Source organism: Paenibacillus sp. Root444D2 (genome assembly GCF_001426375.1).
In the GTDB taxonomy this organism is placed as follows: Bacteria; Bacillota; Bacilli; order Paenibacillales; family NBRC-103111; genus Paenibacillus_E.
Genome location: NZ_LMEO01000001.1, coordinates 57672 through 115342, shown reverse-complemented (window position 1 = coordinate 115342; position 57671 = coordinate 57672). Strand labels below are relative to the sequence as shown.

Annotated in this window: 53 protein-coding genes, 1 pseudogene and 1 riboswitch (2 of these 55 cut by a window edge); of the genes and pseudogenes, 41 read left to right on the top strand and 13 right to left on the bottom strand. The window is 43.9% G+C overall.

The genetic code is table 11. From position 1 onward, the window contains the following. On the top strand, positions 1 to 283 hold the 3' portion of the coding sequence (locus ASD40_RS00510; protein ID WP_057301674.1) for a DinB family protein. Its footprint begins 263 nt before the window's first position; the window shows 283 of its 546 coding nt (coding positions 264-546); its start codon lies beyond the left edge, outside the window; it ends in the stop codon at positions 281 to 283. Between the two features lie 217 nt (positions 284 to 500). Next, entirely contained in the window at positions 501 to 782 is a 282-nt protein-coding gene (locus tag ASD40_RS00505; protein ID WP_057301403.1) for a late competence development ComFB family protein, read from the top strand. Between the two features lie 95 nt (positions 783 to 877). Here the strand turns inward: ASD40_RS00505 and ASD40_RS00500 are convergent, their stop codons facing one another. Further along, positions 878 to 1225, bottom strand: coding sequence for a VOC family protein (locus ASD40_RS00500; RefSeq protein WP_057301402.1), 348 nt, complete (start codon positions 1223 to 1225; stop codon positions 878 to 880). Positions 1226 to 1501: 276 nt separating this feature from the next. On the opposite strand from ASD40_RS00500, the gene ASD40_RS00495 reads away from it, so the two are divergent. The 15 genes and pseudogenes from ASD40_RS00495 to ASD40_RS39320 all read left to right on the top strand — a co-directional run. Further along, complete coding sequence (locus ASD40_RS00495; RefSeq protein WP_057301401.1) at positions 1502 to 2872, top strand: ABC transporter substrate-binding protein; 1371 nt, start codon at positions 1502 to 1504, stop codon at positions 2870 to 2872. 64 nt (positions 2873 to 2936) lie between these two features. Further along, the gene (locus tag ASD40_RS00490; protein WP_057301400.1) at positions 2937 to 3818 is read left to right on the top strand and encodes a carbohydrate ABC transporter permease; all 882 of its coding nucleotides are present in this window, start codon (positions 2937 to 2939) and stop codon (positions 3816 to 3818) included. Further along, positions 3819 to 4649, top strand: coding sequence for a carbohydrate ABC transporter permease (locus ASD40_RS00485; RefSeq protein ID WP_057301399.1), 831 nt, complete (start codon positions 3819 to 3821; stop codon positions 4647 to 4649). It abuts the gene before it with no gap. Continuing rightward, a complete protein-coding gene (locus ASD40_RS00480; RefSeq protein WP_057301398.1) occupies positions 4649 to 5857 on the top strand; it encodes a trans-sulfuration enzyme family protein in 1209 nt (402 codons plus the stop codon). The genes ASD40_RS00485 and ASD40_RS00480 overlap by 1 nt, the downstream gene beginning before the upstream one ends. Next, positions 5823 to 7010 (top strand): GntR family transcriptional regulator, encoded by a 1188-nt coding sequence (locus ASD40_RS00475; protein WP_235549122.1) that lies wholly within the window; start codon positions 5823 to 5825, stop codon positions 7008 to 7010. The genes ASD40_RS00480 and ASD40_RS00475 overlap by 35 nt, the downstream gene beginning before the upstream one ends. A 30-nt stretch (positions 7011 to 7040) precedes the next feature. Further along, positions 7041 to 7823 carry a phytanoyl-CoA dioxygenase family protein gene (locus tag ASD40_RS00470; protein ID WP_057301397.1) on the top strand — a complete coding sequence of 261 codons (783 nt, stop codon included), beginning with the start codon at positions 7041 to 7043 and terminating at the stop codon, positions 7821 to 7823. Positions 7824 to 8044: 221 nt separating this feature from the next. Continuing rightward, a complete protein-coding gene (locus ASD40_RS00465) occupies positions 8045 to 8803 on the top strand; it encodes a class I SAM-dependent methyltransferase (RefSeq protein ID WP_057301396.1) in 759 nt (252 codons plus the stop codon). A 149-nt stretch (positions 8804 to 8952) separates the two neighbouring features. After that, on the top strand, positions 8953 to 9591 hold the full coding sequence (locus ASD40_RS00460; protein WP_057301395.1) for a ThuA domain-containing protein: 639 nt from the start codon (positions 8953 to 8955) through the stop codon (positions 9589 to 9591). A gap of 55 nt (positions 9592 to 9646) precedes the next feature. Then, positions 9647 to 10837: an alanyl-tRNA editing protein gene (locus tag ASD40_RS00455; protein ID WP_057301394.1), complete on the top strand. Its 1191-nt coding sequence runs from the start codon at positions 9647 to 9649 to the stop codon at positions 10835 to 10837. Positions 10838 to 11007: 170 nt separating this feature from the next. Continuing rightward, positions 11008 to 11088, top strand: a riboswitch (cyclic di-GMP riboswitch). 116 nt (positions 11089 to 11204) lie between these two features. Further along, the gene (locus tag ASD40_RS39325; RefSeq protein ID WP_367618672.1) at positions 11205 to 11288 is read left to right on the top strand and encodes a putative holin-like toxin; all 84 of its coding nucleotides are present in this window, start codon (positions 11205 to 11207) and stop codon (positions 11286 to 11288) included. 244 nt (positions 11289 to 11532) lie between these two features. Further along, positions 11533 to 12495 carry a S8 family peptidase gene (locus tag ASD40_RS00450; RefSeq protein ID WP_057301393.1) on the top strand — a complete coding sequence of 321 codons (963 nt, stop codon included), beginning with the start codon at positions 11533 to 11535 and terminating at the stop codon, positions 12493 to 12495. Beyond that, positions 12492 to 13286, top strand: coding sequence for an endonuclease I family protein (locus ASD40_RS00445; protein ID WP_057301392.1), 795 nt, complete (start codon positions 12492 to 12494; stop codon positions 13284 to 13286). The genes ASD40_RS00450 and ASD40_RS00445 overlap by 4 nt, the downstream gene beginning before the upstream one ends. Before the next feature lie 80 nt (positions 13287 to 13366). Then, positions 13367 to 13531 carry a DUF4025 domain-containing protein gene (locus ASD40_RS36935; protein ID WP_162251184.1) on the top strand — a complete coding sequence of 55 codons (165 nt, stop codon included), beginning with the start codon at positions 13367 to 13369 and terminating at the stop codon, positions 13529 to 13531. Between the two features lie 322 nt (positions 13532 to 13853). After that, positions 13854 to 14351, top strand: coding sequence for a DinB family protein (locus ASD40_RS00440; protein WP_057301391.1), 498 nt, complete (start codon positions 13854 to 13856; stop codon positions 14349 to 14351). Between the two features lie 531 nt (positions 14352 to 14882). Next, a pseudogene (locus ASD40_RS39320) lies at positions 14883 to 15035 on the top strand (transposase); the annotation flags it as partial. A 166-nt stretch (positions 15036 to 15201) separates the two neighbouring features. Here ASD40_RS39320 and ASD40_RS00435 read toward each other — a convergent pair. Then, positions 15202 to 16458, bottom strand: coding sequence for a sensor histidine kinase (locus tag ASD40_RS00435; RefSeq protein ID WP_057301390.1), 1257 nt, complete (start codon positions 16456 to 16458; stop codon positions 15202 to 15204). A 282-nt stretch (positions 16459 to 16740) separates the two neighbouring features. On the opposite strand from ASD40_RS00435, the gene ASD40_RS00425 reads away from it, so the two are divergent. The 4 genes from ASD40_RS00425 to ASD40_RS39315 are packed head-to-tail and all read left to right on the top strand — an operon-like array spanning position 16741 to position 20918. Beyond that, the gene (locus ASD40_RS00425) at positions 16741 to 18396 is read left to right on the top strand and encodes a spore germination protein (RefSeq protein ID WP_057301672.1); all 1656 of its coding nucleotides are present in this window, start codon (positions 16741 to 16743) and stop codon (positions 18394 to 18396) included. Then, the gene (locus ASD40_RS00420) at positions 18344 to 19465 is read left to right on the top strand and encodes a GerAB/ArcD/ProY family transporter (RefSeq protein WP_057301388.1); all 1122 of its coding nucleotides are present in this window, start codon (positions 18344 to 18346) and stop codon (positions 19463 to 19465) included. The genes ASD40_RS00425 and ASD40_RS00420 overlap by 53 nt, the downstream gene beginning before the upstream one ends. Continuing rightward, on the top strand, positions 19437 to 20660 hold the full coding sequence (locus ASD40_RS00415) for a Ger(x)C family spore germination protein (RefSeq protein WP_057301387.1): 1224 nt from the start codon (positions 19437 to 19439) through the stop codon (positions 20658 to 20660). Before ASD40_RS00420 ends, ASD40_RS00415 begins: the two co-directional genes overlap by 29 nt. Positions 20661 to 20717: 57 nt before the next feature. Further along, positions 20718 to 20918 carry a CLC_0170 family protein gene (locus tag ASD40_RS39315; protein WP_057301386.1) on the top strand — a complete coding sequence of 67 codons (201 nt, stop codon included), beginning with the start codon at positions 20718 to 20720 and terminating at the stop codon, positions 20916 to 20918. A gap of 93 nt (positions 20919 to 21011) precedes the next feature. On the opposite strand, the gene fabF is transcribed toward ASD40_RS39315, so the two are convergent. Continuing rightward, on the bottom strand, positions 21012 to 22247 hold the full coding sequence (gene fabF, locus ASD40_RS00405; protein WP_057301385.1) for a beta-ketoacyl-ACP synthase II: 1236 nt from the start codon (positions 22245 to 22247) through the stop codon (positions 21012 to 21014). Between the two features lie 118 nt (positions 22248 to 22365). Here fabF and ASD40_RS00400 point away from each other — a divergent pair, with 118 nt between their 5' ends. The 4 genes from ASD40_RS00400 (at position 22366) to ASD40_RS00385 (ending at position 26365) form a co-directional block, all read left to right on the top strand. Next, positions 22366 to 23220, top strand: coding sequence for a helix-turn-helix transcriptional regulator (locus tag ASD40_RS00400; RefSeq protein WP_057301384.1), 855 nt, complete (start codon positions 22366 to 22368; stop codon positions 23218 to 23220). Between the two features lie 279 nt (positions 23221 to 23499). Continuing rightward, complete coding sequence (locus tag ASD40_RS00395; protein ID WP_057301383.1) at positions 23500 to 24555, top strand: fatty acid desaturase; 1056 nt, start codon at positions 23500 to 23502, stop codon at positions 24553 to 24555. A 77-nt stretch (positions 24556 to 24632) separates the two neighbouring features. Further along, positions 24633 to 25769, top strand: coding sequence for a sensor histidine kinase (locus ASD40_RS00390; protein WP_057301382.1), 1137 nt, complete (start codon positions 24633 to 24635; stop codon positions 25767 to 25769). After that, entirely contained in the window at positions 25766 to 26365 is a 600-nt protein-coding gene (locus tag ASD40_RS00385) for a response regulator transcription factor (RefSeq protein WP_029197103.1), read from the top strand. Before ASD40_RS00390 ends, ASD40_RS00385 begins: the two co-directional genes overlap by 4 nt. An 89-nt stretch (positions 26366 to 26454) precedes the next feature. Here ASD40_RS00385 and ASD40_RS00380 read toward each other — a convergent pair whose 3' ends face one another. Then, a complete protein-coding gene (locus ASD40_RS00380; RefSeq protein ID WP_057301381.1) occupies positions 26455 to 26997 on the bottom strand; it encodes an NADPH-dependent FMN reductase in 543 nt (180 codons plus the stop codon). Between the two features lie 134 nt (positions 26998 to 27131). Beyond that, on the bottom strand, positions 27132 to 27512 hold the full coding sequence (locus tag ASD40_RS00375) for a hypothetical protein (protein ID WP_063870683.1): 381 nt from the start codon (positions 27510 to 27512) through the stop codon (positions 27132 to 27134). Between the two features lie 153 nt (positions 27513 to 27665). Between ASD40_RS00375 and ASD40_RS00370 the strand changes: the two genes are divergently transcribed. The 3 genes from ASD40_RS00370 to ASD40_RS00360 all read left to right on the top strand — a co-directional run bounded on the left by ASD40_RS00370 (position 27666) and on the right by ASD40_RS00360 (position 30818). Next, positions 27666 to 28007 carry a zinc ribbon domain-containing protein YjdM gene (locus ASD40_RS00370; RefSeq protein WP_057301379.1) on the top strand — a complete coding sequence of 114 codons (342 nt, stop codon included), beginning with the start codon at positions 27666 to 27668 and terminating at the stop codon, positions 28005 to 28007. 232 nt (positions 28008 to 28239) lie between these two features. Then, on the top strand, positions 28240 to 29220 hold the full coding sequence (locus tag ASD40_RS00365; protein WP_057301378.1) for an aldo/keto reductase: 981 nt from the start codon (positions 28240 to 28242) through the stop codon (positions 29218 to 29220). A gap of 296 nt (positions 29221 to 29516) precedes the next feature. Beyond that, entirely contained in the window at positions 29517 to 30818 is a 1302-nt protein-coding gene (locus ASD40_RS00360; protein ID WP_057301377.1) for a hypothetical protein, read from the top strand. Positions 30819 to 30859: 41 nt separating this feature from the next. Here ASD40_RS00360 and ASD40_RS00355 read toward each other — a convergent pair whose 3' ends face one another. Both ASD40_RS00355 and ASD40_RS00350 read right to left on the bottom strand, forming a co-directional pair. Continuing rightward, complete coding sequence (locus tag ASD40_RS00355; protein WP_057301376.1) at positions 30860 to 32377, bottom strand: response regulator transcription factor; 1518 nt, start codon at positions 32375 to 32377, stop codon at positions 30860 to 30862. Continuing rightward, positions 32374 to 34137 (bottom strand): sensor histidine kinase, encoded by a 1764-nt coding sequence (locus tag ASD40_RS00350; RefSeq protein ID WP_057301375.1) that lies wholly within the window; start codon positions 34135 to 34137, stop codon positions 32374 to 32376. Before ASD40_RS00350 ends, ASD40_RS00355 begins: the two co-directional genes overlap by 4 nt. A gap of 153 nt (positions 34138 to 34290) precedes the next feature. Between ASD40_RS00350 and ASD40_RS00345 the strand changes: the two genes are divergently transcribed. From ASD40_RS00345 to ASD40_RS00330, 4 genes are all read left to right on the top strand, one after another. Then, entirely contained in the window at positions 34291 to 35196 is a 906-nt protein-coding gene (locus ASD40_RS00345) for an ABC transporter permease (protein ID WP_047673254.1), read from the top strand. 12 nt (positions 35197 to 35208) lie between these two features. Beyond that, a complete protein-coding gene (locus ASD40_RS00340) occupies positions 35209 to 36144 on the top strand; it encodes a carbohydrate ABC transporter permease (protein ID WP_057301374.1) in 936 nt (311 codons plus the stop codon). 97 nt (positions 36145 to 36241) lie between these two features. Then, the gene (locus ASD40_RS00335) at positions 36242 to 37948 is read left to right on the top strand and encodes an ABC transporter substrate-binding protein (RefSeq protein ID WP_057301373.1); all 1707 of its coding nucleotides are present in this window, start codon (positions 36242 to 36244) and stop codon (positions 37946 to 37948) included. 100 nt (positions 37949 to 38048) lie between these two features. After that, positions 38049 to 38915, top strand: a complete 867-nt coding sequence (locus ASD40_RS00330; protein ID WP_057301372.1) for a phytanoyl-CoA dioxygenase family protein — start codon at positions 38049 to 38051, stop codon at positions 38913 to 38915. Between the two features lie 338 nt (positions 38916 to 39253). Here the strand turns inward: ASD40_RS00330 and ASD40_RS00325 are convergent, their stop codons facing one another. After that, on the bottom strand, positions 39254 to 39643 hold the full coding sequence (locus ASD40_RS00325; RefSeq protein ID WP_057301671.1) for a hotdog fold thioesterase: 390 nt from the start codon (positions 39641 to 39643) through the stop codon (positions 39254 to 39256). 243 nt (positions 39644 to 39886) lie between these two features. Next, positions 39887 to 40960, bottom strand: coding sequence for an LLM class flavin-dependent oxidoreductase (locus ASD40_RS00320; RefSeq protein ID WP_200957326.1), 1074 nt, complete (start codon positions 40958 to 40960; stop codon positions 39887 to 39889). A gap of 170 nt (positions 40961 to 41130) precedes the next feature. Between ASD40_RS00320 and ASD40_RS00315 the strand changes: the two genes are divergently transcribed. After that, the gene (locus ASD40_RS00315; protein WP_057301371.1) at positions 41131 to 41505 is read left to right on the top strand and encodes a winged helix-turn-helix transcriptional regulator; all 375 of its coding nucleotides are present in this window, start codon (positions 41131 to 41133) and stop codon (positions 41503 to 41505) included. Positions 41506 to 41562: 57 nt separating this feature from the next. Here ASD40_RS00315 and ASD40_RS00310 read toward each other — a convergent pair whose 3' ends face one another. From ASD40_RS00310 to ASD40_RS00300, 3 genes are all read right to left on the bottom strand, one after another. Continuing rightward, on the bottom strand, positions 41563 to 42633 hold the full coding sequence (locus ASD40_RS00310) for an SDR family oxidoreductase (protein WP_057301370.1): 1071 nt from the start codon (positions 42631 to 42633) through the stop codon (positions 41563 to 41565). Positions 42634 to 42906: 273 nt separating this feature from the next. Beyond that, positions 42907 to 43464: an NADPH-dependent FMN reductase gene (locus ASD40_RS00305; RefSeq protein WP_057301369.1), complete on the bottom strand. Its 558-nt coding sequence runs from the start codon at positions 43462 to 43464 to the stop codon at positions 42907 to 42909. A 294-nt stretch (positions 43465 to 43758) separates the two neighbouring features. Beyond that, positions 43759 to 44427 (bottom strand): TetR/AcrR family transcriptional regulator, encoded by a 669-nt coding sequence (locus ASD40_RS00300; RefSeq protein ID WP_063860298.1) that lies wholly within the window; start codon positions 44425 to 44427, stop codon positions 43759 to 43761. Between the two features lie 125 nt (positions 44428 to 44552). On the opposite strand from ASD40_RS00300, the gene ASD40_RS36930 reads away from it, so the two are divergent. The 3 genes from ASD40_RS36930 to ASD40_RS00290 all read left to right on the top strand — a co-directional run bounded on the left by ASD40_RS36930 (position 44553) and on the right by ASD40_RS00290 (position 50728). Then, positions 44553 to 44711 (top strand): hypothetical protein, encoded by a 159-nt coding sequence (locus ASD40_RS36930; RefSeq protein ID WP_156389843.1) that lies wholly within the window; start codon positions 44553 to 44555, stop codon positions 44709 to 44711. 248 nt (positions 44712 to 44959) lie between these two features. Then, positions 44960 to 48658 (top strand): FIMAH domain-containing protein, encoded by a 3699-nt coding sequence (locus ASD40_RS00295; protein WP_057301368.1) that lies wholly within the window; start codon positions 44960 to 44962, stop codon positions 48656 to 48658. 450 nt (positions 48659 to 49108) lie between these two features. Further along, positions 49109 to 50728: a cellulase family glycosylhydrolase gene (locus ASD40_RS00290; protein ID WP_057301367.1), complete on the top strand. Its 1620-nt coding sequence runs from the start codon at positions 49109 to 49111 to the stop codon at positions 50726 to 50728. 27 nt (positions 50729 to 50755) lie between these two features. On the opposite strand, the gene ASD40_RS00285 is transcribed toward ASD40_RS00290, so the two are convergent. Further along, entirely contained in the window at positions 50756 to 51775 is a 1020-nt protein-coding gene (locus ASD40_RS00285; RefSeq protein ID WP_057301668.1) for a LacI family DNA-binding transcriptional regulator, read from the bottom strand. A 231-nt stretch (positions 51776 to 52006) separates the two neighbouring features. On the opposite strand from ASD40_RS00285, the gene ASD40_RS00280 reads away from it, so the two are divergent. From ASD40_RS00280 to ASD40_RS00265, 5 genes are all read left to right on the top strand, one after another. Then, the gene (locus tag ASD40_RS00280) at positions 52007 to 54292 is read left to right on the top strand and encodes a helix-turn-helix domain-containing protein (RefSeq protein WP_057301366.1); all 2286 of its coding nucleotides are present in this window, start codon (positions 52007 to 52009) and stop codon (positions 54290 to 54292) included. Then, the gene (locus tag ASD40_RS36925; protein WP_156389842.1) at positions 54289 to 54456 is read left to right on the top strand and encodes a hypothetical protein; all 168 of its coding nucleotides are present in this window, start codon (positions 54289 to 54291) and stop codon (positions 54454 to 54456) included. Before ASD40_RS00280 ends, ASD40_RS36925 begins: the two co-directional genes overlap by 4 nt. A gap of 3 nt (positions 54457 to 54459) precedes the next feature. Next, positions 54460 to 55383: an ABC transporter permease gene (locus tag ASD40_RS00275; RefSeq protein WP_057301365.1), complete on the top strand. Its 924-nt coding sequence runs from the start codon at positions 54460 to 54462 to the stop codon at positions 55381 to 55383. Between the two features lie 81 nt (positions 55384 to 55464). Continuing rightward, entirely contained in the window at positions 55465 to 56328 is an 864-nt protein-coding gene (locus ASD40_RS00270; protein WP_442952622.1) for a carbohydrate ABC transporter permease, read from the top strand. A 56-nt stretch (positions 56329 to 56384) separates the two neighbouring features. Further along, positions 56385 to 57671, top strand: the 5' portion of a protein-coding gene (locus ASD40_RS00265; RefSeq protein WP_057301363.1) for an extracellular solute-binding protein. Its footprint extends 291 nt past the window's final position; the window shows 1287 of its 1578 coding nt (coding positions 1-1287); the start codon lies at positions 56385 to 56387; its stop codon lies off the right edge, out of view.

Below are 57671 nucleotides of genomic sequence, written 5' to 3'. Positions count from 1 at the left end.
TTTTCCACCTGAACGCATTAGGGTTCCAGCTTCTCCTCAATATACACCTGAGCAGCCAGATAGTAAGCAGCAGATCATCGATGGCATGCATACGGTGCTCCAAAAAATGAAAGAAATCGAGCCTATGCTTGAGGACATATCTCCGAGATGTACCGCGTTGCATCCAAGATTAGGCGCGCTTAACGCGAAAGAATGGTTTTCACTCATTGAGATGCATTATCGCCATCATCTTCTTCAGTTAGAGCGTTTGAAAGCATTCATAAACAGCACGGAAACCGTATAACATCATAAAAACGAGGGTGCTTCTTAAAGGCTTCCTCGTTTTTTTATTTTGAAAAAAGATGAATTTTAATAAGGGTTCCATTTATGACAACCTAACACTTACTAAACATATTCATGATTGAATAGGTACATGAGACTTTAGTTAAAGGTTGATGATTTACGGATAGCATCAATCGTTTTTGAGCGAAAAATGCCGGTACAGAGGGGTCTGAACACGTATGGGGTTAGTTAATGCAGTAGAAGCAATCGTTAGCAATTTATATGAAGAGTTCCAAAAGAGCTATGAGATCAAATGCGGATGTCAGCATTGCAAAGAGGATATTCTTGCTCTAGTTTTAAATCGCATACCTCCCAAATACACGTCGAGTGAAAAAGGCCAGCTGTATATCAAAACCCTCTATTTAAATCCACAACTGCAATCCGATGTCATGAGAGAGCTCATGCGGGCTGCTCTTATTGTTGAACATAACCAAAACCATGTTGTTAATGAAGGGGGATAAGAAATTAAAAAAACGTTGATGACAAGTAACTGTCATTAGCGTTTTTTTATTTATTGGCGCCCCCGTTAGCTCAATAGCAAATGAATGACAACTCGTTATTTCTCCCAAAGCTCGACCAGTCGACCTTCAGGATCTTCTATCCAAATAAACATTCCATATTCACTAGTCTCTTTTTTCTTTGCAAGAGGTACACCAATATGTTCAAGATGCTTAATAGTCTCGTTTAGATTATGTACTTCGAAATTTAACATCACTTGTTGTTCTGTTGGAAAATAACTGTCATTCTCGGTAAAGAAAGAAAAAATAGTCTCATTTCCTAATTGGGGTTTTATCACAGTCCCATTCCAATTTTCTATTTCAATCTTCAACACTTCACTGTACCAGTTTTTTATAACTTCAAGATTCTTAGTTCTCCAAAATATTCCTCCGAAACCTTTTATCATCGTATCTAACTCCTGTCTGTCATCAAATTTATAGCTATCCGATTACATTAGATATTCGAGATTTAAATTTAAATTCCTCTGTAAAGAGAGTCTCCCTTACAACCTTCCCCGAATGCTTGTTCCTATATTAATTATAAAAGGGAAACGGTGAGGTTTCAATTATCAACATTTACCTTTAACACAGCCTATTTATTAAACAAAGCAGCAGCAATAAGACATATCTATTTAATTAAGACAATATAGTTGAATATGACTAATTTGAGGAGGGCGTCAGATATGGGGGCAGCTGTGGTCAAAGGATGGACAACTTTGTTTGCCGGCGTTATGTTATTGGGTACCTTAGCAGGGTGTAGTGGGAGTGGAAGCTCCGAGAATACGGCAACTCCAAGCGGCAATACGGCGGCGCCCAGTGAGAGCGTGAAGAGCACTGAGCCTCCTGCCAAGCAAGTAACGCTTCATATGATTGAAAGTTTAACAAGTCCAGAACGCACCAAACTGCTTCAAGATGCCATAGCTCGGTTTCAAAAGGACAATCCGAACATCAAAGTGGAGCTCATATCACCGCCATTTGATCAAGCGGACAATAAAATCAGAACAATGCTTGCAGCCAAGCAAGAACTCGACATTCTCGAGGTACGGGATTTGAACATTGCCGAGTACGTGAATAATGGTTATTTGGAACCATTGGATACCTACGCATCAAGTTGGGCGGATAGTAAAACGCTCTCTGGTACGTCCAAAGTTGTAGGCTCGAATAACGGCAAACTTTACTTTATCGCGAATGCTCTATATCAAAGACAAATGTTCTATCGGAAAGATTGGTTCGACGCAAAGGGTCTTTCTGCACCGAAGACGTGGGAAGAACTGGTCGATTCTGCCAAAAAATTGACCGATCCAAAGCAAAATCGGTACGGTTTCTCATTCCGCGGTGGTCCGGGAGCTAACGGCAACTTCGACCATATGATTTACGATTATAACGACAAAGTGATGAATCTCGACGATGCGCCATTTACGAAAGACGGCAAGTCGGTGTACAGTACACCCGAAGCTAAGCAGGCTTTGGAGCTGTACAAGAAGCTTTATAAAGAGGCGTCGCCGCCGGACTCGATCAACTGGGGATTCCAGGATCAAGTTCAAGCTTTTACATCTGGGGTAACCGGCATTTTACTCCAGGATCCAGACGTTATCAAGGTGCTTCAGGATAAAATGGACCCCAAAACATTAGAAACGGCAGCGATGCCACTCGGTCCTAACGGCAAATCGCTGGTCAGTACAGGAGCTGCAGGATGGGGCGTAACTGCGAATTCCAAAAGTAAGAACGAAGCGTGGAAATTGATTTCTTATCTCTCGAGCCCGAAAGAAAATACGGAATTTTCTAAGCAAATTGGCACGATACCGATTCATACATCTGCGACAGCTGATGCGTTCTTCCAAACAGGCCCTTACAAGACACTGCTAGATATGACTGCAAAAGCAGATGTTTTCGTCAACTTTACACCGCCTTTCAAATATCCAGGCAACGGGAGCTGGGGAGAACTGAGCATGAAAGGGCAGCAATCGTATTTGCTCGACAAGAAATCGACTGACGATACGCTGAAGGAATGGGATAAATTTTGGTTAGATCAGAAAGCGGGAATGAAAAAATAAAAGAAGTAGTTGAAAGCGGCGGGCGGTCATCGCTTGCCGCTTTTTCTTACCGGGGGGTGTTCATGTGAGTTCTCGGCAAAAATTCATTCTCTCCAGCTTGCTGCCCGCACTGCTGCTTGTATTGATTTTTACATACTATCCCTTCTTCAAGGGAGTGGTGATGGCTTTTCAAAATTACAAGCTGTTCAATCTGAAGCAGGTTCATTTTGTCGGCATGCAAAACTTCGTCGATGCGTTTCAAGACCATCAATTTCTTGCAGCACTAAAAAACAGCGCCTACTGGGTGTTTTTCTCTCTAATTTTGCAATTTCTATTAGGGTTCATCCTGGCATTGTTCCTGAACAAGAAATTCTGGGGACGAGGCGTGTACCAAGCCTTTATTTTTTATCCATGGGCATTATCGGGATTTCTGATCGGCCTTATTTGGAAATGGCTGTTTAACTCACAAATTGGCGTCATCAACGATCTCTTATTGCGTTTTGGTATGATTGAAGATCGGATCGGATTCTTGTCGGATCCCAAATGGGCGATGTCCTCCGTTATCGTCGCTAACGTATGGTACGGGATAGCCTTTTTTACCATCATGCTGCTGGCTGCTCTGCAATCTATACCTTCGGAGCTGTATGAAGCAGCGAGCATTGATGGAGCGAACGGTTATCGAAAGCTGCTTTATGTGACGATTCCGTACATCATGCCGACCATCATCGCCACAACGCTGCTGCGGGTCATTTGGATCTTCAACGATCCTACGCTCATTTACGGCATGACGAATGGCGGACCGGGAGGGGCGACCCACATTTTATCCTCCTTGATGCTTAATAAAATAATTTATGACGGAGATTATGGGGCTGCATCGGCAGTCGGGGTTATTATGATCGTCATGTTATTTTTGTACACTTTGTTTTATTTGATGGTAACTAAGTCGGAGAAAGTAGGTGACTTCTAAATGAAACGAAATTATGGGTATCGGTTCATCAAAGTTGCCTTTCTTTCCGTATACTTACTTGTTATGGTATTTCCGTTATACTGGATCGTCATCACCTCGTTAAAGCCGCAGAAGGAAATATTCAGTTATCCCGTTCATTACTGGCCCGAGCAATTCACGCTTCAAAATTACGTCAACATCTTCAAAGTGTCTAAGTTTAACGTATATATTGCCAACAGCCTTCTCGTCTCGATTTCCTCTGCTCTCATCGTAATTATAATTGCTATTTGCAGCGCTTATGTACTCGCACGATTCCGGTTTCGCGGCCACAAACAAATCATGCTCGGATTCTTCATCACGCAGATGCTTCCTGGATTCATTGCTTTGGCTCCGCTTTACATGATGATGTCAAACTTGCATCTGCTTAATCAGCGAATCTCATTGATCCTCATGTATACGGTCATCTTGATCCCATTCTCCACGATTATGCTGCGAGGCTTTTTCCAGCGAATTCCTGCCAATCTGGAGGAAGCGGCGATGATCGATGGCTGTTCCCAGCTGTCTGCCCTCATGAGAGTCATTATCCCGATCATGATGCCGGGTATTTCCTCCATGTTCATATTTGCTTTCGTCCAGAACTGGAACGAGCTTTTCCTGGCCGTCATGTTTATCGATAACGAATCGTTAAAGACACTGCCGGTAGCGATGAATTCTTTTATCCTCAAATTTAATGTGGATTGGGGCTCTATGTCCGCCGGTACTGTGCTGTCTGTACTCCCGACGATACTTTTGTTTGCTCTAGCACAGCGATTTATTGTAGAAGGTCTAACCCAAGGGGCGGTGAAAGGGTAATGAGCGCAAAGGAGAAGATGTACTCTATAGTGGCGCATGATGAGCACGATGATCGTCATCACGGCGCCATCAGTGTTCCCATTTATCAGACGAGTTTATTTTCGTTCGATACGTACGAGCAATTCAATTTGGCAAGATGCGATGAGCAAGAAAACTTCGTGTATTCCAGAGGCAATAATCCGACTGTGAGGTACCTAGAGGACAAGCTCGCCCAGCTGGAGCAAGGGGAGAGGGCCAAGTGCTTTTCATCCGGAATGGCAGCAATTTCGTCAGCGATTATGTCTATTGTCAAACAAGGTGACCACGTCATTTGCACCCATCAGGCGTATGGACCGACACGGGAATTTCTAGGCGTCTACTTGAAAAAGTTTGGGGTCGAAACGACCTTTGTCGATGGCAGCTCATTGGAAAACTGGAAACGTGCGGTTCAGCCGAATACCAAACTGTTGTATTTGGAGAGCCCGACTAGCATGATGTTCCAGCTGCAAGATATACGAAGTTGTGCGGCGCTGGCACAAAGCATAGGAGCAGTAACAATTCTTGACAATTCGTGGGCGACACCTTGTCATCAAAACCCGCTCACGATGGGGGTTAGTCTTGTCGTCCATTCGATTACGAAATATATTTCTGGGCATAGCGACTGCGTGGGAGGTGTTGTGGTCGGCTCCCATCCATTCATGGACCCGCTGATGTCAACGGAATATATGTTGTTCGGCGGCATTATGACGCCACAGACAGCGGGATTGGTTACGCGGGGGCTGCGTACGCTGCCAATGCGGATGCAGCGGCATGAAACGAGCGGGCGGAAGGTCGCCGAATATTTAGGCAGGCAGCATTTTGTTCGGAAGGTTAACCATCCTGGGTTAACAAACCACCCTCAGCATGATCTAGCTCGTACGCAAATGTCAGGGTACAGCAGTTTATTTTCGTTCGAATCCGATGAGCCGGTTTTCAAATTAAGGGCTTGGGCGGACCATCTGCACTATTTTCGGATTGGAGCCAGCTGGGGTGGCTTCGAGAGTTTAATCAATGTAAATGCCTTAACTAACAATGATCAACAAACAGGATCGCTTGTTCGACTCTATATAGGTTCTGAGGATCCGGACGATTTAATTCGGGATATGGAAGAAGCATGGCGATGTGTTACACAGAGCCCTTCTGAGGGGGAGATATATGAGCAGAATGCGGGTATCAGCCAGGACGGATGAACGACAACCGCTATACTTGCAGATTCAAGAGCATTTTAAACAGTTGATCCAATTAGGAGCAATGGAGGATAACGACAAATTTCCAACGGAAAAAGCGCTGATGGAGCAATTCGGTGTCAGTCGGATGACGGTTTCCAATGCGCTTACGCAGCTGGCGAAAGACGGATGGATTTACCGGATACCGGGGAGAGGAAGCTTCGTTAGTCCAGAATACCGCACGAAAGCAGATGAGAGCCTGGAGAACAATCAGCTTGACGTCACCGATGTGAAAGAGCACATTGAGCGTGCTTCATCTCGCAAAATGATCGGCTTTGTTCTCCCCTTATTGGAGGATTTCTTTGCAATTCGACTATTAAAGGGAATCAATTCCGTGCTCCAGAACACTGATTATTATGTCTCGATTGTGTTAACTCACAATAGCAAGGAGCGAGAAAAGGAAGCCATTCAGGAGCTGATGAAGAATGGTGCCGTCGGACTTATTATTTTTCCGATTGATGCGGAAACGTACAACGAAGAAATCTTGGTACTGAAACTGCGGAAATTTCCTTTTGTGCTCATTGATCGCTACTTGCCAGGATTTGAAACCCATTGTGTTTGTTCGGATAATTGGATGAGCGCTCAATTGGCGGTCAACCATCTGTGGGAGCTAGGCCATCGAAACATCGCTATTTGCTCTGATATTTCGATCCATACAGTAACCGTCGATGAGCGGATTCGCGGCTATATGGAAGCACTGAAACAAAAAGGCTCGATGATTAACCCGGCTCTAATTGTGACGGATTTTCAAGTGATGGATTTGATCCCCACAGAAAAACACCCGTTATATCATTATCTCAAATATCGCACAGCAACCGCATTCATTACATTGAATTTGAAGTTGGGCTTGAATATAAGTAGCATTGCTAAAAAATTGGGAATAAATGTACCGCGCGACCTCTCTATTTTAACGTATGATAATCCCTCATCAGAGATAGACGGGAACCCTACCTTCACTCATATAGACCAGCATGAGCAGGAAATTGGCGTTAAATCGGCGGAGCTTCTGCTTAAACTGCTGAATAACCAAGAGAGTGTGACAGAGCCCGCTAAAGTGATCGTAAAGTCAGCCTTAGTAGTAGGAGATTCCACTGGAGCGTTTTCTGCAAAGGAATAATCATTTGTTCAAAAAAGGAGGAGCTTTACTATGAATCCTATTTCTAATCCAGGAGAATTGACAGAGCTCGATCGGTTTATGTTTGAATCATGGGGCTATCTGATTATTCCTAACGTACTCTCAGAAGATGAGGTGAAGGAATGCCTTGAAGCATCCATCCGCTTACACGAGTCAGCCGATTCAAAAGGTTGGGCACAGGTCGGAAAAGGCTATGAAACGGAAGCCGCTTTGGAGCGATTGATTGATCATCCCGCAATATTGCCTAAAGTTAGGGCGCTTTACGGAGATCGCTTCATTTTACAGTCCGCATGGTGTACCAAACAGCCGGCTTTCGGCGGGGTGGGGGGATGGCATCAGGATGGGTCAGGAGCCTACGAATTTAGTAAACTCGGCTATCCGATTCCTTTGATTCAGCTACGAGCTTCTTTCTTATTGACCGACCAATCCTTTCCTAGAACGGGGAATATGGAGATGATCCCAGGAAGCCATAGAAGCCAAGCGCAGCTTCCGGATGCGATTAGATCAGCCAAAGATGATGTGCCAATTGGTCATGTCGTCTGTGCTCCGGCGGGATCGGTATTATTTTTTCATAATGCTGTTTGGCATCGGACTTTCGCTCATGATGGTGATTACGACCGATATACCATGCACTATATCTATAGTCCGCCATGGGTTCGATGCTCAGATCGTTTCGAGAATAATCAAGAGTTCTTAGACCGCACAACGTCAACACGCCGTTATTTAATGGGGCAATTTGTAAGACCGGATGCTCCCTTCGGAGCTAGTTATCTTGCCGAATTCGAGAATAGTTGAAGTTGTTAAAAAGGTTGAATGGCCGCGAATTTAGCGGTCGTTTTTTGTGTTGTAAAGCCATGTATTTGTTATGGACTTTTGTCAAATAATTGAATATGATAAAGATGTATATCATGAAACATTGTTTCACCATGTGAAACGAAAATCGTAGTTTCTTTACTTAACAACAGTTGGCCGCTTTGTTTGTAGATGGGTATTTTATCTGATGGGAGAGGTATGAGATGAATAATCATAAAGACCGTTTTTCAAATCGCGTTGATACCTATGTGAAATTCCGCCCGAGTTATCCGAAAGAGGCTATTGATTATTTGTACGACGTCGTTGGTCTGCGCGCAAAGGCATTAGTTGCGGACATCGGCGCAGGGACAGGTATTTTTTCAAAGCTGCTCTTACAAAGAGGGAGCCAAGTCATCGCTGTTGAACCGAATCAAGCGATGCGGGAAGCCGCTGAGCAAATGTTAAGCGCAGATGCAAATTTTCGTACCGTATCGGGGTCTGCTGAAGCGACTGGTCTGCCAGATAAGTCCGTCGATTTTATCGTTTGTGCCCAAGCTTTTCACTGGTTTGATCGCACGGCTGCACAAGCCGAATTCCATCGGATTCTAAAGCCGGGCGGGAAGGTGCTATTGATCTGGAACTCGCGTTTGGAACATGGCAATGCATTCAGAGAAGAGTACGACTTACTGCTCCGTACTTTCGGAAGCGATTACGAAAAAGTTACTCATAAAAATATTTCGCAGGAAACGCTGGCGTCTTTCTTCAAGAACGATAGTATGCAGGTTGAACGATTCGCAATTACTCAGGTTTTCGATTTTGAAGGTTTGAAGGGACGGTTGATGTCATCTTCCTACATTCCCGTACCTGAGCACCCCAATTTTGCGCCGATGATGACGGAACTGCAGAATATATTTGAACGGCATGAGCAGGATGGAAATGTGTTTTTCGACTATGAAACCGAGGTATATTGGGGAGAGGTTTAGTAGAACGCGATCACCAATACGGGGGAGGACGTTCAAATGCCGAACAATAAAACGGCTTGTGTAACCGGTACGGATAGAGGGGGATAGGTCTAGCGATTACGAAGTCATTATTGCGAGAAGGGTGAAACAAAAGGTGGGGAGAAGAGCGCATGAGTGATAAAACGAATGTACTTTTGGTTGGTGACTACTCAGATGCCCCATGGCATCCATTGGAACCCGCCCAGGAGGAGCTTAGCGGGATTCTTGGCGAAGATTTTCTGATTACGAGTACGGAGGACTATAACTGTTTCACGGAATTGGCTCGGAAACAATTTCCACTTTGCATATCCTATACGGATTGCTGGAACCGTGATCTAACTCCGCAACAAACCGCAGGCCTGATTCAATTTGTGGCGAGTGGTGGCGGCTTACTTGTGATCCATAATGGCATTTCGGTTCAACGCAGCTACGAGTTGATCCAGTTGATCGGTGCAAAGTTTACAAGCCACCCGTCTTACCAATCTCTAGATTATTACAGATCTGTTGAAGATCATCCATTGCTCGAGGGTGTCGAGGACTTCAGCCTGGAGGAAGAGCCGTATATGTTCGATTTTGACCCTTTTACCATGAAAACCGTTTTTCTAGAGTACGAATTTGATGGAAACAGGTATCCAGCAGCCTGGGAACAAGCCTACGGTCTGGGAAAAGTTATCTATTTACAACCCGGGCATCATGCTCCATCATTTAAACCGGAAGCTTACAGGCGTCTAGTGCTCAACAGCGCACGTTGGTTAAGCACTTGTAGTTAAATTAGCTAAATGATAAAAGCCTTTGTAATGGCTAGCAAGCAGAAAGGAATTCGCCATGTCCACAAAACTATATTACAATTCCGCTTATGTAACCGAATGGCAAACGGACATACACCAAATGCTTGAAAGAGAAGATGGGTATTATGTCATCCTGAAGGAGACAGCTTTTTACCCACACGGGGGCGGACAGCCCTGCGATGTTGGGCATATTAACGGGATTCCTGTGCTTGATGTGATCACTGAAGAAGATGAAGTACTGCACAAGTTGGAACGTTTGCCCGATGAGAGCAAGGTGACTTGCCAGCTCGATTGGACTATAAGATTCGACCATATGCAGCAGCACAGTGGCCAGCATCTGCTCTCTGCTGTGTGCCGAGACCTCTATCAGGCCATGACGGTAAGCTTTCATTTGGGTAATGATTATGCCACCATCGATGTAGAACAGCCAGAACTGACGCTTAACCAGCTTGCTTCAATCGAGAACGAAGTAAACCGGCAAATTTACTTGAACAACAGCATTGTTAGTTATTTTATTACCCAAGAAGAAGTAGCTCAATTGCAGCTAGTTAAACAGCCCAAAGTAACGGATCATATTCGAATTGTTGAGATAAAAGGCGTAGAATACAATGCTTGCGGTGGGACACATGTCTCATCAACGGGCGAAATTGGCATGATTAAGCTGCTGAAAGCAGAAAAACAAAAGGGAAACACTCGGATATACTTCTTATGCGGGTATCGCGCCCTGAAGGAGTTTAATGAAAGTCAGCGGATATTGGGTGCGTTGTCATCCAAATTCAACACCGGTAAAGACGAGATTATCGACCGAATTGAGAAGTGGGAAAATGAACAGAAGCACCTGCAGGCTGAATTGGCTGCACTCAAAGAGAAAAACAACGCTTATGTAGCGCAGGAGCTGTTATCAAATAGTGATGGCAAACTGATAGCAAGTGTTTTTGAAGACAAGACGCTTAAAGATTTGCAAAGCCTGGCGGTGAAGCTAGCTTCGGAAAGTGAGACACCTGTGCTGCTCGCTACTATTGCGGAGAACAAAGTTATTCTTGCTAACGACAGTAGTTCTCCACTTTCTTGTGGAGCCTTCTTCAAAGAATATGTAGGTAACTACAATGGGAAAGGCGGAGGTAGCGATATCATCGCACAGGCAGGATTCCATACCTGGGAGGAAGCCTTTGCTTTCTATGAGTTCGCAAGACAACAGGTTAATGAGAACTTAAGGGCGGAGATTTAGCATACATTGCTTTTGAACTACTCGGATGACGATTTTCTGGGATCCGGTGTATTTCTTGATTAAGTTCGACAAATTCATTGAATGCACTTACAATCTATAATGTGTCTAACTCCCTATATTCTTATATAAAAATTAGGCATATAATAGATTTACAGTATATAGAAGTCTACCCACGATAATGGCAAAACCGTTTAAAGGCGGTGACGCAAAGCTAGAGGGGCTAAGGGAAACTATGCCAGCCAGCTATTACATGAGGGTAGGCTTTTTCTGTCCAAAATGACTCTTTGTAGACACTTTTGTTAGATACTAGGCCACCCGGATCTCCCTTTCGTCAGGAAGGAGGAGGGTAAAGGTGAAACCAGATGAAATGATAAAGTTGATTCTTCAATTTGGGAGTTTCCTCTTGGCATTGTTAACTTTTATAGCGTTAATTATTGTTAGAATACACTAAAAAACCTACCCCTTCGCCGCTAAACGATCAGGTAGGTGTGTATGAACCATTAGCCCCAGGAGGTCCCAAAGCCAATGTATCTAAAAAACAGGAGTGTTGGTAGCACTCTTGTTTTTTTTAGCAAAATATAACGATATGTTAAAAATGTTCCCCCAAATAATAGCATAGAGATAACCCGTCGATCAACATCAAATTTGAATGAATCAAGCTTTATTATTTTAATCCTAATTAGGAGGAAATTAAAATGGAGCGACAAGTGCATGTGATTCCGTTTCAAGTTCTTGAGAAGATTGAACAGGTCAACGAAATTCCTAAAGGTGTGGAAATGATTCAGGCCCCCAAAATCTGGGATCAAACCAAAGGCAAGGGGATAACGGTTGCCATACTGGATACCGGCTGTGATATCACCCACCCTGACTTAAAAGAACGTATTGTCGGCGGAATTAATTTTACGAATGATGATGGAGGCAAGACGGATGTATACAAAGATTATAACGGTCATGGAACACATGTTGCTGGAACAATCGCTGCGACAAAAAATAATAATGGTGTTGTCGGTGTAGCACCTGAAGCCAATCTGCTTATTATTAAGGTTCTTGATAAAAATGGTTCTGGTCAATACGAGTGGATAATTAATGGCATTAACTATGCGATTGAACAAAAAGCGGATATTATCTCCATGTCCCTTGGAGGTCCAGAAAATCTTCCTGCGTTACACGAAGCTATTCAAAAAGCCGTAGCATCCAACATTGTTGTGATTTGTGCGGCAGGTAATGAAGGCGATGGTGTTGATTCTACAGACGAGTTTGACTACCCAGGATCTTATAACGAAGTCATAAGCGTAGGTGCAATTGACTTGGAGAGACACTCTTCCAATTTTTCTAATTCGAATAATGAAGTCGATCTAGTGGGCCCTGGAGAAAAAATTTTATCAACCTATTTAAACGGAACTTATGCAACATTAAGCGGAACTTCTATGGCAACTCCACATGTCGCTGGAGCAATGGCGCTAATAAAGGTACTGGTGAATGCAAGTTTCGAGCGAAATCTCACAGAGCGTGAGCTGTATGCTCAATTAATAAAAAGAACTGTACCCCTAGGGAATTCTCCAAAACTTGAAGGCAATGGGCTTGTCTATTTAAATGTAATGGACGAGCTATCCGAAGTATTTAATCCCAAATTTGTTGCTAAATTACTGAGCTTATGATGAATAGCCTTGAATTATTGACCGCAGAACGGGAGAAAGCAATTGCAGACTATTTGGCTTATAGCGTTAACCGCGTTTATTATGATGAGCAAAAGGATAAAGAAATCCAACATATTTATTATCTAAATAGTTCATTTGAAAGAGACGGTATTTCTCATTTATTAGAAAAAACGCACCAGAATAAGCTATTTTACTCTCCTTATCGTTATGTGTATCCATGGGTTGATATTCATGAGAATAAGAAACTTAAAAGCATTTATTCCGGGAGAGGGATGGATCCGCTCGTTGCCATTGAGGAAGATATTCAAATGCTTAAAAACACCGTAAGTGGAAACATAACAAGCTTATCTGCTGAAAATATGTTGAATTGTGAACATGTTGTACCTCAATCATGGTTTGATAAGCAGGAACCGATGAGGGGAGATTTACATCATTTATTTGCTTGCGAACCCACATGCAATAGTCGCCGTGGAAACCATCCTTATTATGATTTTCTTGATTATGTTCCGGAAAGTCGTGCTTTAGGAATAACGGAAGGCTGTGGAAAGTTACAAGAAGAAAAGTTTGAGCCTGAATACGGGAAGGGAATTGTCGCTAGGGCTACTATGTATTTTATTACCAGATATCCAAACATAATAAATAATTACGTTGACCTGCAGCTATTAATCAAGTGGCATCAGCAATTTCCGGTATCTCTTTATGAAAAGCACAGAAACTTGGCTATTTATGAATTGCAGGGGAACCGAAATCCGTTTATTGACTTTCCACACTTAGGAGAAATATTTAAATAAGATATGCAAATAGTAGAGAATAAGAACAGTCTGAAAGTACAAACTATATTGGATATAACAGGAAAATGGAGGTGAATGAGGTGGAAAATGATAAGGATTCACGCGACAAAAAATTAGAAGGCAGCTCCCTTACACAAGAACAAATTTCGGATGTGTATGCAGCGGGAACGAGTGACGGTATACACCAGCTTGCAGAGGGGAAGGTCAAAATAACGGACGAGCCTTTTGATTCCAGGCAAAAATAACAAGAAGCCTTGACCGCTTGTCGGTTAAGGCTTTTTAAAATGTAAAAAAATAGGGGTGAACAACATGGTGAGAGTTAGAGGAGTAAAACGATGAATGATGCTGTTGTAACTACAATAACAAAAGCAGAAAGCACTTATTCCATTTTACAAGAGTAAGGAATTTACCGACGTAGTTTCATTAAATTATTGCACAGCTAAAGTTGGTGTAACACCTTAAAGTGATTTACGCTAGTTACTTGACCTCCAAAATATTCCATGGTACATTAAAAGTGTATCTCGTTATTTTGGTACTTACAAATGTGCGATTTAAGGAGGATATGAAATGAATAAGGTCGAGCTGTTGCTTCACGGATGGGATAGCTGTTATGAGAAGGAAGACTGGTATCCGCCACTAACGGATGCGCTTAAAGAGTTAACTGCAGAGCAAGCTAATTGGCGGCCAGAGGGAGAACATGTCAACACAATCTGGGAAAATGTCCATCATCTAATTTTTTATAAAGAACGATTATTGAAAAGAATGACAGGCGAAGAATCCGATTATCCTGAGGAAATAACCAATGATGATACTTTTGCCGTGAGGTCAATGTCGACTAAGGATTGGCAAGAAACCTTGGACCGTTTGAAATCCGTTCATCAGGGGATTCGTGATCGGATCTCGAATTGGGAAGAGGAAGAATTCGAGCACATTTTCCCCAATCGAACTCTGCCCGTTGGCCGTTGGGTGAATAGCCTCATCATGCATGATGCTTATCACACGGGACAGATCATGTTCATTCGCAAGCTGCAGGGGTCTTGGCCATCTCGTCGTTCTTTTGACTAGTTGATTGAGTAAAGGAAGCCATAAAGTGGAATGAAGGGGCTGTCACCAAAGTGGATAAAATCTACTTGAGGACTGCCCCTTTATTAAGTGTTGGCTGTCCAAAAAGTCGCCGAAGATGTCTGAGAGATAGGCTTTACGACAAAACAACGGCCATGTTAGTTTGGGACAGTCCCATTCAGCTTTCGTGACGTTAGATGGGCTATAGGATTACGAATGTTGTATTCTCTACAACAATTCACATGCCAAAAGGCTATTTTGCAACTTGAAGTTGCAGTTTGTACAACATTTTGAGCCCACTTGTTGCGATGTGGGCCTGTATAGGACCAAATTGTTGTACACAATGCAACAACGGTGTGAGGATGGCGAGATTTAGGCAGCTAATGTTGCACTTTCTGCAACATCTTTCAATTGCGAATATGGAAAAGAGCATATAGGACATGGGATTTCGATTAAGGGGCGTCCCAAGTCATAAATGACTGAGGGGCAGCTATTCAAAAAAGGACATTCCCTCCAATCATCTCGTTTGTGTGTGAAGAACTCCACAGCGAAGAAGGCTACACGCTAGCGTTTCGACGTATGATCGAGCTGGAGCCAGCGTTTGATGATCGGAAGAACAATCGTGGTTTCAAAAGGTTCATGCTTTGAGGCTTACCCAAAGTAAGTCTGGAGGTAGGGTGGCTTTAGCTTGCCCACAACTTACTGAAGAAAGCGGCGGTGGACGCCAAAAACAAAGGAGCTAAGCACATACAAGTGCTTAGCTCCTTTTTCATTCAAATATTCACTATTTTTAAACAATTGGATCTGTCCCACACATCTATCATGTTACTTTTGAAACTAATAAAGAGAATAGTCAGTTGGTTAATGGTAACGAGATAACGAATTCTGTTCCTTTTCCTAATGTACTTCGAACATTTACAGCACCGTTCATCGAACGGATTAATTGATAGGAGGTGGTTAGTCCTAATCCTGTCCCTTTGCTTTTTGTTGAAAAATAAATGGTCCCAAGCCGCTCAAGCTGCTCGCTGCTCATGCCAACCCCGTTATCATGTATGGTTATCTTAGCATAGAGTTGAGATTCGGTGTCCAAACGAATGACGACTTTTCCCCTTGAGATATATGAGCAAGCCTCGATGGCATTTTTTATAAAATTAATAAGTAGCTGTTTGATTTCATTTGGATTCGAAGATATATAAAGTTCTTGCCCCTGATTGAGTACCTCTAATGCGACGTTATTCATGTTAGCGTATGGTGTCATGATATCTATAACGGAGTTCAACTGCGGCACAAGATCCATTTGTTCATAAATTGGAGTGCTAGGTTTAGCTATGGATAGGTATTCGGAAAGAATAACTTCCGTACGCTTCATTTCTTCAACACAAATATCAATGTAATAGTTGGTCTTTTCTTTTGAGAGAGAATCATTACGAATTAATTTCAGGAATCCAATTACGGCTGTAAGCGGATTGCGCACTTCATGGGCAAGCGAGGCGGCGACATGAGCGATGGTTTCAACTTTTTCGTTTTGAAGATATTTCTGGAATAGCTGCTTATCCGAAACAGCCTTATTGAAAAGGGAAATCAATAGCCAAATACCCAAGGAATTTTGGACGGGCATAGCTAGGATATTAAACGTCAAGTTCTCGACTATATATTTACGTTCAGTTACCAACATGACGCAAATAGGTATAAATGAAAAGCTTAACCCAGCTAGGAAAGTTATTAGGTTTCGGTACTCGGAGCGTCGGCGATATAAGATGGCTAATAGGGCAGATAAGTTGAATGTAATCACAAGAATAATCATCGCTGAAAGTAGTCCTTGTCCACCAATTAGTACGCGGTACAAGACAAACTCAACAAGCAATATAAGTCCAGTAGTCATGCCGCCGTAAACCATTCCAAAAAACATGATCACGTAACGGATGTCAAAAATGATTCCGTTCTGCACGCTAGAATGAAAGGTCATAGACATAAATAGGCAAATCATACACGTTATATTGATAAACCGTTTTGAATAGTTTGCGGTTTTATCACGGTAGTAGATGTTATATAGAACAAAGGGAGTTAGGGCGAACAGTAATTGCAGCAAAACATCTTTAATATAAAGCATAATGGCCCCCTCGCCAGTTCGAAAATAATTTACCATACAGTTATTCGATGTATCTATGGAAACTTCCTCTTTGGAGTTACGTTAGGAAAGGCTCTTCCGTACAGATTACCTATTCTCATGTATATTATTGGGAAAATGGATAAAAATACGGAGAAGGAAATGAAAGGGAATCCGGAAGAATAGATCATCTTGGGACTGTTTTCAGGAGGCGGTGTTAGCGTGGCTATGTGGCAATGGTATAAACGAAGGTCTATAAAAGTAGCTCAGAGCCAGCAACCTCGTATGATTCCGCCGAAGGGGCCGCCTGCTCATCAGGTTTTGGAGGAAAATGAAGAAGGGAAAATCACGCCACTTCTCGAAGAGACGATTTCATTCGTTGATAAAATACTTGGTGAAAACGACGATTTTGTTATGCACCGGTTTCGTATATTTGATCAGTACCCGGCTGTGCTTTTGTATTTCTCCGACTTAATTGAGAAGCAGTATTTAAATGAGCATATTTTAAAACCGTTGATGTTATCGTCGACTAACAAACAGGGGAAAGCGAAGGAAAGCCGGCCCTTAAAGGAGGTATTATTTCGAGATACACTGTATGCCTGTGAAGGGAGAACAGAAAAACAGTTATCTGAGATTATCCAAGCTGTTGTACAAGGAGAAACGGTTCTTGTAGTGGACGGGATGGAGGATGCGCTGCTATTTAGTACACGAAATGTGGACAAGCGTTCGATCACTCAACCTGAAACGGAGCAGGTTATCCGCGGAGCACGAGAAGGATTTATCGAAATGTTGGGTACGAACCTTTCCTTGCTTCGTTACCGCCTCCCGACACCGGATCTACGGGTAAAAACGCTTCGAATAGGGCGTATAACCAAATCTAAAGTAGCTATCTGTTACTTGGATGGGATTGTTAATCCCCAACTTGTTGAAGAGGTGTTCAGACGATTAGCCTTGATAGATATTGATGGGATTCTTGATGTTGGGTACTTGGAGCAGTTTATCGAGGATAATCATTTATCCCCGTTCCCGCAGATCCAAAATACGGAACGCCCGGATAAGGCTGTCGCCAATCTTCTGGAAGGCAGGGTTATTCTGCTGGTCGACGGTTCCCCCTTTGCGCTCATATTGCCAACCGTGTTCAGTCAGTTTTACCAAACGGTCGAAGATTACTCGGAACGATTTCTACTGGTCAGCTTTATTCGGCTAGCGCGGCTGGTAGCTCTTGTTTTTTCCTTGATTTTCCCTTCGTTATATGTAGCTCTGATTTCTTTTAATCCGGAGCTCATACCAACAGAGTTTGCTGTAGCCGTTGCGGGCGGGAGAGCCGGAGTGCCTTTTCCATCTCTAATTGAAGTTCTGGTCATGGAGGTTTCCATGGAGGTGCTGAGGGAAGCGACTCTACGGCTGCCCCAGCAGGTTGGGGGAGCGCTATCGATTGTCGGTGTGCTAGTCGTTGGACAAGCAGCGGTTGCGGCTGGATTCATCAGTCCCATTACGGTCGTAATCATCGCCTTAACAACGATCGGTTCTTTTGCCACACCGGCGTACAACGCGGCGTTGGCGTTAAGGATGCTGCGCTTTCCGCTTGTGATTTTGGCCGGGATGTTTGGCTTGTACGGCGTGATGATCGGGCTTATCCTGATCGCCAACCATATGCTCTCCTTAAAATCGTTCGGGGTGCCTTACTTGAGTCCGATTGTCCCAGGAAATTTCCAAGGGATGAAGGATACATTGGCTCGGCTGCCACTCTGGTCCATGCCAAAGAGACCGGCACTCTTGCATACGCCAAATGATACCCGTCTGGGAATGAAAACGAAGAAAATGAAGCATCCGCAAAGCAATACCTTAGATCCATTGAAAGTAGGCAATACAAGGAGGGACATAGAAGATGGAGTATCCTCGTCAAGTAACAATGATTCAAGCAGCGATAATTCTAATTAGCACGATTATTGGTGTTGGTGTATTAGCACTTTCGCTTTTTGCTGTTAGAGCTGCCGATTCGGGGGCGCCGCTCGTAACCTTTATAGGTATCTTAATCGGTTCTCTTGGGCTTTGGCTAGTTACCGTACTCGGCATGCGCTTTCCAACTCAAACGATTATTGAATATAGTGAAGTTCTGATCGGTAAATGGACGGCTCGGGTATTCAGTGTCTTAATCATCGTTTTCTTTTCCGTACTTACAGCACTCGCTTCGCGCGAATTCGGTGAAGTCGTAGTGACTTCCGTATTAACGAAAACGCCGCTGGAAGTGACTGTTATTGTGATGCTGTTGTTAGCTGCGGTTTCCTCGCGTGCTGATATGACAACCTTTACCTATTTCCATCATTTTTATTTCCCGCTTATTGTATTCCCGCTTGTATTGATCGTCGTTCTATCGCTAAAAAATGCGCAAATGGTCAATTTATTGCCAATATGGGGGAATGAGCCGAGCGGCATGTCAAAAGGAATCCTTACCATGGCTGCCTTGTTTCAAGGGTCATTCGTTATGACCATCGTAATTCCTGCTATGCGTAAGCCGGATAGAGCGATGTTGGCAAGCTTAGTAGGCATGTTGATTTCGGGGGGACTCTACTTACTCATTGTAGTTGCTACAGTTGGCGTATTTGGTGCAGAGGAAATTAAGAATTTAGTTTGGCCTACCTTGGAATTAGCCAAAACTACATCATTGCCGGCTAACATCCTGGAGAGGTTGGATGGCGCTTTTCTTGCCGTTTGGGTCACAGCGGTATTTACAACATTGCTGTCGACCTATTACTTGGCTATTCACTTTCTAAGCCAACTGTTACATTTGCGCGATCACAAGCTTTTCTCATTTTTTCTCATTCCTTTCATCTATGTCATTGCCATGTTTCCCCAAAACCTACTTCAGATGTATGGCATTATTCAAGTTGTTGGTCGTTGGGGACTGGTCATCACGGTCTTCTATCCTTTGGTTCTACTGATCGTAGCCCTCATTCGCAAGAAAAAGAAGGGGAGTCGGGGTGATCAGCGTGTGGCGAAAACGGATTAGCCGTATTCTAATTTTTCTATTCCTTTTACCAATGCTTACGGGATGCTGGGATCGTTTGGAAATCGAAGATCGAGCTGTTATTTTAGCCATTGCCATCGATGAGGCCAAACCGCAAGAAGCGAATGAAAGCAGCAATGCAACCCAAATCCTTAAAAATCCTAAGTCGAATAAAGGATTAATACGTATCACCGTACAAATTGCCGTTCCGGGACGCATTCCTTTGGGGACGGGAGGTACTGGAGGCGTACCAGCCGGGCAGAAACCAGTCTGGGTGCTGAGCAGCGTTGGGAGTACCATCAATGATTCTTTGATGAATCTACAGCAGCAATTGGCGGATCGCTTGTTTTTTGGTCATTTGCGTGTAATCGTAGTGTCAGAAGCGATGGCACGGAAAGGGATCGAAAATGAGAAAGATTTCTTCCGTCGTCAGCCTCAGGTAAGAAGAACAGTTTGGATGGTTGTGTCCAAAGGGAAGGCTTCAGATATCATGAGAGCTACTCCCCAATTGGAACGTGTTCCCACCTTATATCTAGTGGCCACTCTAGATCGTGCCAAGGAAATGGGTAAACTTCCAAATAATTTCCTAGGCGTTTTCTATAGTGCTAGTTCAGCTAAAGGACAGGAAGGGTCTCTCCCGTATCTGGATTTGAAGAAAGAATCTAACATTGAAATCGCCGGATTGGCTTATTTTAGAGGTGATAAAATGGAGGGAATCACTACGCCACTGCAAATTGGTCACTTTATGGCAATGAAGCAAATCAATCCTGGAGGATACAGCGTCATTACACAGATACCCGGTTCAGAAACATCTGTCATGTTTCAATCTACGCATCGTAAAGCGAAAATTACTACGGAGATCATAAACGGTAAAATTCATGCCAAAGTTGTGAGTCAAATCGAAGGAGATTTACGGGAAAAATCGGATGAAAATTTGACGCTAACGAAGGAAACGATTAAAAAATTAGAGCAATCCATAGAAAAGGACGGGAAAATAGGGTTTGAAAAACTAATTCACCAGACCCAAAAGGACGGTTGCGACATTTTCGGTTTCGGGGAAGACGTGCGTGCTTTCCATCCTTCCTATTGGAATAGGGAAATTAAAACGAAGCAGAAATGGGAAGATATGTATCGTGAAATGTCCGTTGAGGTAAGCCTACGTATAAATATTCGACGAATTGGCACGAAAACCAAATAAGCTTAGTTCCATACTAGGAGTTTTACGACCGCGGCTCGGGTGAGAAGGGGTTCGACAATGATTACCTTTAACTATTACACGGTTTTGTTGTTACTAATTTCTGGGATCCTCATTTTAAGTTTCGATGTTAGACTCTATGCGAAGACTGGTATGATCAAAGAAAAAAAAGGTGCCCTTCTTACAGGGTGGCTCAGTATAGCCCTCGCTTTCATTTCATTTTGCACCTACTATATTTATGAGAAATGGTTCTGGCACTAGACTTCCTGAATCAGTTAAGGAATAAACCTAATCCATTTCGTTATGCTGAACGGATTAGGTTTATTTGGTATTAGAGTAGAAGGAAGGGATTACTTACTCATGTTTTTTGAAAATGAGGACGGCGTTATGCCCGCCAAATCCAAATGAACTGGACAGGCCATATTGAAGTTCAGCCCGTCTTGCAACGAGTGGAACGTAATCAAGATCACACTTGGGATCTGGATTTTCTAGATTAATTGTCGGAGGGATGAGGCCGTCCTGTAAGGTTTTGATCAGTGCGACAGCTTCTACACCGCCAGCTGCGCCAAGCATATGGCCGAGCATGGACTTGTTTGCGCTGATCGGCACGTCATACGCGCCGCGACCAAGCAGCCGCTTGATGGCGAGCGTCTCTGAAAGATCGCCAGCGATCGTGCTCGTTGCGTGAGCGTTGATCGTGTCGATCTCCGCCGCGGCGATTCCCGCGTCGGCGATCGCTTCGCGCATGGCTCGGTAGGCCCCCGAGCCTTCAGGATCGGTCGCCACGATGTGATAGGCGTCCGAGGTCGATCCATAGCCGACGAGCTCGGCATGGATCCGCGCCCCCCGCCGCTCGGCATGCTCGAGCGACTCCAGCACGAGCACGCCGGCGCCTTCGGCGGCGACGAAGCCGTCCCGCTCCGCGTCGAACGGGCGGCTTGCCTGCTCCGGCGCGTCACAGCGCGTCGACAGCGCCGTCGCATTGCCGAAGCCCGCCAGCGCGAGGTCGGTGACCGTCGCTTCGGCGCCGCCGGCAATGACGGCGTCTGCGCCTCCGCGCTGGATAAGCTTGAAAGCTTCGCCAATGGCATTATTGCCCGTGGCGCAAGCGGTCACTGGAGCTAGTGAGGGGCCCTTGGCTCCGAATAGGATACTGACCTGTGCCGCCGCCATATTGGCGATCATCATAGGTACAACGGTTGGACTCACGCGGCTAGGTCCACGGGTCAGTAACGTCCGATAATTATCCAGAATCGTTTGGATACCGCCAATTCCAGAGCCAATATAGACACCGATTCGTTCCTCATTCGTGGAATCAATGATTAATGCCGCATCATCAAGTGCTTGCTTGGCCGCTGCAACGGCAAATTGGCAGTATCGGTCCATTCGGCGTACATCTCGCCGACCAACAGCTGCTTCTGCATCAAAATTTCGAACAACACCAGCAAAATTGGTTTTATAATCTGTTACATCCATATGATCTATTTTGGTAATACCTGATCTACCATCCGTAAGATTCCCCCAGAACGTATCCACCTGATTACCAATGGGTGTAATGACGCCCATTCCTGTCACAACTACACGTTTCATTTGTTATTCCTCCTAATGGTTTGCTTTCCATTAGATTGTCACAATTTTTATCCTATTACAAGTTACGGTTTATACTGGTATAATAGCTTCTATGATAAATGCGTAGGAGGATTATGGCGTGGATACAAAGGAACGGTTACAGGCTCTATCCGAATTTTTAACTACACATCGTGCTAGAATTCAACCCAGTGAAGCTGGAGTGCTTGGCGGGAGCCGTAGACGAACACCTGGCTTGCGCAGAGAAGAAGTTGCTTCAATTGCTGGTGTCAGCACGACTTGGTATACATGGTTAGAGCAGGGTAGAGATATCAAAATGTCCGTGCAAGTATTGGACCGTATTGCTTTAGCTTTGCAGCTTAATGAGGATGAGCGCCAGTATCTCTTCATGCTGGCTCTCGAGCAGCCGGCACCGACCACATTTGTAGATCATATACCTACGATCAGCCCGGCTTTAAGCAGAATACTGACAGAACTTCACGATTGCCCCACGATTATTTCAGATCGTAGATGTAATATTGTTGGATGGAATCAAGCAGCCGCGGCTATATTTCTAGATTTTGCGATTATTCCTGTAGAGCAAAGAAATATGATATGGCTGCTTTTTACACGTAAAGAATTAAAGGCTCTGGCTGTAAACTGGCATGATTTTGTAAAGGGATTCTTGGCGATGTTTCGATCTTATTATGGGCAGTATGTGGGAGATAACTGGTACAGTGAGTTTATCGAGCAGATCAGTGAGCAGAGCCAGGATTTTAAAACTTTTTGGAACCAAAGTGATGTGAGTTCAGCCCCCGAAGTGTTCATTGAATTCAGGCATGCCAAAGTGGGAAAGATGCTGTTCGATTTGACAACGCTTCAAGTACAAGGGCGTACCGATTTAAGATGTAGTGTGTATACACCTTCTCCCGGTTCGGATACCGATTCGAAAGTCAGACTTTTGATGAGCAAATTAGTAGATCAGGACCATGACTAATTTGTTTTAACAATTTTCAATGCATATCGCATAAAGCGGGACTGCGTCTAAAATAAGAATGTTATATGTAACTTCAAATCCAAGTGAAAAAGTGCTGCTATTTCGTTATTTTACGGAGTAGCGGCACTTTTTTTTGACATAGGACATGACATTTATCATACTCGCTACTTGACGTTTATGACTACAACGAAATGAAAGCGATATCTATAATGAAGATAGGATATTGCGACTTACGTTGACAACATGAGCCGCTTACCATACCCGAGGAGGAACTCTACAATGACCCAATCTACGCTATCCAATTTAAAAAAACAGGTTGCCCCTTATGAAAAATCAAATACGAAGGCCAGTGTTAAACAGCTGCTCAACACCTTAGGACCTTTATTGCTGCTGTGGTATGCTGCATATCTAAGCCTATCGGTATCTTATTGGATAACATTGCCGATTACGTTCATTGCTTCCGGGTTTGTTATACGGACTTTTATCATTTTCCATGATTGTTGTCACCAATCGTTCTTCAAAAGCCGTCGAGCTAACGAAATCATCGGTACGATAACGGGGATCCTTACACTCTTTCCTTATCAACAATGGAAAAACAGTCATTCAATTCATCATGCAACGAGCAGTAACCTCGAGAAACGCGGTACAGGTGATATGTGGGTTCTTACTGTCGATGAATATGCGGCGTCTCCATTATTGCGCAAAGTTGCCTATCGATTATATCGGAATCCTTTCATTATGTTTGGACTTGGCCCTATCTTTTTATTCCTATTTACGAACCGCTTTAATACAAAAGGTGCGAAGCGTAAGGAAAGAATTAGTACTTACTTGACTAATGTTTCCATCATCGGTTTATATGCATTTATGTGCTGGGCAATTGGATGGCAGTCGTTTGTTATGATCCAAGCTCCGCTCGTTTTCGTAGCCGGCTTGCTGGGGATTTGGTTGTTCTATGTACAGCATCAGTTTGAGGATTCCTACTTTGAGAACGAAGAGGAGTGGAGTTATGTGAAAGCCGCGGTAGATGGAAGCTCTTATTACAAGCTGCCCAAGCTTTTGCAATGGATAACCGGAAATATTGGGTTTCATCATGTGCATCATTTGAGTCCAAAAGTGCCAAATTATAACTTGGAGAAGGCGCATAATGCAACTCCTCCGCTGCAAAAAGCAACGACGATTACTATTAGCACGAGTCTGCAATCGTTACGTTTCCGTCTTTGGGACGAGCAGAACAAAACGTTTGTCGGTTATAAAAATAAAAAACAGGTGCTCCCTAACCAAGATAAGCAAGATTCTTTGGGGAATAACTTAAAAGTCCGTAAATCGGTCATATAAGGTAAATAATCCAGTCCATACATGTTTATGTTAAAATAGAATGAAATCAACAACGAAGAAAAAGAGGGTAAGGGACCATGCAAAAGTGGCATCAGATTTTTCATAAAAAAACAGGTCTTAGTCCGTATGTATGGGTTGTCTTTTACATCCTCCCTTTTTACTTCATATTTCGTTCTTCTGCTACTTACCAAATCGTATTAGGCACTAGCATGATTATTGTTTTCTTTATCTGCTACGTGCTTTCCTTTGTCTCTAAAGGCTGGCTTATGTACTTCTGGTCGAGTGTACAAATTCTGATTTCAATTACCATGACCTTACTTTTTAGTTATGTATATTTCTCGCTGTTTTTAGCCTTTTTTATTGGCAATATTCAAAATCGAGCCGGATTTATTACGTTGTACACCATTCATCTAGTCAGTACTATTGTAACGATCAACTATGGATTTGTATCCCAAAACCCTGTTTATATTACGCAGCTGCCGTTTGTCATCATTAACGTGATTGGCGTAATTCTCCTTCCAGTCACCACGTACAACCGAAACAGAAGCGATAAACTGCAGGGACAGCTAGAGGACGCAAATAAACGAATTTCCGAGCTTGTAAAGTTGGAAGAACGCCAAAGAATAGCCCGCGACTTACATGATACACTGGGTCAGAAGCTCTCATTAATTGGCTTAAAGAGTGATTTGGCGGGGAAATTAATTAGCAAAAACCCGACGAAAGCACAAATTGAAATCAATGATGTTCGGCAGACGGCTAGAAGTGCATTGAAGGAAGTGCGAGAAATGGTTACATCCATGCGGGGTACTAGACTCGAGGATGAGATGTTTCGCGTTAAGCAGATTTTGAAGGCTGCTGAGATCGACCTTATTTTGGAAGGGGATCCTCAGTTAACCAACACTTCATTAATGAACGAGAATGTGGTGAGTATGTGCTTAAAAGAAGCCATAACCAATATTATTAAACATAGCAGTGCATCTACCTGTTCGATCTCCATTGAGCCATCACAATCCGATTTGGTTATCAAGGTGGGGGACAATGGGGTCGGCATGGCCAAAGAATCTGTTGTTTTACTTGGAAATGGACTGCGCGGCATGAAAGAGCGGCTTGAGTTTGTGAACGGATGCATGGAAATTGTTTCAAACCAAGGAACGACGATCGTTATTAAAGTGCCGAATGTCTTCAAACCACCGGAAAGGGAGGCGGGGATATGATTCGAATTGTAATTGCCGAGGACCAACGAATGCTGCTTGGCGCACTTGCTTCTTTGCTGGATTTGGAAGAAGATATGCAGGTCGTTGGTACAGCAAGCAATGGCGAGGATGCTGTGAGATTGGTTCATCTTCATAAGCCGGATATTTGTATCATGGATATTGAGATGCCAGTCAAGAGCGGATTAGACGCGGCAGAGGAACTTAAGGGATTTGGCTGCAAGGTGATGATACTGACTACGTTTGCCCGTTCCGGATATTTTGAAAGAGCTGTGAAGGCAGGTGCCAACGGTTATTTGTTGAAAGATAGCCCGAGTGAGGAACTCGCTACTTCGATTCGCAGTATCATGGCCGGACGCCGCATCTATGCCTCAGAGTTAGTAGATGACGCATATGGGGAAGAAAATCCATTGACCGAGCGTGAGAAGGAAGTACTGATCTTGATAGCCGACGGTAAAAATACGAAGGAAATCGCTGATCAAATGTATATAACCACAGGAACCGTCCGCAACTACATTTCTGTCATCCTTGATAAACTCAATGTAAGCAATCGTATTGAGGCTATTATGCGTTTTAAAGAAAAAGGATGGTTCAAGTAATAAATATGGCTAAAGAGAGCTTCGAGAACTCGGAGCTCTTTTTATTTTTCATAATAACAAAACATCAGGAATAAGAGGGAGAATCTGACTTAAGTAGAAGCCTCAACAAGACTTTCAAGCAGGGACCTTAAGCCTGTTTCGGTTAATGCATCAGTAATGAAGCCTTCTTTATTAAGTTTTAAGTTAATATGGGGTATCATCATAGTTCCCGCCTCAACAATTTTGGCATTGATCATGTTCAGCGTCAGGAGAATGGAATCATGCGCTTTGTCACCACCCATTGGAGTGGGAGACGCTGTGACTACCGCTGTCGGTTTATTCATAAACTGACCTGATGAAACTAACCAGTCCAGCGCATTTTTCAAAGCCCCAGGTACTCCATTCCCATACTCAGGTGTGCATATAAGAACGGCATCCGCTTCGTTTAGTCGTGTGCGCAGAACATGGACTGATTCTGGACCGTCATCGATGTCAAGATCGGGGTTAAAATGCGGTAGATCACCTAAACCGTTGTATACAGTAAAGACAATATTTTCTTGAGCTAAACCTATAATAGCATGCATAAGAGCTGTATTTGAAGACTTTTGGCGAAGACTTCCCGAAATAGCTAACACTTTTACTGCTTTCTCCATCTGAAATCATCTCATTTCTTTGGTTGTTTCTTTAATCTTACATTGCAAGGTAGTCGAAAGTAAAATAACACAAAGAGAGCAGATGCTGTCGCGGTCTGCTCGTAAATGAAACAATTTCAGCTAAAATAGTGATGCTATTTTATTCTTATTAAGCTTCGTTGAAGCACCGTATCCCCTTCTTGCGGAGTAAAGGGCGCATTCGTAACACCCGTTACATTCGTTACTAACTTGCGGTCATTGGGCTGTGTAATGCGAACCTCATATTTAAACCTTACCTTGGACACGTCTGCAAACAAGAAAACCGATTTATTAGATCCTACCTTTACTGTACACTTTTTTGTGTTGCAAGGACTTACCTTCAAGGGGATCGGTGAACCAGTAGACCAGTCAAACACTTGTACCGTTACCCTGCGGGAGCACTTTTTATTGAAGTTAACAACATCGACTAGGGCAAACTTGGTTTTATTCGGTCTCCGCAAAATACCAGTTGAGAATGTAACTCGCTTCGCATTCATCCTATCACTTCTCCTTCCTTTATTTATATAGTAAATGCAAAAGCGGCCAGTGTGTTTGTACATTTGTACGTTACAAGGGAAGGTGGAAGGGTTGTTAATTTGAGAAGACTATGGCAGTATATAAGCATATAACGAATGGGGGAAATGAGATTAATGCTAGATTTGCCAAATTGCCCAAAATGTCATTCAGCGTACACGTATGAAGATGGGAATCTATTGATTTGCCCAGAATGCGCGCATGAATGGACTTTAGAATTGGAAACGGAAGATCGTTCCGATAACAAAATTGTAAAAGATGCCAATGGAAATGTCTTAAACGACGGTGATACGGTTACAGTCATCAAGGACCTTAAAGTAAAAGGAAGTTCATCCGTTATCAAAATAGGTACAAAAGTTAAAAATATACGTTTGGTTGATGGTGACCATGATATTGATTGCAAAATTGATGATTTCGGAGCAATGAAATTAAAATCCGAATTTGTTAAAAAGGTATAGGTTTGAAAGTCGCGATAATCGCGGCTTTTTTTGATTTTTCCAGCAATTTTTTTATCAAAATAGTACTAACATTTAGGTAAGTAGATTACCCTAAGCCAACTATGTTAAGGAAAAGTGCGTACTTTAGAAGCGCCGCAGATTCAGGTATGATAATCATGGAGATATGAAAAAGTAGATATCACTTCACGCTGGAAACGAGCTTTGCTCTATAAAACTACTGGAGGAGATAAACATGAAATATAGTTACTTAGGTCGTTCGGGCTTAAAAGTCAGTAAATTGTGCCTTGGAACCATGAACTTCGGTGTAGATACAGAGGAGAAAGAAGCTTTTCGCATCATGGATGCTGCGTTGGATGCTGGAATCAACTTTTTTGATACGGCAAACATTTATGGTTGGGGAGAGAATGCTGGGCGTACGGAGGAAATTATCGGTCGCTGGTTCGCACAGGGCGGCGGACGTAGAGAGAAAACGATCCTAGCTACGAAGTTCTATGGAGACATGCATGACGTGAACGACGGACCTAACCGGGAAGGCGGACTTTCCGCTTACAAGCTTCGCCGACATTTGGACGCGTCATTGCGCCGTCTACAAACGGATCATATTGAGCTTTATCAAATGCACCATGTGGATCGCAACGTATCTTGGGATGAGTTGTGGGAAGCTTTTCAAGTTCCAGTGTACCAAGGGAAGATCGGCTATGTAGGCTCTAGTAACTTTGCAGGTCGTGATTTGGTGAAAGCGCAATATGAAGCCAAAGCTCGTCATCTTATTGGTCTTATATCTGAGCAGCACAAATACAGCTTGCTCTGCAGGCTGCCTGAACTTGAGGTACTGCCAGCGGCCGAGGAACTTGGAATTGGTGTAATCGCATGGAGCCCGCTAGATGGCGGATTGTTAGGCGGCAATGCTTTGAAGCCGATTGAGGGCTCTAAACGAGCGAGTAACCCTGAAAGGGTAGAGAAGTTTCGTGCACAGCTTGAGGCTTTCTCGACTTTAAGCAAGGAACTTGGTGAGAGTGAAGCGAATGTGGCATTGGCATGGACGCTAGTTCACCCAGCTATGACAGCACCGATTATTGGACCGCGTACGTTAGAACAATTTCAAAATACACTGCGTGTTGTAGATATTGAACTTGATGAATCTACGTTAAAGAAATTGGATGAAATCTTCCCGGGTCCAGGAGGAGCAGCTCCACAGGCATATGCTTGGTAAAAAGCTAAGAATAAACAACGTTTCACTAAAGTTTTGAGATGCACCCCTTAAGAAAAACATTGGAAAATTGATTCCAATGAATTCTAAGGGGTGTATTTTTTTATGAAAGCATAAGTCATTGGGGAACTTACCGTTATAAACCTTGACACATGTTGGTTCATGGGGGACAATGTGTTTAATTCCACAAAATAATAAATATAATCGCTTGTAAACGTCACGATCCCACATTTATGGACTACTTTATTGAATGAAATTTTCTTAAGGAATCATCTACCCGACTATCAGGAGGAACTCTTTTGCTTCGATTGATTTTATTTTACCTGCCCATGGGCGCCTCAGCATTGCTTGCCTCACTGACTCACGTCATCATCAGCGGGGTACTTGCCCGCTCGCCGCACCCTGATCTGACTATAAGCGGTTATGCGCTTGCACTCAGTTTGTCGTTTATCCTGGAACAGGCTATCGCTCCACTACGGCAAACCAGTGCCAAATACGTGAAGGATCAACACTCGTTTCGTGAAATGGTGCGCATGATCGTTACGATTGTTGGCATCATTGCATTGTTTAACGCGCTGATTGCATGGACGCCGCTTGGTCGGCTCTTGTTTCACTACGTTTTTGGGGCGCAAGACAGCTTGTTGGATGCTACAGTCAATGCTTATCAAATCTTGATGTTTGTTAACGTGTTTTCCGCTGCCCGCAGCTTGTACCAGGGCATTATAATCCAACATCTGTTGACCAAATGGATGACTATCGGCATTCTGATTCGCTTATTCGTCATGGGCCTTATGTCTTGGGCTATGGTCACCTGGAATCTAACTAACGACAGCAGGTACGGAGCGATGTTGTTCTTGGCAGGGATGGCCATAGAGAGCGCGGTTGCTTGTTTTGAAGGTCATTATCTTGCAAGACGGCTGCCTGACAAGCTGCCTTCCCATCCGATCAGACGCTGGAAGCCGGATATATTTCCGTTTTACATGCCGCTGCTGTATGGATCGATTGTTTCTATTGTAATCGGTCCAGCAACGAACGCGGCTATGAACCATAGTCTAGATCCCATTCAGGCGATAGCCGCCTTTGCGGTCGCTTCCAATCTAGCGGGACTGATCGCCGGATTCGCCAGCTTTTTACATCAAGCTGTGCTCAATTTCCATGAAGAGCAGCCGCGACATGTCCTTGCGCTGACGACTGCGCTCTCGATAATTTCCACAGCTCTTGTCGCTTTTCTTGCCTGGTCGCCACTCGGTCACATAGTACTCGAGAAAGGGCTCGGCATTCACGGCGAACTGCTTCGTAACTGTACAACCATCTTGGGTGTGCTCATCATTAGATCGGCGGTCTATCCCTGGATCGACTATTTGAACGGGCTTGCTATGTATCATGGTGTAAATAAGACAATCGCTTACAGCAAATTCGGCAATGTGATTTTATCAGTGACGATACTTTTCCTTCTAGTGGACTACAATCCTGGGCTTAATGGTCTGATCGCTGGGATCACTAGTTCCGTCGTCGTCATGTTCGAGCTCAGTTTGTCCATTTATTTATTCCGTAAAGCTGTACAGCGGCAAACGCTCCATACGATCGAAGCGGCGTTATAAAGCAAACGGACTAAAAAAGGGAAGAAGCCTTCGGGAATTCATCACAAAGAAATGCCAAGCCGGAATTGCCCGGGGGTGATGTTTTCGAATTTTTTAAACACTTTGAAAAAATGCCGCGGATTTTCGTAACCTACAAGCTCCGCAATGGTGTTGATCGGCCATTCCGGATTCTCTTGCATGATTTGCTTGGCTTTGGCAAGCCGAAACGTATGCAAGTAGTGGAGGAAGGTTAGTCCCATCTCTTTACGAAACAGCATGCTGATGTAATTAGGATGCATTTGCACATGATCCGCAACCGCATCGAGCGATAAATCCAGCTTGTAATTGAGTTCCACGAAAGCGACAATTTTATCGATTGCCTGAGTGTGCGGCTGCTGACGATCGGTGCTGCGTGCATATCGAATTAGCTGTGCGATGATCTCCGATACACTGATATTTTCAAGCGTGGTGTTGCTTTGCGAAAATAGTTTGGTTGCGGCATGCTCACCCCAAATGGCTTCAGGCGCTAGGCCAACACTTTGCAGGTAGACACCGACACAGATAAGAAACTGCTCACGCAGCTTATTATTACAATCCGCATTGCCTGAGAAATGAGGAAGTATGGACTGAATGTCCTTATCGATCTGTTCGATAGAAATTTGTTGAGCTAGCGAATGTTCAATATATTGAACAAGATTATCATAGTCACTATGTATGTTCTCTGACTCTGGTTTATATATGGTCAAACTGCTATTGGAAAAGTACCGATTGAATAACATCGCAGCCATCGATTCAATATACAGATCACGCAAATTATCGTTAGCGTTCTTGCTCACACTGACCCCGATGCAATATCCGCTGACCTGTATTTTCTTCGTATCGAACAGCTCGCCACATGCATGCCGCAACTCTTCGTCTGTCGGTACATCCACACCGTTCGCAATGAGGACAGTTTGCCGTAAGAAACGGGACTGGACGGTGTAAGTTTTCTTGCAAACGTGCGACAGAAGGGTACAAATACCTTCCAAACGTTCGGCGGTCAAGAGAGGAACACTCTCGTATGCCTGGAAGACGATGATCGTCGTATACGGATCGGGAAGAAGGGTGTGCAGCTGCTCAGGCTTGAGAGGCATGTCCTCCAATGGCGTATTGTAAAGGATATGTTCTTTGAGAAGCAGAAGGTCATGCTCAATGGTTTGCTTCTGTTCCTCCCGAATCGCAAGCCCAACTCTCGTGAGTACAGTGATTAGTTCTTCTTTATTAATCGGTTTCAACAAATAATCGATGACTTGATAGCGCAGAGCTTGTCTAGCATAGGCGAAATCACCATAACCGGTTAAAATAACGAAACGGCTGCAAAGGTTCTGAGCTTGTATTTCTTTTATAAGAGCGAGTCCGTCCATTTCCGGCATATGAATATCCGTTAGGATCAAGTCGGGCTGAAAATAGGCTAGCTTTTGCAGTGCATCAACGCCGTCGGCAGCGCCGACGATCTCGATAAACGATGTATTCGCTTTCTGGATCATGCGGATAATCCCGTTTAAAATGATAGGCTCATCATCGACAACCATCAGCTTCATTGTATTGCCCCCTTAGCTAACTTGAGTATACACGTTGTCCCCACGTTGAGCTTACTCTCCAATTGAATGCCTGAACCTTCACCAAAAAACATTTTAACGCGTTCGTTAACATTAAAAATACCGAGACCCCCGCCATCCGTTTGCAAATGCTGGACATCCATTTTACCGGTTAACACACCTTGGATGAGCACAAGCCTTTCTTCCTCAATGCCTGCGCCAGAATCCTCAACAGCAATGAACATACATGTAGAATCCTCCCAGATACGGATCGAAAGCAAGCCTTGTTTTCTTACATTCGCGATACCGTGAACAATGCTGTTTTCAATAATCGGCTGCAGCATATAGTGAGGGCAATTAAAGTTATCGATATCAGCATCTATATCGAAAGATACTTGCAGCCGGTCGGCCAGCCGAATTTGCTGGATTTTGATATAGTCTTTTACATTTTCTACTTCTTCTCTCAGCGAAGTCTCGCTTTTCGTTCCCGATAGACTGTAGCGAAATAGTTTGCCAAGTGTATAGGACATTTCAGCTGCTTCTGGGTCATCGTTCGCTTCCGCGATCATGCGTATCGATTCGAGCGTATTGTACAGGAAGTGAGGCTTGATTTGCGCCTGCATCATGAGATAGGCAGACTCTTTTCGCAGCATTTCCGAGCGGTGTACGGTATTCACCAACTCATCCATACGCCTGATCATCGCATTATAGGCGGAGGTCAGATGTCCAACCTCATCCTTATTAATTTCCCCGTGATAGAGCGGGAAATGGTTTTCGTCAACTCGACGCATATGTTTGGAAAGCTTCAAAATGCGCTTCGTAATCGAACTAGCGATCAGGTAGTAGATGCCGGAAAGTAGTAATAAAAGGATGGATACGGTTAATACGAGTACGTATTTGTTTTTTTTGATACCAATAAAGACATCATCAACTTGCTCAATCATGACAAACTGAAGTTTAAGGCCTTCGGCATAAAACGATTCAATTAGCATTTTATTTCCGTTAACTTGTTGATACGAGTATTTTGCGTTCGATTGGAGGACATCGGCAAATAAGGCTTGTTCTGAATCCTGAGATAAGGGGATTTTTTTCACAAGAGAAATGACTTGGTGATCCTGATCAAGCACATATAAATTGCTTCTGTTGTTCAAATTTAGCGATTCTAACAAAGGTTTAATTAATTTGGAAGTTACTTTAATATCGAGGAGACCGATATCCTGTTCAAAGTTCCGGTTTCCGATTTTATGAACAAAATGTAGGTTGATGTCTGGATTCGACCCGTTATTTATCGTAATCCATTTCCCAATACCAAGTGGGAGTTTCTTTATGCTCTCGTCTAGTTTGGACTCGTCCATCCTAGCCATTTCGGGCCGAAAAACCATACCGTTCTGCTGCTCCATATAGATAGTCATTCCGTCGATCAGTCGATTGGATGACAAAATATAAGAGAATAGGGGTCTGATATAGGTTAAAAAATTAGAGACCTGATCGAAATCGGTCCGGTAGTTCCCACTTAAATAAGCAATGGTATTCGAATTATTTTGAAATAATTGATAAGCGGATTCGATCTGCACCGTGCTTACATTTAAGTTGTTAAGCACCTGATTAACAATTTTCTGCCTGCCTTGTGCATACTCTTCGAGAAAACTGTTGTAGTTCTGGTTATACAGAAATAGGCCGAATGAAATAATCGGAATAAAGATGATGACGATATAGCCTATCGCCATTTTTTTCACAATCGACAAATTTTGAAAGTTAATCATTGGCTTTGTTATGATTCATCACACCACCTTATGAACGGACACTACTGCTTAAGAATGATCCCTATAAATTTAATTCAAGCTCCTTTATCATAGATCCTGTAAGCGCTTAATTTTAACTTTAACTTTAACGTAAATGCAGTGAGGGGGAGTATCATGAGTATAGCACTTAGAATGGTAAAGAAAAACTGGCAACTCTATCTGATTATCTTGCCGTCACTCGTATATTTGATTATTTTTAAATACGTACCTATGGCTGGCGTACAAATTGCTTTTAAAAATTATATGGTTACCAAAGGGATATGGGGAAGCGATTGGATTGGTTTTAAGCACTTTGTAGACTTTTTCCATTTGCCTATTTTTTGGAGGGTTATCAAGAACACGTCACTGCTTAGCCTTTACTCGCTTCTAATCGGGTTTCCGGCGCCAATTATACTCGCTCTTGCCTTAAACGAATTGAGAAATGGAATTTTTAAGCGGGCCGTACAGCTGGTCACGTTCGCGCCGTACTTCATTTCAACCGTCATCATGGTTTCGATCATTATGCTGTTTCTTTCCCCGCAGCTTGGTTTCGTCCATCTCTTGGCTGATAAATTCGGATTTCCAGCGGAGAATATCATGTCAAAGCCGGAGTACTTCAAAACCGTGTATGTACTTTCTGACGTTTGGCAATTTACGGGATATGCCTCGGTCATTTATATTGCGGCACTAGCAGGAGTGGATCCGCATTTGTATGAAGCAGCCAAGGTGGATGGTGCCTCCCGTTTCCAAAGGATGATTCATATCGACTTGCCAAGCTTAATGCCGACAGCCGTCATTCTGCTTATTCTGAATGCAGGGCAAATCATGAATGTTGGATTCGAGAAGGTGTACCTGATGCAAAATGCGATTAATGTTGGGGCATCCGAGGTTATTTCCACCTATGTTTACAAAATGGGCTTGGTCGGAGCGAATTTCAGTTTCTCTGCAGCGGTAGGACTATTTAATTCAATCGTTAATTTGCTGCTGCTTATAGTAGTCAATTATGTGGCTAGAAAAAATTCTGAGACGAGTTTGTGGTAGGAGGTAGAAATTATGGTAAATCCCGAGCAGACTTTGACGTTAGACGTGCGAAAGGCACCTACCCGCATTCTTGAAAATAGTGTGGACAGAATTTATTTGTTCTTTGTCTATTTGTTTTTGATCATATGTTTGATTATCGTAGCTTATCCGCTCATCTACATTGTTAGTTCATCATTCAGCTCATCGTCAGCCGTCATCTCAGGTAAGGTTTGGCTGTTCCCGGTTGAACCTACACTTCGAGGCTACCAAGCTGTATTTCAAAATCCGCAAATCTTGACAGGGTACGGCAACTCTTTGTTCTATCTCTTCTTCGGGACATTGCTTAGTGTTTCATTGACGATAACGGCTGCTTATCCGCTTTCTCGCAAAAACTTTTATGGACGCAACGTCATTACGGCACTATTCGTTTTTACGATGCTTTTCAGCGGTGGATTAATTCCTTATTATTTGACTGTGAAAGGGATGGGCTTACTCGATACGAGATGGGCGATGATTATTCCAGGCGCGATTTCGGTTTGGCAAGTCATTCTGGCGAGAACGTTTTTCCAGACGTCGATTCCTTCGGAACTCACAGAGGCCGCACATTTGGATGGATGCAGCGACTTCAAGTTTTTATTTCGAATTGTGATTCCGCTTTCCAAACCCATCATTGCCGTTCTAGTCCTCATGTACGCTATCGGGTATTGGAATTCCTATTTTGAAGCCTTAATTTTCTTGAAATCGGCTAATCTGTATCCGCTTCAGCTCATTCTAAGGAACATTCTAATTCTGAATTCGATCGATCCTACGATGATTAAAGATGTTAGAGAACTTGCGGAAAGGCAAGGCTTGAAGGAGCTGCTTAAATATTCGCTGATCGTCGTCGCAAGCGCTCCCGTACTTATTCTGTACCCTTTTGTGCAAAGACATTTCGTGAAGGGGTTATTGATTGGTTCTCTAAAAGGTTAAATCTAGTTACATATTGAAAGGAGGGATGCGAGGCACGAACAGATCAGGTTTGCCCCCGAGGATGGATTGGCTATGAAAAACAAGGAGGGTTTTGAATATGGTAAGTAGAGGAACCAGAAAAACATGGTTATCGGTGGTCCTGATTTTATTCATTACTTCGCTTGTAATCGGTTGTACGTCGAATAGCGATGAACCAAAGGGTAGCGCTAGCCCTAATGGGGGCGGAAGCGCAAGCGGGGGAGCGAACGTTAATACAACAGGCTTTCCTATCGCCAAAAATAAAATTACGATGAGTGCTTTCGCGCCGCAATCGGCTAATATTGCAGATTTGAATACAAATTGGTTTACCAAGTATTTGGAAGATAAGACGAATGTTCATTTGAACTGGCAGCTTGTACCGGGAGAATCAGCGGCGTTGAATGAGAAAAAGCAGCTGTTGCTCGCCAGTGGCGACTATCCCGATATTTTCATGCAAGGGAATCTAACAAAAGAAGAGCAGCTGCTGTACGGTCAACAAGGCGTATTGATCCCGTTAAACAAGTTAATCGATCAATATGCACCGAACATTAAGAAATCGTTTAAAGACATTTCGTATTTGGAGAAGGCGATCACAGCACCAGATGGCAATATTTATGCGATCCCTTCCGTAAATGAATGCTATCACTGCCAGTTTTCAGCCAAAATGTGGGTGAACACAAAATGGTTGCAAAAGCTCGGTCTTAGCGCACCGAAGACGACTGACGATTTCTATAACATGTTGAAAGCTTTTAAAGAAAAAGATCCGAATGGAAACGGTAAGGCTGATGAAATTGCGTTCACGGGTTCTCCGACTGGTTGGCACACGGATGTTGAGACGTTCGTGATGAACGCGTTCGTCTATTACAATGCGGATAACAACTATTTCATGATGAACGGCGGCAAACTGGCAACATCGGTTGACCAACCAGGCTTCAAAAAAGGTTTGCAATTTTTGAACAAACTGTATGCGGAAGGCTTGATTGATAAGGAAGCATTTACACAAAAATCGGATGCGCTTACCCAAAAAGGGAATAGTCCTGATGCGGCGATTGCCGGTGCTATTCCAGCAGGCTGGTTTGGCGAATTCACGGATGCTTCTCCAAAGGCAACACGACACAAAGACTATGATCCGATCGCGCCGCTTACAGGACCTGACGGGGCCTCATTCACAGCACACTACATCGGTATCGGGAATTCGGTGTTTGCAATAACGAATAAAAATAAAAATCCGGAAGCGGCCATTCGTATAGCCGATTATCTGTACTCCGAAGAGGGGACGACAATGTCCAACTCTGGGGAAGAAGGCCGCAACTGGGTGAAGGCGGATGCGAACGATAAAAATACGCGTGGAACCGCAGCAAAGTTCAAGGTGAAGGAAACGTCTTACGGGGTAGGACAGGTGCAGAACGATCATTGGAATCAAATGGGACCGAACCTTCGTTCGGCTGAATATCGCGAAACTGCTTATGCAGCCAGTCAGGAAATCTATACAATGGATGGCTTGGAAACTCGCTTGTACAAGGCCACCAAGGAATTATACGAAGGACATCAACCGAAAGAAGAATTCCCGACAGATATTTTCTTGACTAGCGATCAAGCCAATCAAGTTAAGCAATTGAAGCCGATCATTACAGATTACGTCAAACAGTCCATGCTGCAGTTTATCATGGGGGCTAAAAGCATTGACAAAGACTGGGATGCGTACTTGAAAGGCCTTAAAGATTCCGGCATGGATCAATTCATCAAAATCTATCAGGATGCCTATGACAAAGTGTATAAAAAATAGGAATTGCGCCTGATCGTACGAATTAGTGAAGAACCTTCAAACCTATAGTAGGGTTGAAGGTTCTTCATCTGTTGAGACTTAATAATGGAAGGTGATAAAGATGGAGAAAGAAAATAGAAGCGGATATTTAACGAAACAACAAATTGAATTTTATAATGAGGAAGGTTACATCGTACTTGATCGTTTATTATCAGATGAGGAATTAACGCCTGCGCAAGAAGCGATGACGTATAAGGTTTCAATGATTGCCGATGAATTGTTTCGTGACGGACTAATTGAAGATAAATTGGTTGACCGTCCGTTTAAATATCGGCTTGCTGAACTTTTTGAACATTTAACCGCTGAGGAATTTTTGAAATACGGACGAAGTTGGCGTGACCGGATCCCTGGTTATTTTCATTTAATGAGCAACATTAAAATTCTTAATGCTGTTGAATCTTTGATTGGTGGTGAGCTATTCTCGAATCCCGTTTATAATGTTAGGCCGAAGATTCCGAGGGTTGCCGCTGGAGCAGTGCCTTGGCATCAAGATAAATCATACTGGCCGGACGCTAATTCCAATCCAGTCATTACAGTGTGGATTCCTTTAGTCGACGCAAACGAAGTGAATGGCTGTTTGCATATTAAACCGAAGACACACAGAAAACCACTTTTGAAATGGCACCAAGAATCTGATACTGGAACCGGATATACGGCATTGAAGGAAAGTCAATTAGGGAACACAAAGACTGTTGCATTGCCCGTTTCCGCTGGCAGCGCAATTCTATTCAATGATCGCTGTCTCCATATGTCAACACCGAATCAATCTGATGAAGTAAGGTGGAGCGTGGATTTGCGTTACCAGCCGACAGACCAGGATCCTATGATAACGCATGGAGCAGGCTTCTTGGCTAGAAGTTACAAACATCCGGAGCGAGTTGCAACTCTTGAAGATTGGTTAGAGGGACGTCCTGAGCATGGCATATAGTGTACGTAGATGTTGATGTGAAAATAGCGGTCCAAAAAGCCGCTGAAGATGCCTGTGAGATAAAAACAGTGCACGCAGAGTTTGCCGACCTGTAACGCAATGATGAAAAGTATCGTTACAGCATCAAAACGATGATTGAGCTCCCATGCAACAATGCAAAACATCGTTCCATCAATCTTTTTTGGGCCGTTTTACTCCCAATCTCCCTCGTAACGATGTAAAACATCGGTGAAGCAATCGTATTGTTACCTCAACTTGAATCTAACGATGAGATACATCATTGCAGCAAAAGTGGCTGTCCACAAAGTGAGACAGCCTCTTCAGTATTATTAAGCAAATCATTTTTTGTCAATGATCGCGACCGTACAGCGAGAAATGCATATGAGTTGATTATTTTCATCGGAAATTTTAATTTCCCAAACCATTGTTTTCCTGCCTTTGTGCAAAGGGCTAGCAATAGCAGTTACGATACCATCTTTCTTACTCTTGAGGTGATTGGCGTTAATTTCAAGTCCAACAGCAGCATGTTTTTCTTTATTGATATTAATTTCAGAAGCGATAGAAGCTGCGGTCTCAGCCAATAGGACAGAAGCCCCTCCATGTAAAATCCCTGCTGGTTGGTGTGTAGCTGGTCCAACTGGCATCGTCATCACTACACGATCAGGAGTTAGCTCTACAATTTCAATGCCTAGCGCACTGATAGCGGTATTCTGACTTCTTTCTCTCATGAACGAAATAAAGGAATCCTTATCCATGCCGTAGGACTGATAAATTTCTTCGGATACGATCATAACCATAACCTCCCTAAGGTCTAGAAAATATTACGAATCCTTCCCTCAGCAACAGAACATCTTCGGACAAATCGAATATGATCACACAAAGTAGGAGCTGTATATATTTTATGTCCAAAGATTCAAACATAGGCTCATAATCTCGGTTGGAATAGGAGGGAGGGGCTCACCAGAGCTCACTTATTCCTTTGACTCGGTTCGGGCAAGCTCCTGTCGTACAATTGGCGCTACCTTGGTGCCGAGCAATTCGATAGCCCGCATGACCTCATGGTGCGGCATCGTTCCAACATTTACATGAAGGAAGAAACGAGTTATTCCCAAATTTTTACGCAATAGAATGATCTTTTCTGCGACGTATTCGGGATCACCGACGTAAAGAGCGCCCCGCATACTGCGTGCGGCATCAAAAGTTGCGCGGTTGTAATTCTGCCCCCAACCCCGTTCACGCCCGATAACGTTCATTTGGGCCTGCGTTGAAGGGAAAAATAAATCGGCAGCTTGCTCGGTAGTTTCTCCGACAAATCCATGCGAGTGAGTCGCAATTGACAGCTTGTCAGGGTCGTGCCCAGCTTTCATGGCAGCCTCTTTGTAAAGTGCGACTAAGGGAGCAAAACTCTCGGGCATTCCGCCGATAATGGCGAATACGATGGGGAGACCCAGCATTCCTGCACGAACAGCGGATTGTGCACTCCCGCCGCTTGCGATCCACACCGGCAGTGGGGTCTGAACGGACCGAGGATAAACACCGAGGTTATGGATGGCGGGACGATGACCGCCGCGCCAAGTTACCTTTTCGGAAGATCGGATCGCAAGCAGCAGTTCCAGCTTTTCGTCGAACAATTCATCATAATGATCCAGACTATATCCGAAAAGCGGAAAGGATTCAATGAACGAACCCCGGCCCGCCATAATTTCGGCTCGGCCGTTAGAGATGCCGTCAAGTGTGGAAAAAGCTTGATACACGCGAACCGGGTCGTCAGAGGACAGCACCGTTACGGCGCTTGTGAGCCTGATTCGCTTGGTCATGGCAGCTGCAGCTGCCAGCACAACAGCAGGCGAGGTGCCTGCGTAATCGGCACGATGGTGCTCTCCAATGCCATAGACATCCAGCCCGACCTGATCGGCTAGTACGATTTCTTCAACCGCATTGCGTAAACGCTCGGCATGACTGATGACTTCACCTGTCACAGGGTCTGGTGTAGTCTCCAAGAATGTACTTATTCCTATTTCTATGTTGGTTGCCATATCGGTCATAATGCTTCGCCTCCTTCATTATCTATATTAACTCATTTATTTATGGTTTCTCAAATTTAGTAAGAGTAAGAGGAGCAACGAAGGCTTTAAAGCGAATATTAATATAGGTAGGGCTTGCGCCCGCGAGCTTAAGACGTTATCGTAAAAGGCAGGGAGGCGAGGCAAATCCTATGCTGGAACCAGGGAAGACATATAATACGGCAGTGGAAGTAACGCTCGAAGTGATCGGAGGCAAGTGGAAGCCAGTCATTTTATTCCATCTCACATTCGGTACGAAACGCAACGGTGAGCTGATGAGCTTAATGCCAACGGTTACACAAAAAGTACTAACCCAGCAGCTGCGAGAATTGGAGGAGGACGGGGTTGTTACCCGGATCTCATATAACCAGATACCGCCAAAAGTCGAGTATGAGCTCACAGAGTATGGCTGGAGTTTGAAGGAACTTCTTCATATCATGTGCAGATGGGGAGATAGGCATGTTGACCGTGTGTATGGTGATAAGGTCAAGATCTTGGAAAATACAGTACGCTTGAATGAATCATGATCAGTGGTAAGACAGAAACCGGTCTCTGAATTTCAGAGGCCGGTTTCTTATGTGAAGTTATGGAATAACCTTGCGTTGACGTAAATCCTCGAAGATTTCAAGGAACATTGCTTCTGTATCAATAAACTCGTGAAAGCCGAAACGACGCGCTTTCGTACCGTCAGCAAAGAAGTCGTAACACCAAGAAAACACAAAGTCACCGAACCGCCAGGAGGATACGTCACTGTAGCTGTTATCCACCAACCCGTGCTTCTTCACCATGGCGTTCCATAGCGGCTCCTTGTCGGCCATGACTACATCCAAGGACATCTGCAGCGGAGGTGCTGTCTCTAGGCCGAAATACGCAGCAATCTTAGGCCAAAGCTCGTTCCACCGGAAGAGATCTCCGTTCGTGATGTTGAACGCCTGATTCGCGCAACGTTCATCTGTCGCTGCCCAGACGGTGGCCTTGGCCAACAATCCCGCGTCGGTCATCTCCAGCAGGCTGTTGTAGGCTCCCTGCTTACCGGGAAAACGGAGCGGCAACCCGAGCTCCTTCGACATGGAAGCATAGATTGCGATAACCATCGCTAGGTTCATTGGATTGCCTAATGCATATCCGCAAACAACGGAAGGGCGAAGCGCCGACCAGGTCCAGCTGCTACCTTTTTGCCGATTTTCAAGGAATTGCTGTTGGTCAACATTAAACTCAGGCGGCATGTGATAGGCATCTGTTTCACGAGCTGGAGTCTTGAAGGGACCGAGGTGCGCGCCATATACTTTGTAGCCCTGCATGAGACTGATATGCTGGAGGTATGGAGAGATTGGCTCGATCGCATTAACGATGTTAACAAGCATGGCTAAGTTTGGGGGGACCAATTCGGCCCAGGTAGGACGGTCTTGATAAGCCGCATAGAAGATATGGGTAACTTCCGTTAGACTTCCAAGTTTCTCACGGATATCATTTTCATTAAGTAGATCGACGGCTATATATCGGACTCGGTTGTTGGACATCCCGCCCCGCCGTGATACACCAATGATATCCCAGTCGTGAAGCTGCTCCAAATAGTCGATAAGATTTCTACCAATAACACCGTTAGCTCCGACAACAAGAGCGATTTTGCGTGGTGTGGCTTCTTTTGTATTCATAAAATATCCTCTCCTACTCCGTGATGGTTTCAACATCATTGTGCACCTTGGAGTGTTGAATGAAAAGTACGCACTTTGAGGTCATATAGTTACTTCAAAGTAATAAAAGGCAGTGGAGAAGGGAAGTTGGGAACAGTCAGTATCTTATTTAAATTAGGCTGAGATCGAAGAGTGTGAGTGTAATCGTAACTCGGAATAGAGATTTAACAACAAATAAGCTGGATTGGGCGAACCCTATCCAGCTTGCTTACTTGTATTCGGTTAGTTGGAGTGTTAACGCAACGTCTTTAAAGCACCGCTCCAGGCGACGACTTGATCGAATAGCATGTTGGCGGCTGCTTCCTGATGAGGTGCGGGCTTCACAACGCTGTAGTTTTCAAAATCCGTAAAGAGCGAAAGGGTGACCTGAGCACGTACGTCAGCCACATGCAGCTCACCTAAGATGAGTCTCAGGTTTTCTGCCGCACGAGCTCCGCCTGTGCCACCGCCATAACTGACGATGCCTGCCGCCTTATCTTTCCATTCATTGAAAAGAAAATCAATGGCGTTTTTGAGCGCTCCAGAGACGGCATGATTATACTCGGGCGTTACGAAAACAAAGCCATCATACGAATGGATTGCTTTCGACCAAGCCACCGTATGCGGCTTCGTATATTGAGCCAACATAGGCGGCTTTGGTTCGTCATATAACGGTAAATTGAAGTCAGCAATATCCACGATTTCGTATTCAGCGTCACTGCGTTTTTGTGCGATTTCGTGAACCCATCGAGCGACTGCTTCACCTCTGCGTCCAGGACGCGTGCTGCCAATTATGATTGCGATTTTTAGCACTGTTATTTCCTCCGTTATGTTGACTGTATTTTTATTGCAATATGATATTCAGTTCCAATTACCTCCTTCCGTTTATACCCATGGAAAATGTTAACAGACAACATCCTTACATTTCAAACGAAACAACCGTTATAACTAAAGTTTCTGTTGATATAGGAGGGGCTATTTCTCAAATGGCTGTTGCTATTTTAAGAGAATGCGTGCTTAATTGGAAAATGTAGAAATAAGCCAACAACTTAAAAGGGATCAAGTTATTTGTCAAAAGTTCAAGACAAAAACTGATCCCTTTTCCAATTACAATGTCCGATTAAATTTTTCAACAATATGATCAATAACGGGTTGAATTCTTGAGTCGTCGACAATTGACATCTTGTCCGCTTTGAATAATTGAACTTTTTTGAAATGATAATAATCATAAAGAACTTGTTGAATGGACATTTGGTTATAAAGCAAATACTTAATATTTATAATTTCTCGAAGCAAAATATCGTCCTGAAGCAAAATAAACTTTTCATTGACGTTATTGAAAATACCTTTGTTTTTTCCATCCTGATAGAATTTAAGGGTCATCTGTTCGCGTCTGTTCAAAGTACTTTTCAGATCATCGTATAAATCCGGATAAGCTGCTTGAAGATCCTTTAAAAATACATCTGTAATCTTTCCTACAAGAGATACCGATTGCTCAAACAACTGTTGAAACCAGACCCCGAACGATTCCTCGTCATCATCCGAATTCCGTTCTTCTTGCTTCTCTATATAATCTACAAAAATTCGCACAACGCCTTCGATGACTTCTTCTTTTGAAGAAAAGTGCTTATACATAGTGGCTCTGCTTACATCCATGTATTTGGCAATGTCGTCCATCTTCAAGTTCTGAAAGCCGTCTTTCGTGACGGAAGTAATTAATTTTTTTAGCAACTTATTACGTGATTTATCTTGCTGGTTCTCAATGGGCATATTCATTCTTTTCCCTTCTGCAAACTCTCCTTCTTATTATACATAACATTGAAATGAATAAAAACATTTAACACTTAATAGACGAAAAATATATAAATTGTCACTCTGGAAATAACGGATCCATATAGAACATGATGAACGCCGCGGCAATGATCGGAAATGACTCTTGTCCCATCGAAGGTTTTATACCCGATGAGGTCAATGCCTTTCTCGTGAAAAGAGGACTACAAGGAAACGGGGGAGAAGACGGCATAAGCGCGATGATCGCTTGTGGTTATGTAAAATCGTAAAAAATTCCATGTGTATCATAAATTAACTAATACAGAAATCTCGGCGATTCATTATGATGGTAATTGAAAGCGTATAACATTCTCGCAAAAATGAGGAAAGAAGGGGTTCATAATGAGAAGAAGTTAATTCTGATTTTATCTGTTGTATGCAGAATCGTTTTTTAATAGGCGCGGAAATCGCGCTTTCAGCGAGCTCTCGGCGAGCCGAAGCTCGTCAGTTAATTTTACGAAAATAAGGAGGCTTTAAGATGTTTAAGCAACAAGTTCAAAAGAAGATAGTAAGTTCAGTTCTTTCATTTGCACTTGCATTTTCGTTTATTAACTTGTCCGTTCTTCCAGCAGCAACGGTTCATGCCAATACGCCAGATAGCAACCAACTCAACTCTTCAGTAACGGATGCTGTTTATAACCCCTCAGCAACTGGTTCAGTCAATCTCTTGGCTCCATCTCGTTTTACACCACAAGCTGGCGTGAATCTCAAAGTAAGTTCAGAAGCTGCTGATCATCCGGGAGTAGACGCTTTGCGATCGGGAGGCAGCGGTTACTGGCGGAATTCAAGCTCAAATGTCTATAGGAGTAACTATTCGCCATCTCTTCTAGCATTAACCCTCGACTTAGGCGCTCCCAAAACGATTGATAAGCTTTATCTTGAAATTCCCAACACAATTGCAAATATCCAAAGCAATGCGACACGATTTGAGGTTTATTACACAAATGACCCCAATTCTTGGGCAAGTGCTCCCACGGCCTCCGACACCGCGAACAATTATAATTGGAAGGCAAACGGCTGGACGCTGGCCGGCGGGACGGAAACGGAAGGCTTATGGTCTTATGTTACTTACAACGGGCAACAATGGGGCTATGATACCAAGACATTCTTGTATCCGTTTACAGCCCGGTATGTGATGATCAACACGGTGCTTGTTGGTCCCAGTGATAAACGAGCGAATGATACCAGTTCGATGATGGGTATATCCGGCTTGGCTATATACGGCAAAGATTCGGTATCTAACCCAACTGCGCTGGTACCGGCTAAGGATACCTACAGCACATGGGATCAGGTTGCACCTAAATCTACCAATATAAGCCTTGCTAGTGGACAGACACTAACGAGTATTACCAAAGGCGAGATTACGCTTCGTCCGAATATCGATTACTTGTTAGCTGGCAGCACGGTTACTTTCACACTTCCATACTTGGCCAAACTGCCACTCGGCACGAATGAATTTACCTTTCATTTCAACAGCGGCAACCCATCCATATTTGCATTGGACATAATAGCTCGTGGGTATGGCTCGAATGACAAAACGATCAAAATGAATGCAATTGATGGCATATCTCCTTATAACATTTTAGGCGGCGCCATGGGGACAGACGAACCGGTAGAAGGCGTGACCAAAAGAATAAGAGACGGTTACCACGAATTTTATGGAGATCAGTCTAAGGCGACTGCAGCCGACGACCATATTCAGAGCATTTGGGACAGTACCTTGCAAAAAAATGTATTCAAGGTCCTTGCCAACGGCAGAGGTTTGAATAATGAATTCTTGGATAAGGTTCGCGACGGCGAGTATGGCCACAAAGGTGTTTTTGACCGGAATTTAGGCTATGTGGTTGATGGTGCGGCGATTACGGACAGGCAGCGAATTGAAATTCGCCCCAGTGAAGATTCAAGCGGCGATTTTGTAGCCTATGACGGCGACTTGGTTTCCTATGAATGGCTCTGGAATATTCCGGACGGCAACCAGTGGAATCAGTCAAACTTCCGACATATCTTCCAATTGAAGGCTGTGAATCGCCAAGCACCTGATACTTTACCGGGTGGAAACAACGGCGGTGAAAACGGCGCCTATATCCTCGCGATGTCGATTTCGGGAACGAACAGCAGGGATCTGGTCGTGAATCATAACCGATATGACGGCGATAAGACCATGATGCGAATTCCGTTGAAAGAAATCGATGGCCACTGGATTAAGGTTGAGCTTAACGCTCTTATTTCGGATAGCGGCTGGTTCACAATTAAGATAACGGATAGGGTCACTGGTAAGGTATACACATATGATAGCCCGGATGTTTATCAAGTGTTTACAAACAAAGGTGCAAGCGACGGTACGAAAGATATATGGAGAAGACCAGAAAGAGTCGGCGGTTTCGAGACGGAGTATCCAGCTGCATTTGATCAATATTTGCGTCCCAAATGGGGCATTTACCGCAGCTCCGCTAACGGAACCAACTCTGCCTATGACGCTTCGCTTCAACTTGCCGATATCACCATAAGCAAGGTGGCAACAGGTTTGTCTTCTGTAAACCTTGCCCTTAATAAAAAAGCGTATAACGTAGGCAGGGCAGAAGGGGCTAACCCGATTCAGATACAATCTGCTATGACTAACGAATACGGAAATGCAAACAAACTGACAAACGGTGTATTGGAAGACCCTACAAAATGGAATGTTACCAACGTCACCAGTCTGAATCAAATCGGGAATTACTCATGGCTGGGTACCGACGGAGAGAGAAAAGGCAGTTTCGTCATTGACCTTGGCCAGGCAATGGATTTTAGCCAATTAAGACTATTTGCAAAATCTACCAGATTAAAAGGTGCAACCGTTTATGTATCTGATGATATTGGAAACCATACATCGGCTGCTGAATTTGATGCAATGACGTTTAAACAAGTAGATAGGCAGTCTGCCCAAGGTTATACGTATACAACAGGCAGCAATAATGGAGGTACTGATTCGGAAGATGGTTCCTATCCAATAAACCTTGGTAAGACCTATCATTCCAGATATATCAAGATAACGGTAGAGAACGCATCCGGCAGTAATTCCGGAACGGATCTAACGGGTCCTCCACGTCTTACACAGGTTCAAGTGTTTAATGCGCCAACACCTCCACAGAATCTTACAATTGAAGCAAACGGGTCAGCTAAAATGGTGAAGTGGGACACTGATGATTTAAGCGAAGGTTACACAGTTTATAATGGCGCAGTGGTACTTGTTGACTTACCCGCAGGCGCAACAAGCTATACTTTACCAAGCGGCATAACCGATGTATCCAAAGTCGCTGTACGATCAAAGGGAACAGACCCGAATTCCCGCAAGTTTATGATATCGGCACCGGCCTTAGTAGTAGATCCGCAAGATGTGACTGCTCCTAAGACGGAAGCACAGATCGAACCGGCGCTGAGGAACGGCTGGTTGAACACGGATGGGTCCGTCGTACTGACGGCACATGACGATCTCTCCGCTTTAGCGAAAACGGAATACAAGCTGGGGGATAACGCTGAATGGCAAACCTATGCCGGGTCAATCGCTCTCAAGAACGACGGCGTGTATCGGCTGCAGTTCCACTCAGTTGACGCTGCGGGCAACATCGAGGAAACGAAGGAGCTAAGTGTCCAGATTGACAAAACGAAGCCAGTATTTGTACTGACGGCAAACGGGGAACCGCTTGCGGAAGGCACTGTATTCTCCGACGACCGTCCGATTGCGCTTCTTTTGAACGCAAACGATGTACTGTCCGGCATAGCGAGCCAGGAGCTCAGCCTGGACGGGAAGCGTTTGGATAGCGGCGCTTCTATTGATTTGGCCGGCAAGCCTGGCCTCCATACCCTGAATATCGTCATAGCCGATCAGGCCGACAATAAGACGGATGCATCTGTTCGATTTACCATTATAGCTACCCCAGAAGGAATGTCCAACTTGATTGACCTCTATGCCAAAGCTGGTGAATTGAAGGGACCGTTGGTTAACCAATTGCGCAACAGCCTGGATCTGGCGCTGCATGAATTGGGCAAAGGCGACAATGACAAAGCGGCCAAACATATGCAGGATTTCCTGAAGCATTTGAACAACATTTCGATGGCGGATAATGTCTCCGAAACAGTAAAGACTATCCTCGCGGCTGACGCTAACGCTTTGATCGAGCTTTGGTCAACGAAGTAAAGAACAATAACGTTTTATAGCTGCAAAAGCATCCGGCCATTGTTGAAGGCCGGATGCTTTTTTTATCCTCGAAAGATTAAGAAAATCGTGTTGAAATATTTCGTTGAAATCGATTTCATTTTCTCGTATAATATCCAAATATAGGGTTAACAAAAATAACCAGTTTTCTTTCAAAGAAAAGAATAACCAATGTATATTTCAAAATAAAATCGATTTCATTTTAGAGAATGAAGGAAAATGAAAACAGGGAATAACGAACTACCAAGAATTTCACAGAAGGTGATTGAATCATTTCTTTTTTTTCATTAGAAAGAAAGCGCTGTCATTTGTGAATTCATGAAGGAGGTGATGTTCACAGCATCGAGTGAAAGATAAGGAGGAAGCGACATTGATGTTTGCAAGCGGAATCTATGCGCAATTTCCAAGAATTGAACTCAAAGGAGGATTACTATGAAATTTACGAAAGTATTATCGCTGCTGTTGGTTATTTGTTTTGCAATCGGCTTGCTTGTTACGGCCATCCCGTCCGCTGCCAGTGCTGCAATCGGCGCCAGTGATTTCCTAAAAACGAGCGGTACAGTCATTAAAAACAATAATGGGTCAGGCAGCGTTGTTAATCTCCATGGAACGAATCTCGGCGGTTGGCTCCTGGAGGAGAATTGGATGTCGCCTCTAGGTGGCGTAGATGAATGGACTGTGCGTCAAACGTTGACCAATCGATTCGGAGTGGCGACTACGGACAACATAATCGCTGGGTACCAAGATACGTGGATTCAAGCAAGCGACTTGGATAACATTAAAAATATGGGCTTGAACTTCGTTCGCGTGCCGATTTATTGGGAAAACTTGATGAATCGGGATGGTTCAATGAAATCAGATGCCGTTTCGTTCCGTAAGCTTGATTGGCTGGTAACGCAAGCACAGCAGCGAGGCATATATGTGTTGCTCGATCTGCATGGTGTTCCAGGTAATGATGATGGTTGGCAGAGCGGTGGGCGAGAGGGTGTAAATGAACTTTGGACCAATACAACCTACCAGGCTTGGACCGTGCAGATTTGGGAGCGTCTGGCAACCCACTATAAAGGCAATCCGACCATCGCCGGTTACGATCTTTTGAACGAACCGGTAAGTAATAATAGCAACCTTTCCATTAGTCAAATGTATGACAGGCTCTACAAGGCAGTGCGTGCGATTGATCCTGATCACATGATTTATGTGGAAGCCTTTGGCTACTGGAACAACATCGTATCGCCATCAACCTATGGTTGGACGAATGTTGTCTATGAAGTGCATAACTACAATTGGAGCAACACGGATTACAATAGTCAATCTGCAAGTGTGAATCAATGGTTTACCGATATCATTTGGCATCAACAGAATTGGAATATTCCGGTGTTTGCTGGTGAATTCACACTCTGGGATTTTAATGACTTATGGGAAAAATATTTATCAGGGCTAGACGCGCTTAATGTATCGTGGACCAATTGGACCTACAAAGTAACAGGTGGCGGGAACTGGGGCCTTTATCAAAACAATAGCAATGCATTCCCGGATATCAATAATGACAGTGCATCCACAATATCCTCTAAACTAACCAAATTTTCGACGAGTAATTTCCAAGCAAACACAGCCTTACAGAATATCTTCAAATCTTATTCGAATCTTGCTGGGACGTCCAGTATAAAGGCAGTAGCAAACAGCAAATACGTAACAGCTGAAAACGCTGGCGCCAATCCGCTTATACCGAACCGCACAACGGTGGGTGGTTGGGAGAAATTCATTCTGGTGAATAATGCTGACGGCACGGTATCGTTCCTATCCATGGCGAATAATAAATACGTAACAGCGGATCTCAACCAAGGCGGCAGATTGATTGCTAGATCACAAGGCATTGCAGGTTGGGAGAAGTTTAAGAAGGTAATGAATCCAGATGGAACATTAGCGTTCCAAGCCATGGCGAATAATTTATTTGTATGTGCCGATCTGAATGTAGAATCTGGCACACTGGTGGCCAATAGAAGCTCAGTTGGAGGAGCCTGGGAATCATTTGTTATAACCGCCGCACCTTAATAATAGGCAAAAAAAGTGGGCAGGGGATCATTCCTGCCCATTTTTATCATAGTCGGAGGAGTCGCGGATCAGCAATTCAGAATCCACTTTAAAAACACGTTTCTCCGCAAATTCGTTCTCATTCATCATGTCGATTAATTTCTCGACGAGAAGAGCACCCATGGTGTATTTCGGCTGATTCACAGTACTTAACGGAGGGGTGATATATTTACTGATTCGATTATTATCTACACCGACAACCGCTAGCTGCATCGGGATTTGAATACCAAGTTCCGAGCATGCCCGATATACGCCAAGCGCCATTTCGTCATTTGCTGAATAGACAGCAGTAAAGGGGATCTTCTTAGCAAAAAGTCGCTGAATAGCTTCATAACCGCCATTTTCATTAAAGTTGCCGTTTTCAATTAATTCAGGACGAAACGGAATGTGATGCTCTCTTAATGCTTTCAAATAACCTTCTAAACGATCATAACTGTCGACAGCATGGGCAGAACCGTTAATAAATGCAATTTCTTGATGGCCAAGTTCCACTAGATGGGCTATAACCTTCATCGAAAATTTCACATTATCGGTTACAATGCAGGGGATTCGGTCATGATCAATCTGCTTTCCTACAATGCCAATGGCATACCCATTATCTGCAATTTGCAAGATAACTTCGTTTGAAAGCATGGGTGCAACCATAATGACTCCGTCGATGGTACGCGTGGTTAACAAATTCAAGAATTCTAATTCTTTTTCTTCATTATTTTCGGTATCACAAATCACCACTTTATACTTCTTGGAATAAGCGATGTTCTCAATACCCTTAATGATTTCGGAAAAATAGGAGTTACTGATATCAGGAACGATGACTCCTATTGTCATTGTTTTTTGCGAACGAAGATTTTTTGCAGCGGCATTGGGTTGGTAACCGAGCTCATTAATGATTTTCATGACTCTTGCTCTTGTTTTAGGCGTAACTTTACTGCTGTCATTGAGAACGCGTGAAACCGTAGCGGGAGCAACTCCTGCTCTGGTGGCGACGTCGACAAGTTTGAATTTCATATCCATAAGTATCAACCTTCTATCCATATTAAACAAATTGTGTGATCTGTACACCAAGTATAAGTTAGTTTGAAATCGATTTCAATAAGAATGCATGTAATCTATCATATAAAACATGACTGTGGTTTGAAAACAGATGTTGAGATGAAAATACAAACGTAAAAACAAATTGAATACGGTTTCATGCTAGTTTATAATTAAATGAAATCGATTTCAATGAACGAGGTGACGATGTTGAAAATAAAAACGTCCAATTCCAACGTAAAATTCTCCGCTTCCATTTTTCGGTCCTTTACGTTGACCATCGCTTTAACGATTGTCATGCTGTCGGGAATTCTACATGTTTATTTCGAAGATATTTCCCTTAAACAGACGTACAAATCCACATTGAATAATCTAGCACAAACAAGTCAAGAAGCTTCCATCATGGCGGTTAACGCCAACACGTTTGCTAAACAAATATATAACGACATGAATGTTTCCAAGTTGCTTTACTTCTCGTCGGGTGATCCTCTCGATACAAGTATAGCGATGGCTCAACTGAACTCTTATCGAGCTACATCCCTTTTTATCGATTCTATCTACATTTATAACTACCAAACGGATACGTTTTATACAAGCGCCGAGATCAGTGCCAATTCGGTTTGGAAATCGAATGAGTTTTATGATTCGACAGCCGTAGAAATGGTTAAACATATTTCGGATTACAAGACGCTGATGCCAATCCCGCGTAAAATTCCGTTTGAGAGCCTTATGTTGAACAACCAAGAGAAGGAAAGGGATTGTTATACTTTCCTGTTGTACGACACTCTTTCTCATAAAGATGAAAAGAACGTCATTATCGTTAATATATCCGAAACGCAAATGCACAAAAATATCGACGGTATGATCGCCACTTCGGACAAAAACACGTTCATCATCGACAATCGCGGTTTCCTCGTCACGAACAGCTGGAAGAATGCTATGCTGACGGACCTTACCAACAAACCGTACATCCAAGTAATACTCGGAAGCGGTGAATCTGAAGGATATTTCGTCTCCGATGTGGATGGGGTTAAATCCTTAGTGACTTATACGGCTCCCGATGTTCTGGGCTGGCGCTATATTAGAATTGCACCTTACAGCGCCATTACGAGCGGTATTAATCATATGAGGCTATATACGATCGCAATAGCAGTCGCTATTCTACTTCTTGGACTTCTGACTTCCTACCTGATTTCACGAAAATTGTCCTTGAATGTAAACCGCAAGTTAGTGAAGCTGACAACGCTTGAGACGGAACGAAGAAATCATTTCATGGCGCTGCGGCAAGATCTGGTTCGCAATCTGCTTCTAGGATCGGGCAGCAGTAATCCTCATTGTCTGGATGAGAAGTTCAGATTGTATGAAATTCGTTTGAACGCCAAGAAGCATTTTGCCGTGTCAGTGCTGAAGATTGACGGTTATCGGGAGCTAGTGGAGAGATACAGCGTCGGCGACAGGAGCCTGCTCAAGATTGGGGTTATGAACATCTCTCAAGAGTTATTGAATGCCTACTGTCCTTCTTTTGCCGTAGATATGGGAGATGACCGTATTGCGATTCTGCTTAATATAGAGGAACCCGCTTTGGATAGTCATTCTGTCCTGCCAGAGAGTTTATGGCGTCAAATTCAATCCTTCGTGGCTGATTACATAAAAGTATCTGTATCCATTGCGGTGAGTACGACAGGCGATGATGCTAGAAGCATCAGCCGCTTATACACTCAGGCGACGGAAGCCTTATTCCATCGGCTTTTCTTTGGACATGAGTGTCTGATTTACGCGGAGCAGATCGAGTCACTGAAGGCCAAATCCTATGTGTACCCGATCTCCAAGGAAAAGTTGCTGATCGAAGAGCTGATGCTGGGTCGAATTGCCGAAGCGTCGCGCATATTCCGCGAGATCGTCGAAGAAACGGCTGGTTATTCCTATATGTCGTATCATTTGGCTGTGTCGCACTTGGCTTTTGCTGTGAATAACGCAGTTTCCACGATTCAAAAGAATAATGATATCTCCTGGGATTTGAGTATCAATGCGCTGCTTTCCGGTCTAAACGATGCGGAGCTAGTCGAGGACATGTTCCGCCCGTTCTTCGATGTATTCGAGCGCGTATCCGCAAGCCTGGAAGATAAGAAGAATTCAAGAAACGACGAAGTGGTGGGTAAAATCATTGCCATTGTGCAGAAGAAATACATGCTTCAAGAGCTCTCTCTGGACTCCTTAGCCGAAGAAATGGGTTTGTCTGCAACCTATATCGGCCGGTTATTCAAGAAACATACGCTTAACACAATTCTGAATTACATCATTGAAGTAAGAATGGACAAAGCGAGAACATTATTGCATACAACAGAGCTTCCCATAGGGGATATTGCGGAAAAGTCAGGCTTCTCAAACAGTCCGTATTTCTACAAAGCGTTTAAAAAAATCAATGGTGTAACCCCAGCTGACTTCCGTAAAAACGGTCGATTGCAGGACGAAGGGGTCCGAGAGATCAGTTGATTGCTCAACGCATCGGGAAAAGTGATCTGATGCGGAGAAAAGCTCTTCGTAATGAAGTGAAAAATGATAATGATCGCATATTTATAGTTGCTCCAGCCTTGGCAGAAGGCCTAAGATTGGCCTTGCAAACAACAAACACAATCCAAGAGTTCGGAGGTGAGTAAGCGATGACAGCTTTAAAAGGCTTCTGGGCGGAAGTGTCCAGGAACAAAATCATGTTTCTGATGGTAGCTCCTGCGATCCTTTTTTTCATTGTATTCAGCTATATTCCAATGGTGGGAATTTATCTGGCCTTCACGAAGTTCAGCTTCGACGGCGGGATATTTGGAAGCGAATTCATCGGTATGATGAACTTTAAGTTTTTGTATCAATCAGGTACGCTATGGAACTTGACGAAAAATACGGTCGTGTACAATTTGGCTTTTATTTTTATCGGTAACTTCCTGCAGTTGGTCTGTGCGATCTTCTTAAGCCAGATTGCCAACAAATATTTTAAGAAAGCAACGCAATCCATTATGTTTTTGCCGTTTTTCATTTCGTGGGTTCTTGTAGGCGCTTTCGTTTTCAACTTGTTCAACTCCGATACAGGCGTCATCAACACATTGTTGAAACAACTAGGGGCACAGCCGTATGACTTCTATTTGAATACGGAACCGTGGAAGTACATCATTGTCTTTTTCAATGTCTGGAAAGGGCTCGGGTACGGAACGGTCATTTACTTAGCCGCCATCATGAGCATTAGCGATGAGTACTACGAAGCAGCGGAAATCGACGGAGCACATATTTTTCAACAAATTCGTCACATTACGATTCCGCTTTTGACACCAACCTTTATTTTGCTCGTCATTTTCAGCCTCGGCGGCATTCTCAAGGGGCAGTTTGACCTGTTTTATCAGATCATCGGCAACAACGGCATGCTGTATGATGCGACGGACATTATCGATACGTATGTGTATCGGGCATTGGCAGTCAATTTTGACATTGGAATGGGATCGGCTGCAGGTTTGTACCAATCGTTCTTCGGCTTCCTGCTAGTGATGACTGTCAACTTTATTGTGAAAAAAGTCCGCGAAGATTACGCATTGTTCTAAGCAAATGCTTAGGAAGCCAGATTTGCTTAACCAAAACTCTTAGGAGGGACTACCGTGAGACGCAAAAAAGACTCGGCGACGATGGCTTTTATGATCATCGCTTATGGAACGGTAGCGTTCTTGACCATACTTTGCCTGCTGCCGTTCTGGTTAATTATTTCGGGTTCGTTTACGTCGGAAAATGAAATCATCGGGGAAGGGTTTAAGCTTTGGCCGAACGATCTTTCAATCGATGCGTACAAGGCGGTCTTCAACAACCCCGAGCAAATTTTCCGTGCGTATTGGGTGACAATTTGCCTTACCGTCATTGGAACTTGCGCAGGCTTGTTCCTCACGTCCATGGCGGGATACGTGCTTGCCCGTAAAGACTTCAAATACCGTAACACGGTCGCATTCTTCATGTACTTTACGACGCTGTTCAGTGGGGGCTTGATCCCATGGTACATTCTCATCGTTAAATATCTGGATTGGAAAGACAGCTACTTGGCTATGCTGATTCCCGCACTCATTAGTGCCTGGAATATCATTCTTATGAAGAACTTTATGAAATCGATTCCTGACTCTATCGTTGAATCAGCTCGAATCGACGGCGCAAACGATTTTACGATCTATAGCCGCCTGATCCTTCCCTTATCAACGCCAGGGCTAGCTACGATCGGACTGTTCCTTGCTCTTGGCTATTGGAACGATTGGTTTACCGCCAATATTTTCATCACGACGGAAAGCAAGTTTCCGCTGCAGTTCTTCTTGTACAAGATTTTAGCGAATGCCGCCGTACTGCGTACGGACATTGCTGCGAATTTGGCTGCCGTCAATTTCAAAGCTCCTGCCGAGACACTTAAGATGGCTGTTGCCGTTGTCGTTACAGGGCCGATTGTGCTTCTGTATCCATTTGTGCAAAAGTACTTCGTCAAAGGACTGACGATAGGTGCAGTCAAGGGTTAGAACCGGTTTCACGGCTAACATAGATATTGTTTTCTACTATTAAGGAGGAGTCATAAATGAAAAGAAAGATCGGAACTATTCTAGCAGGCGTCATGCTGGCTGCTACCGCTTTATCGGGTTGCAGCAGCAGTACCGGAACAAAGCCTGAAGCAACTGCACCTGCGAAGACAGAAGGAAGCCAAAGCGCAGCGCCTGCAGTGACAGGACCGGACATTTCAAAATCGATTGAGCTCGTATGGTATTTGGTAGGTGATGCCAATAAGGATACACCTAAGGTTATGGACGAATTTAACAAAATGCTGAAGAAGGATCTGAACGCAACCGTTAAATTGAACTTCACCACTTGGAACGATTGGCAAACAAAGTACAACTTGCTGCTGACAGCTGGTGAGAAAATCGATATGATCTTTGCCTCGTCTTGGGCAGGATACTTCAAGTATGCTAAGCAGGGTGCATTCACGGATCTGACCGCTTTGCTTCCAAAGTACGCGCCTCAGGTTCAAAAGCAAGTATCGGCGCAGGATTGGAGTGACGTCACCATCGGCGGCAAAATATTTGCGGTTCCCAATACGAACCCGGAATACACGCCGAACGGTATCGTGTACCGTGAGGACTGGAGAAAAGAGTTGAACCTTCCAGAAATCAAAGACCTTGCTTCCATCGAGGCGTATTTGGATGGCGTCAAGAAAAATAAACAAAACGTTATCCCCATCAACGGAAGTGCATGGAACGAAATCAGCACTTTATTCTCAGCAGTTAACGGGTACCAGACGATCGGTGGCGAAAGTGGAGTTGTCGTAGCTAAAAACTACAACAGCCCAAGAGATATTGTTGCTTACCCATTCACACCTGAATATGAGGCTTGGGTTAAGAAAATGAAGGAATGGGCGGACAAAGGCTACTGGTCAAAGAACACACTTTCCTCCAAGCAAGAAGCTGGCGACCTGATCAAAACGGGCACAGGTGCCGTTTACTGGCGCAACCCTCCGGGTGCAGCCGGATTCATCACAGACGTACAGAAGAAAGATCCGAAGATGGAGATCGGATACTTCCCATACACACGTATGCAAGGTTTCGCAATGCCGACAATGGGTATTGCCAACGGTATGGCGATTCCGAAGAGCGCAGCCAACCCGGAACGTTCGCTCATGGTACTAGAGAAGATCAGAACCGATGCGAAGTATTATAACCTGATCACATATGGCCTTGAGGGATACCATTATGATTTAGTTAACGACGGTAAAAATATTGTTACTCCTTCCAAAAGCCAAGATGCTGCGAAGGTCCAAGGCTACGGTATCGCGGATTGGGGTTGGAGAAACAAGCCGCTGATGAAAGCAGGC

Coding starts and splice junctions, on each gene's coding strand:
- ASD40_RS00505 (WP_057301403.1), top strand. CDS start 501: ATGGGGTTAGTTAATGCAGTAGAAGCAATCGTTAGCAATTTATATGAA.
- ASD40_RS00500 (WP_057301402.1), bottom strand. CDS start 1,225: ATGATAAAAGGTTTCGGAGGAATATTTTGGAGAACTAAGAATCTTGAA.
- ASD40_RS00495 (WP_057301401.1), top strand. CDS start 1,502: ATGGGGGCAGCTGTGGTCAAAGGATGGACAACTTTGTTTGCCGGCGTT.
- ASD40_RS00485 (WP_057301399.1), top strand. CDS start 3,819: ATGAAACGAAATTATGGGTATCGGTTCATCAAAGTTGCCTTTCTTTCC.
- ASD40_RS00480 (WP_057301398.1), top strand. CDS start 4,649: ATGAGCGCAAAGGAGAAGATGTACTCTATAGTGGCGCATGATGAGCAC.
- ASD40_RS00475 (WP_235549122.1), top strand. CDS start 5,823: ATGAGCAGAATGCGGGTATCAGCCAGGACGGATGAACGACAACCGCTA.
- ASD40_RS00470 (WP_057301397.1), top strand. CDS start 7,041: ATGAATCCTATTTCTAATCCAGGAGAATTGACAGAGCTCGATCGGTTT.
- ASD40_RS00465 (WP_057301396.1), top strand. CDS start 8,045: ATGAATAATCATAAAGACCGTTTTTCAAATCGCGTTGATACCTATGTG.
- ASD40_RS00460 (WP_057301395.1), top strand. CDS start 8,953: ATGAGTGATAAAACGAATGTACTTTTGGTTGGTGACTACTCAGATGCC.
- ASD40_RS00455 (WP_057301394.1), top strand. CDS start 9,647: ATGTCCACAAAACTATATTACAATTCCGCTTATGTAACCGAATGGCAA.
- ASD40_RS39325 (WP_367618672.1), top strand. CDS start 11,205: ATGATAAAGTTGATTCTTCAATTTGGGAGTTTCCTCTTGGCATTGTTA.
- ASD40_RS00450 (WP_057301393.1), top strand. CDS start 11,533: ATGGAGCGACAAGTGCATGTGATTCCGTTTCAAGTTCTTGAGAAGATT.
- ASD40_RS00445 (WP_057301392.1), top strand. CDS start 12,492: ATGATGAATAGCCTTGAATTATTGACCGCAGAACGGGAGAAAGCAATT.
- ASD40_RS00440 (WP_057301391.1), top strand. CDS start 13,854: ATGAATAAGGTCGAGCTGTTGCTTCACGGATGGGATAGCTGTTATGAG.
- ASD40_RS00435 (WP_057301390.1), bottom strand. CDS start 16,458: ATGCTTTATATTAAAGATGTTTTGCTGCAATTACTGTTCGCCCTAACT.
- ASD40_RS00425 (WP_057301672.1), top strand. CDS start 16,741: ATGATTCCGCCGAAGGGGCCGCCTGCTCATCAGGTTTTGGAGGAAAAT.
- ASD40_RS00420 (WP_057301388.1), top strand. CDS start 18,344: ATGGAGTATCCTCGTCAAGTAACAATGATTCAAGCAGCGATAATTCTA.
- ASD40_RS39315 (WP_057301386.1), top strand. CDS start 20,718: ATGATTACCTTTAACTATTACACGGTTTTGTTGTTACTAATTTCTGGG.
- fabF (WP_057301385.1), bottom strand. CDS start 22,247: ATGAAACGTGTAGTTGTGACAGGAATGGGCGTCATTACACCCATTGGT.
- ASD40_RS00395 (WP_057301383.1), top strand. CDS start 23,500: ATGACCCAATCTACGCTATCCAATTTAAAAAAACAGGTTGCCCCTTAT.
- ASD40_RS00390 (WP_057301382.1), top strand. CDS start 24,633: ATGCAAAAGTGGCATCAGATTTTTCATAAAAAAACAGGTCTTAGTCCG.
- ASD40_RS00385 (WP_029197103.1), top strand. CDS start 25,766: ATGATTCGAATTGTAATTGCCGAGGACCAACGAATGCTGCTTGGCGCA.
- ASD40_RS00380 (WP_057301381.1), bottom strand. CDS start 26,997: ATGGAGAAAGCAGTAAAAGTGTTAGCTATTTCGGGAAGTCTTCGCCAA.
- ASD40_RS00375 (WP_063870683.1), bottom strand. CDS start 27,512: ATGAATGCGAAGCGAGTTACATTCTCAACTGGTATTTTGCGGAGACCG.
- ASD40_RS00370 (WP_057301379.1), top strand. CDS start 27,666: ATGCTAGATTTGCCAAATTGCCCAAAATGTCATTCAGCGTACACGTAT.
- ASD40_RS00365 (WP_057301378.1), top strand. CDS start 28,240: ATGAAATATAGTTACTTAGGTCGTTCGGGCTTAAAAGTCAGTAAATTG.
- ASD40_RS00355 (WP_057301376.1), bottom strand. CDS start 32,377: ATGAAGCTGATGGTTGTCGATGATGAGCCTATCATTTTAAACGGGATT.
- ASD40_RS00350 (WP_057301375.1), bottom strand. CDS start 34,137: ATGATTAACTTTCAAAATTTGTCGATTGTGAAAAAAATGGCGATAGGC.
- ASD40_RS00345 (WP_047673254.1), top strand. CDS start 34,291: ATGAGTATAGCACTTAGAATGGTAAAGAAAAACTGGCAACTCTATCTG.
- ASD40_RS00340 (WP_057301374.1), top strand. CDS start 35,209: ATGGTAAATCCCGAGCAGACTTTGACGTTAGACGTGCGAAAGGCACCT.
- ASD40_RS00335 (WP_057301373.1), top strand. CDS start 36,242: ATGGTAAGTAGAGGAACCAGAAAAACATGGTTATCGGTGGTCCTGATT.
- ASD40_RS00330 (WP_057301372.1), top strand. CDS start 38,049: ATGGAGAAAGAAAATAGAAGCGGATATTTAACGAAACAACAAATTGAA.
- ASD40_RS00325 (WP_057301671.1), bottom strand. CDS start 39,643: ATGAGAGAAAGAAGTCAGAATACCGCTATCAGTGCGCTAGGCATTGAA.
- ASD40_RS00320 (WP_200957326.1), bottom strand. CDS start 40,960: ATGACCGATATGGCAACCAACATAGAAATAGGAATAAGTACATTCTTG.
- ASD40_RS00315 (WP_057301371.1), top strand. CDS start 41,131: ATGCTGGAACCAGGGAAGACATATAATACGGCAGTGGAAGTAACGCTC.
- ASD40_RS00310 (WP_057301370.1), bottom strand. CDS start 42,633: ATGAATACAAAAGAAGCCACACCACGCAAAATCGCTCTTGTTGTCGGA.
- ASD40_RS00300 (WP_063860298.1), bottom strand. CDS start 44,427: ATGAATATGCCCATTGAGAACCAGCAAGATAAATCACGTAATAAGTTG.
- ASD40_RS36930 (WP_156389843.1), top strand. CDS start 44,553: ATGATGAACGCCGCGGCAATGATCGGAAATGACTCTTGTCCCATCGAA.
- ASD40_RS00295 (WP_057301368.1), top strand. CDS start 44,960: ATGTTTAAGCAACAAGTTCAAAAGAAGATAGTAAGTTCAGTTCTTTCA.
- ASD40_RS00290 (WP_057301367.1), top strand. CDS start 49,109: ATGAAATTTACGAAAGTATTATCGCTGCTGTTGGTTATTTGTTTTGCA.
- ASD40_RS00285 (WP_057301668.1), bottom strand. CDS start 51,775: ATGAAATTCAAACTTGTCGACGTCGCCACCAGAGCAGGAGTTGCTCCC.
- ASD40_RS00280 (WP_057301366.1), top strand. CDS start 52,007: ATGTTGAAAATAAAAACGTCCAATTCCAACGTAAAATTCTCCGCTTCC.
- ASD40_RS00275 (WP_057301365.1), top strand. CDS start 54,460: ATGACAGCTTTAAAAGGCTTCTGGGCGGAAGTGTCCAGGAACAAAATC.
- ASD40_RS00270 (WP_442952622.1), top strand. CDS start 55,465: ATGGCTTTTATGATCATCGCTTATGGAACGGTAGCGTTCTTGACCATA.